The following is a 54971-nucleotide window of genomic DNA, read 5'->3' as shown; positions in this document are numbered from 1 at the left end:
ATCGCCCCCAGCGCCAGCATCACCAGGAACTGGCCGCGCAGGAAGGCACCCAGCACCTCGTTGGACTCCAGCGCCAGCCGGGTGACCGTGGCGATATGATCGCGCGGCACCAGCGCGGCGATGCGTTCGACCAGCAGGTCCCAGTCACGCAGGAAGTAGAAGGTCAGGATCGGCAGCAACACCAGGTTGGCGATCCACGCCATCACCGCGAAACCCGACCGCGAGAAGTAACCGAACAGCGTGGCCGCCACGCCACCGGCCTGCTGCCAGTGGCCGCGCACCCACTCGGTCAGGCGGTCCACGTCCAGCCAGGCGACCAGTTCCAGCCCGGTCCGCTGCTCCACCCACGGCAGCGCCGTCTGCATGAACCAGTCGCGGTACGCCGGCAGCGAGTCGATCACCGTGACGACCTGTCGCTCGATCATCGGCACCAGAATCACCAGCGACAGCACCAGCAACAGCAGCATCAGGGTGAAGACCAGCACGACCGCGGTGGTGCGCGAACGCCCCGAACGTTCAAGCCGATCCACCCACGGATCGCCCAGCCAGCCCAGCAACGCCGCGCAGACGAAGGGCGTGAGCACGGGCGCCAGCAACCAGATCAGCCAGCCCGCGATCAGGGCGATCAGCAACCATTGCCAGCGGCGGGCCAGCGTACCTGCCGGCGTGGAGGAGAGATCCATGCAGCGTCCTTGTGTCAGCGCATCTGGTAGACGGGCGGCTCACCTTCGCCACCGGTGAACGGCGCCTCGTCGCCCATCGTGCGGCGGAAACCGGCCAGACCGGAAACGAGTTCGAGATCGAGCTCCAGCGTGTCGCCGCTGGCACGAACCGGGGTGATGCGGCGGACCACGGCCATCTTCTGCAGGTGCCCGGTCAGGCGCAGGTAGTCGTCGGTGGTGCGGATGCCGGCGAACAGCACCCTGTAAGTGCCGGCGGGACCGGCGCTGCCGCGCTTGCCGTAGCGCTTCACCAGTGCGTCGGCGGTGCCGTCGGCGCCGGATGCCATCGCGCGGCGCGCGTCGGCATCGCTGACCGACCATTTCGCCAGCACCTTGCCGGCGTCGACGAACACCCAGTCGGCGGTCCAGCCACCCTTGTTGCGGTACAGCTTGCCCACCAGTTGCATGGGCGGGCTGTAGCGCGCCGATGCGCGCGCCACCGCCGCCGTGTCCTGGCGCCAGATGGCACCGACCAGCGCCTGTTCGGCGGCGCTGCCGGCCGGCAGGCCCAGGCTGTAGCCGCGCTCGATGGCGCGATTGAGCAGCGGCCGGGCGGCATTGGCGTGCTGCAACCCCAGCAGGCGGGGACCGCTACCGTCGTTGATGGCCAGCCAGACCACCGGCTTGGGGCGGGGCTGCGGCCAGACCGGCAGCCCCAACGCACCGGCCAGGCCGTTGACCTGGTCTTCGTCGAAGCGCACCACCAGCGTGGTGCGGAACGTCGGCGCGCCGGTCGGCGACGTGCCCTGGTCCTGGCGGTAGTCGTAACCCTCCACGTAATCCCGGGCGTTGCGCAGTTCGGCGCCCACGCCCGGACGCGACATCGCCGAACGGTCGCCGCTCAGCTTGGCCAGCACGCTGCCCAGCGCGCGCGCGAAGCCCCCTTGGCGCTCGGCCTCGCCCTGTCCGTTCACGGGGACTTCCGCCTGGTACAGGCCGCGCGCGGAGACCGCATCGCCCTCCGTGCGCAGACCGGACTGCGCCAGCGCGGCGGTGCTCAAGGTCAAGGCCGCCAGCAGCAGGGCGGCGGCGAGGGCGATAGCGGAAGTGCGGCGCATCAAGCGTCCTTGGACTCGACAGACCCCTCGAATTGTTGCGCGAATGGGCCCTGCCCGCCAACGTCACCCGTTCAGGACGGCCGCGCGACCGCCCGATTCCTTTAAAATCCCGTCTCTCGCCCACCGACGACCGCCCGTGACCCAACCGACGCCCCCTGCCTCCACCCCGATGACCTATCGCGACGCGGGTGTCGACATCGACGCCGGCAACGAGCTGGTCGAGCGCATCAAGCCGCTGGTCAAGCGCAGCTTCCGCCCGGAAGTGATGGGTGGTCTGGGCGGCTTCGGCGCCCTGTTCGACCTGTCCGGCAAGTATCGCGAGCCGGTGCTGGTCTCGGGCACCGACGGCGTGGGCACCAAGCTGAAGCTGGCGCAGCAGTTGGGCCGCCACGACACCATCGGCATCGACCTGGTCGCCATGTGCGTGAACGACGTGCTGGTGCAGGGCGCCGAGCCGCTGTTCTTCCTGGATTATTTCGCCACGGGCAAGCTCGATGTCGACACCACGGTCGCCGTGGTCGGTGGCATCGCCCGCGGTTGCGAACTCTCCGGCTGCGCGCTGATCGGCGGCGAGACCGCCGAGATGCCCGACATGTACGGCCCGGGCGAATACGATCTGGCCGGCTTCTGTGTGGCGGCGGTGGAGAAGTCGCGCCTGCTGGATGGCGCCAAGGTGCGCGCCGGCGACGTGCTGGTCGGCATCGCGTCCAGCGGCCCCCACTCCAATGGCTATTCGCTGGTGCGGCGCATCTACGACCGCGCCGGACGACCCGCCGACCTGGACGTGGGCGGCGTGAAGCTTGCCGACGCGCTGATGGCGCCGACCACGCTGTACGTGAAGCCGATCCTGGAGCTGCTGCAGGCGCACGACCTGCACGGCATGGCGCACATCACCGGTGGCGGCCTGACCGAGAACATCATCCGCGTCATCCCCGATGGACTGGGCCTGGACATCGACGCCAGCGCCTGGGCGCTGCCGCCGGTGTTCGACTGGCTGCAGCGCGAAGGCGCGGTGGAGAACACCGAGATGTGGCGTACCTTCAACTGCGGCATCGGCTTCGTGCTGGTGGTGGCGCCCGACCAGCTGGCCGCCGTGCAGGCCGACTTGGCACGCCTGCAACTGGCGCACTGGCAGATCGGCGAAGTCGTCACCGCCGCGGGCGGCGAACGCGTCCGCATCGGCTGATCGCGGCATGCCGCGCAGCAAGGCGATCGCCTTCGGGCTGACGCTGGCGGTGTTTGCCGCCAGCTGGATCGCGCCGCGCTGGCCGCTGGAACAGGGCATGCACAGCAGCCTGACGGTCGTGGGCCTGGGCTGGCTGTGGTGGCACGACCGGCGCTGGCCGCTGCGTCCGACGCACTTCGCGCTGATCTGCGCCTTCATCGTCGCGCACTGCATCGGCGCACGCTGGCTGTATTCCTACGTGCCCTACGACGCCTGGCTGCAGGCGGCGACCGGCTGGTCGCCGGCACAGGCATTCGGGTGGCACCGCAACCACTTCGACCGCTTCATCCATCTGATCTACGGACTGTGCTTCACGCCCGCGGTCTGGCACTGGCTGCGCCAGCGCTGGCCGTCGCTGTCGGTGGGACATGCCTTCGCCGTGACGGTAATGCTGATCATGTGCACGAGCCTGCTGTACGAGTGGCTGGAATGGGGCATCGCGCTGACGATGTCGCCCGAGGCCGCCGAGTCCTACAACGGCCAGCAGGGCGATGTGTGGGATGCGCATGCGGACATGCTGCTGGCCACCGTCGGCGCCCTGCTGGTGTGGCCCCTGGCGCGTGCCGAGCGCCGCGGAACGCCCGCATGACCGCACGCCTCGCCGTGCTGGCCTCGGGCAGGGGCAGCAACCTGCAGGCGATCCTGCACGCCATCGAGGCGGGCACGCTGAAGGCCGACGTGGTGGGGGTGTTCTCGGACAGGCCGGCCGCACCCGCCCTGCAGCAGGTACCCCCCGAGAAGCGCTGGAGCGCGCGGCCCGCCGCCTTTTCCGAGCGCGCCGCCTATGAAGCCGCACTCGCGGATGCGGTGGCCGCCACCCGCCCCGACTGGGTGGTGTGCGCGGGGTACATGCGCATCCTGGGGGATGCGTTCATCGCCCGGTTCCGCGGGCGCCTGCTGAACATCCATCCTTCGCTGCTGCCGAAGTACCGCGGCCTGCATACCCACGCCCGCGCGCTGGAGGCCGGCGACCGCGAACACGGCGCCAGCGTCCACTTCGTCATTCCTGAACTGGACGCGGGCACCGTGGTGGCCCAGGTCCGAGTGCCCATCGTGGCCGGCGACAACCCCGAGACACTGGCGGCGCGGCTGCTTCCGCGCGAGCACGCGCTGCTGGTGGCCGTCCTGCAGCTGGCGGCGTCGGGTGCGTTGGCTGAACAGGGCGACATCACGCTCTGTCACGGTCAGCCGCTATTAAATCCCCTGTCCCTAGATTCAGCCGACCGCTTGGTTTCCTGATCCCCCGATGCTCTCCCCCCTCCGTCCCCTGCTGCTCGGCCTGGCTCTGGCCGGTTCCGCGGCGCCCACCCGGGCCCTGGAACCGTTCGTGGCCAGCTACCAGGCCTACAACGAGGGCAAGCTGGCCGGCAATGCCAGCATGAAGGTGACGCCGCGGGCGGGCGACCAATGGCAGATCGACCTGAACGTCAAGGGCACCCGCGGCTTCGCGCGCCTGGCGGGATTGAACATCGAGCAGAGCACGGTGTTCGACACCCGCGAGGGGCAGTTCCGTCCGCTCAGCCAGGCCACCGTCCGTCACGCCCTGCTGATGGGCAAGAAGATGGTCGGCACCTACGACTGGAAAAGCGGCACCGCCCAGTGGCAAGGCGACATCAAGAAGAACCGGCGGGCGCCGTTGCCCCTGCAGCCCGGCGACATGAGCGCCCTGCTGATGAACCTGGCGGTGATCCGCGACGCCGCGCCCGGCAAGCAACTGGCCTACCGCGTGGTCGACAACGGCCGCGTCCGCGACTATCAGTACGTGGTCTCGCCCGAACCGGAAACGGTGGCGGTCGAGGACCTGAGCTACAGCGCCCTGCGCGTGAGCCGGTCCAACGGCGGCAACGACGAGACCATTTTCTGGGTCGCCGATGGCGTACCCACCCCCGTGCGCATCCTGCAGCGGGAAGACGGCCAGGACGGCGTGGATCTGCGCCTGGTCGAATATCAGGGAGTACCGTGAACATGCTGAAGAACACGCTCGCCATGCCCCGCACGCTGCTGGCCGCCGCCTTGCTGGCCGCCGCCAGCGCACCCGCGTTGGCCGTCGAAGCCTTCACCGCCCAGTACAACGCCAGTGCGCTGGGCATGGTGGGCGAGGGCCAGATGTCCGTCTCGCCGCAGCCCGGCAATCGCTGGCAGTACACGCTGAGCGTGCGCAACCAGGCGGTGGACCTCAGCCAGAAGACGGTGTTCGACGTGCAGGACGGTCGCATGCGACCGCTCAGCAGCAGCGACAGCTCGCGCCTGTTGATCAAGAAGAAGAACGTCAACACGGTCTACGACTGGTCCAAGGCCCAAGCCACGTGGAGCGGCGACGTGAAGCCCGACCGCGCCGGCCCCGTGAAGCTGGCGGCCGGCGACATGGACGCGCTGCTGGTCAACCTGGCCATCGTGCGCGACGTGGCGGCGGGCCGGCCGCTGACCTACCGCATGGTGGAGAACGGCCGTGCCAAGCCCATGACCTACCAGGTGGCGGGCAAGGAGCGCATCACGGTCGCGGGCAAGCCGCAGGAGGCCACCAAGGTCGTGCGCACCGATGGCGACAAGCAGACCATCGTCTGGGTGGTGGCCAATACCCCGGTGCCGGCGCGCATCCTGCAACGCGAGAAGGGTCAGGACACCATCGACCTGACGCTGAAATCCTGGCGCTGATCACCGCTTCACGCACCACGGAGTTTCCCATGACACGGATGCCTGCATTGCTTCTCGCCGCAACAGTCGCCCTGGCGGCGTTGCCGGCCCATGCGCTCAAGCCCTTCACCGCGCAGTACGCAGCCTCTTTCAAGGGAATCTCGGCGGGCGGCGCGATGACGCTCAGCCGACAGGGACAGCGCTGGACCTATTCGATGGGTCTTCGCAATGCGATGGCCCATCTCAGCCAGGCCACGGTGTTCGAAGAAGCCGCCGGCCGCTACCGGCCCTTGGGCGGAAGCGACCGTTCGACCTACCTGACGAAGACGCGCTCGGTCGTCGCCCTTTACAACTGGAAAGGCTTGCAGGCGCGCTGGACGGGGAATGTGAAGCCGCAACGCGCCGGCCCCGTGTCCATGCAGCCCGGCGACATGGATGCCCTGCTGGTCAACCTGGCACTGGTACGTGACGTCGGCTTCGGCCGCACTTCGATGAGCTACCGGCTGCTGGAGAACGGCAAGGCCAAGGCCATGGTGTATCGGGTGGCCGGTCGCGAAAAGATCACGGTAGGCGGCCGGGCGCTCGACACGACCAGGGTCGTACAGAGCGCGGGCGGCAAGCAGACGATCGTCTGGATCGCAGCGGGGGTCCCCACGCCCGTTCGCATCGTGCAGCGTGAGGACGGCAGCGAAGTCTTCCGCCTGCAGCTCACATCCTGGCGCTGAACCACCATCCTGCCCATGAAAAAGCCCGGCAGTGCCGGGCTTTTTTCATTCCTTCGCCTGCGTGGCCTCGGTCTGGAACACGGTCTTGCAGTCCATCCTGATGGTGCCCGCGCCGCTTCGCCAGGCGAAGGTGTTGCACTGGCGCCGGCCGTCCTGCTTCTGCTCGACCACGACCGAGAAGACGGCCTGCGCGATCTCGCCCTGGGTCACCGTCCCGTCGCCGTTCCAGTCCATGTCCTGGGTGGTGATGCCGTGAGTGGCCGCCGAGCCGGTGTAATGCAGCCAGGCGACCAGCGCCAACAGCACGACGACGATGCCGAGCAGGATCTTGCGCCGCAACGGGAACCGCGACCGGACGCCGGACAGCTTCGGGTCGTGCCGGCTCACGACACGCGCCTGATCTGCGCACCCAGGCCGCCCAGCTTCTCCTCGATGTTCTCGTAGCCGCGGTCCAGGTGGTAGATGCGGTCGATGGTGGTTTCGCCTTCGGCCACCAGGCCCGCCAGGATCAGCGAGGCAGAGGCGCGCAGGTCGGTCGCCATCACCGGTGCGCCGCCCAGCTTCTCCACGCCGCGCACGATGGCGGTGTGGCCTTCGACGCGGATGTCCGCGCCCAGGCGCAGCAGTTCGTTGACGTGCATGAAGCGGTTTTCGAAGATCGTCTCGTTGATCACGCCGACGCCATCGGCCACGCAGTTCAACGCCATGAACTGCGCCTGCATGTCGGTGGGGAACGCCGGATACGGCGCGGTGGTCAGGCTGACCGCCTTCGGACGCTTGCCCTGCATGTCCAGGGTGATGCTGTCGGCGGTGGTCTCGATCTTCGCGCCGGCTTCGGTGAGCTTGTCGAGCACGGCTTCCAGCGTGTCAGGGCGCGCGTTGCGCGCGGTGACCTTGCCGCCCGTCATCGCCGCGGCGACCAGGAAGGTGCCCGTCTCGATGCGATCCGGCACCACCGAGTGGCGTCCGCCGCCCAGACGCTCGACGCCGTGGATGACGATGCGCGACGTACCGGCACCTTCGATCTTCGCGCCCAGTGCGTTGAGGCATTCGGCCAGGTCGGTGACTTCCGGCTCCATCGCGGCGTTTTCCAGCACCGTGGTGCCTTCGGCCAGCGTGGCCGCCGCCATGACGTTCTCGGTGCCGGTGACGGTAACCATGTCGAACACGAAGCGCGCGCCCTTCAGACGCGCCGCGCGCGCCTTGATGTAGCCGTTCTCGACGGTGATCTCGGCCCCCAGAGCCTGCAGGCCCTTGATGTGCTGGTCGACCGGGCGCGAACCGATCGCGCAGCCGCCGGGCAGCGACACCACCGCCGCACCGTGGCGGGCGACCAGCGGACCGAGCACCAGGATGGAGGCGCGCATGGTCTTGACCAGTTCGTACGGCGCGACGAAGCGGCTGACGGTGGTGGGATCGACGGTGATGCCGCGCCCCTTCGCCAGCGTGCCCTCATCGATGGTGATGCCGGCGCCCAGCTCGCCCAGCAGCTTCACGGTGGTCACCACGTCGTGCAGGTGCGGCACGTTGGTGATCTCCACCGGCGCATCCGCCAGCAGGGTCGCGCACAGGATGGGCAACACGGCGTTCTTGGCGCCGGAAATGGTGACTTCGCCGTTGAGCGTGTTGCCACCGGTGACGATGATCTTCTGCATGTCGGGTTCGTTGTCGGGAAAAAGGGAATAGCGCCGGCGGCGCCTACGGGCGTTTGGCGGGGCGCGCAGGCTGCCTGAGCGCTCTTTCTAGGCGTTCGGCATGTCGCGCCTGCCAAGGATCGGATCGGTCCAGCTTGGACAGCGTCGCGCGGACATCCGCCTCATCGAGGATCGAGTCGGACATGACGCGATGGTAGAACGACAGCACGCTCCAGCGGCCATCGTCCGGATACTCGGCCTTGAGCCTGTCGATGTAAGGCTTGGCGCGTGATGCATTGGCCTTGCGTGCGCTTGCGCTGGCCGTTCCCTCCTGGAACAGCAGGACTTCGGCCAAGGTGACCAGCGACGCCTGCCTCAGCGCCTGATCCCTGGTCGCGATGTCGAACTCGCGCACGGCATCGTCATACCGGCCCATGTTCTGATAACCAGCTCCCGCGTTGAAATGCGCCCTCGCATCATCGTGCTTCAGTTCCAGCGCGCGCAGCGTGTACTTGAGGCTCCATTCCGGCTCGGTGGCCACCAGCAGCGAGCCAAGGACCCTCGCCTCCCAGGCATCCGGCATCCGGAAGCGGGCTGCCTGCAGATAGTAGGCGAGTTGTCGGGCGTCGCCCGACGGGCCGCTCAGCAGATTGCGGGCCGCCGTACCGGCATTCTCAAGGGCATCCTCGTCACTACCCATCGCGATCGCCGCTTCCAGCGCCTCCAATGCCTGCTCGGGCACCGGGTCACGATCCAGCAGCAGCTCGCCGACGTCACCCAGCGGCTGGGCCCGATAGATGGCCAGGTGCGGGCGCTGCATCATGAAGCGGGACAGCGTGCCGACATGATCGACCATCTGTTCGTAACTGCCACCCCAACGCGGCAACAGCGACCGCATGGTCACGTTCGCCAGTTCCGGGCAGGCGGGGTCAAGCGCCTCGGCGGCACGGCGTGCGCGCGCTTCCAGTTCCGGACGGGAATCCAGCATGCCGATATCGATCATTCCCGTGTACGCGGGAATGAGGCGGGGATTGAGGGCGAGCGCCTTCTCGAAATGCGGAATGGCCTGCCCGGCAAGTTCGCTCATGCGCCTCATGTTCTCGCGCGGCGTCTGGGGTGCGTACTTGCCTCCGCGCGCCCTCCAGGCCGCGCCATTGAAGTAGGCGGCGCGCGCCAGATGCGCATAGGCGCTTTCGGGTGCCTGGCGCAGCCACGCCTCCGTCAGCGCACCCACGCGTTCCGAGTCCGCCTTGGACGTCAGTAGATAGTTGAAGGTGTCATGGATGTCGTCGCTGAAGTGCTCCGTCGAGTAGTGCCGGGCGAGGCTCGCGTCGAACAGCGCCTCGATGTCGGCCATCTCCCCGCGCTGCACCATGCCCTCGATATCCTCGAGAGAGGGCCGCCGGATGCCGAAGTGATGCCGGCAATGCGCGGCGGCGTGGCCCACGGGCCAGTTGTTGTCCGGCAGGTCCGGAAACGCGAGGCAGCGCTGCAGCGGATCCTCGATGCGCTCAGCCTCGCGGGCCTTGACCAAGTAGGCGCGCCACGGCTCGGAAACGCCATCCAGCAACGCTTCGTTGGCCTTGGCCGGGATGGCCGGAGAAGCCCACGCACCTGCGCATGCCAATCCGCCCCCCAGGAGGGCACCATGCACGACCGACACCGCATGCATCCGCTTCATTCCCGTGAACGCTCCCGGCCGACGGAGGATCAGGCGCCTGCCTCGTCCGGCGTCTGCGTGCGCAATTGCAGCGCATGGATCGCGCCGCCCATCAGGTCGCCCAGCGTGGCGTAGACCATGCGGTGGCGGGCCAGCGGCAGCTTGCCGCGGAAGGCCTCGGCCACCACCGTGGCCTCGAAGTGCACGCCGTCATCGCCCTGCACGTCCGCGCGGGCGCCCGGCAGGCCGGATTCGATCAGTTTACGGATGGTTTCGGCGTCCAACGGGCTTTCCTAATAAAATACCCGGCCATTCTACCCGTCGGCGCCCCGCCCGCATGCCCCAGCCCTCCCCCCTGACCCCGTCCGTCTCGCCCGCCAGCCTGGCGGCCAGCGGCCGTCGGGTCATCGAGATCGAGGCGCGTGCGCTGGACGCGCTGGCGGCCCGCATCGACGGTTCGTTCTCGGCCGCCTGCCAGGCCATCCTCGCCGGCCGGGGCCGCGTGGTCTGCACCGGCATGGGCAAGTCCGGCCATGTGGCGCGCAAGATCGCGGCGACCCTGGCCTCGACGGGCACGCCCGCCTTCTACGTCCATCCGGGGGAAGCCGGCCACGGCGACCTGGGCATGATCACCGATGCGGACGTCGTGCTGGCGCTGTCGTACTCGGGCGAGTCGGACGAAGTGCTGATGCTGCTGCCGGTGCTCAAGCGCCAGGGCAATACCGTCATCGCCATGACCGGCCGCCCGCAGTCCACGCTGGCGCGCGAAAGCGACCTCCACCTGGACATCAGCGTCCCGGCCGAAGCGTGCCCGCTCGACCTGGCGCCCACCAGCAGCACCACCGCCTCGCTGGCGATGGGGGACGCGCTGGCGGTGGCGCTGCTGGACGCCCGCGGCTTCACTGCCGACGATTTCGCCCGCTCGCACCCCGCCGGCAGCCTTGGGCGCCGCCTGCTGCTGCACATCACCGACGTGATGCACGCCGGCGACGACGTGCCGCGCGTGGACGTGGGCGCGACCCTCAGCCAGGCCCTGGTCGAGATGAGCCGCAAGCGCCTTGGCATGACCGCCATCGTCGATGGCGACGGTCGCCTGGCCGGTCTTTTTACCGACGGCGACCTGCGCCGCACGCTGGACAATCCGGCGCTGGACGTGCGCACGGCACGCATCGCCGACGTGATGACGCGCCAGCCGAAGACCATCGGCGCCGACCAACTGGCCGTCGAGGCCGCACGCCTGATGGAAACCCACAAGATCAGCGGCCTGATCGTGGTCGACGATGAACAGCGCCCCGTCGGCGCCCTCAACATTCACGACCTGTTGCGTGCCCGCGTGGTGTAACCGCGGGGCTTGCCGCCTCATGCCCTTGCCGTCCCTCCTTCCGCCACCCATCCTGTCCCCATGCCCCTGAGCCACCTCCACGACCTGACCGACGACGTGCTGGCCCGTGCCGCGCGCATCCGGCTGGCGTGCTTCGACGTGGACGGCACGCTCACCGACGGGCGCCTCTACCTGGACAGCGAAGGGCGCGAACAGAAGACCTTTCACGTGCAGGACGGCCAGGGCCTGGTGCTGCTAAAGCGCGCCGGCATCGAGGTGGCCTTCATCACCGCGCGGGGCGGCACCGTGGCGGTGACGCGCGGCCGCGAGCTGGGAGTACAGGTGTTCACCGGCGTCAAGGACAAGCTGGCCAGGGTGCGCGAACTGGGCGCCGGCCTGGGCTTGGGCATGGAGCAGGTGGCCTTCATGGGCGACGACCTGCCGGACGTCCCCGCGTTCCGTGAAGTGGGGCTGGCGATCGCCCCTGCCGACGCACACCCCTGGACGGCGCAGTACGCGCACTGGCGCACGCGTCGGTGTGGCGGCCAGGGCGCCGCACGCGAGGCCTGCGACCTGCTGCTGGGGACGCAGGGCCACGCCCCCCTCTTCGAAGGCGGTACCGCATGAGCTGGCGCACCACGCTGGGCCTTGTGCTGCTGCTGGCGGCCATCCTGAGCGGCTGGTCGGCCTGGAAGAACCGCGACGTGCCTGCGCCCGGCCGGGTCGTCGTCGACCGCTCCGACTACGTGATGCGCGATTTCGAGATGATCGCCCTCAACGGTGACGGCCGGGAGGCGGTGGCCGTACGCGCGCCCCTGATGGAACGCAATCCCCAGGACCAGACCTACACCATCACCACCCCGCTGTTCCTGCTGCCGGAAGAGGAGGGCCGCTCGTGGGAACTGCGCTCCAGGACCGGCTGGCTCAGCGCCAAGGGCGAAGAACTGAGGCTGCAGGGCGATGTGCATGGCACTTCCCCCGCCGGCGGCGCGCGCAAGGCGGATTTCCGTACGCAGACGCTGAACGTCTTCCCCGACCGCGACCTGGCCATGACCGACGACGTGGTGACGGTCACCCAGCCCGGCTCTAGACTCAGCGGGCGCGGTTTTGAGGCCAACCTCAAGACCAAGGACTACCAATTCAAATCCCAGGTGAGATCCATCTATGAACCGCGCTCTGCTCGCTAGTGCCGCGCTGCTGCTCCTGCTGCCCGTTGCGGACGTTGTGGCCAAGTCCTCCGACCGCAACCAGGCCATGACCATCGACTCCGGCAGCCAGTCCGGCAACATGGAAGGCAACGGCAAGACCGTGCTCGGTGGCGGCGTGGTGGTCACCCAGGGCACGCTGGAGATCCGCTCGGCGGCCGCCGAGATCTACATGGCCGACGGCGAGGTGTCGCGCTCGGTCTTCACCGGCAAACAGGTGAAGATGAAGCAGCAGATGGACGATGGCACCTGGATGGATGCGCAGGCCGACCGCGTCGAATACGACATGAAGACCGAGACCATCACCTTCATCGGCAACTACACGGTCAAGTCCGATCGCGGCTCCAACAGCGGCCAGCGCATGGTCTACAACACCAAGAGCGGCAATATGCAGAGCGGCGGCGACGGCACCCGCGTGCGCACCGTCATCCAGCCCAAGTCGGCGCAACCCGCGCAGGGCAAGAACTGATGTTGACCGCCAAGGGCCTGCGCAAGCGCTACAAGCAGCGCGAAGTCGTCGCCGACTTCGGCCTGACCCTGCAGCCGGGCGAAGTGGTCGGTCTGCTGGGCCCGAACGGCGCCGGCAAGACCACCTGCTTCTACATGATCGTCGGCCTGGTGGCCGCGGACGCCGGCACCATCGAACTGGACGGCCAGGACATCACCGCCCAGCCGATGTACCAGCGCGCCAAACTCGGGGTGGGTTACCTGCCGCAGGAACCCTCCGTGTTCCGCAAGCTCAGCGTGGCCGACAACATCCGCCTGGTGCTGGAACTGCGCGAGGACCTGGATGCGGCCGGCATCGACCGCGAACTGGCCTCGCTGCTGGACGAACTTCAGGTCACCCATGTCGCCGACCAGCTGGGCGCCAGCCTGTCCGGCGGCGAGCGCCGGCGCGTGGAGATCGCCCGCGCCCTCGCCGCCCGTCCGCGCCTGATGCTGCTGGACGAGCCCTTCGCCGGCGTCGACCCGATCTCGGTGGGCGAAATCCAGCGCATCGTGAAACACCTCAAGGACCGCGGCATCGGCGTGCTGATCACCGACCACAACGTGCGCGAAACCTTGGGAATCTGCGACCGGGCGTATATCCTCAATGCCGGTAGCGTTCTGGCGCAGGGGGCCCCGGACGCGTTGCTGGCCAATCCGGACGTACGACGGGTCTATCTGGGCGAAACCTTCCGCCTGTGACGCCCGTCGGCGGCATTGGCCGCCTACGGGTTTCCAAGGTCGGGAATGAAACCACGCCTGCAGACATCGCTGGGACAGCATCTGGTCATGACGCCGCAGCTGCGTCAGGCCATCCGTCTGCTGCAGATGTCCACCGCCGAACTCGAGATCGAGCTGACCGAGGCGGTGGAAACCAATCCCCTGCTGGACTGGAGCGAGCCCGGCGAGGATGCGGGTCCACAGCGCGGTGCCGACGACGAGCGTCCGCCGGGCGAAGACCCACGTGACGAGCGCGCGCAGGGCCCGGAGCAGCAGGATCACGAACGGGTAGCCGCCGGCGAACCCGACGACTGGTCGCCGGACGAAGGGCCCTGGACGTCGTCCGGCAGTGGGGGCTCGTTCGACGACGACGACGGCGGCAGCCCCGCCGAGCGCGTGGCCGAAGCCGATACGCTGCACGGCCATCTGTTGTGGCAACTGCACCTGTCGCACCTCTCCGCGCGCGACCGCCGCATCGGCGCCGCACTGATCGACGCACTGGAAGACGACGGCTACCTGCGCGAACCGCTGTCCGTGATCGCCCAGACCCTGCGGCCGGAGATCGAGGCGGCGGAAGACGACATCCTGGTCGTGCTGCACCAGGTGCAGCGCTTCGACCCTGTCGGCGTGGCCGCCCGCTCGCTGGGCGAGTGCCTGCAGCTGCAATTGTCGGTGCTCGGCGACGATACGCCGGGCAAGGCGCTGGCGTTGACGATCGCCGGGACCGCACTGGAGCGCCTGCCGCGCAGCGGCGTGGCCGGCATCGCCCAGGAGCTGAAGCGCCCCCTCGCCGAGGTGGAAGAGGCGGTGCACCTGTTGCGCACCCTGGACCCCAAGCCCGGCGCGCAGATCGGCGATCTGTCGCACGACACCTATGTGGTGCCGGACTGCGTGGTGTGGCGCCAGCGCGGCGTATGGCGCGCAGCACTGGCCGGCAACACCCTGCCGCGCATCACCATCCACCGCGGCTACGAACAGATGATCCGCCAGTGCGGCGACAGCGATGCCGGCTATCTCAAGGCGCAGTTGCAGGAAGCGCGCTGGCTGCTCAAGAGCGTCGAGGCGCGGGGCGAGACGCTGCTCAAGGTGATGCGCTGCCTGCTGCACCAGCAGGCCGGATTCCTCGAGTTCGGCGAACAGGCGCTGCGTCCGCTCACGCTGCGCGACGTCGCCGAACAGGTCGGCCTGCACGAATCGACGGTCTCGCGCGCCATCGCGCGCAAGTACGTCAGGACGCCGCGGGGCACCCTGCCCATGCGCGCCTTCTTCGCATCCGGCATCGACACCGACGGGGGCGGGGAAGCCTCCAGCACCGCCATCCAGGCGATGATCCGGCGCCTGGTCGAGAACGAGAACCCGCGCAAGCCGCTGTCCGACGCGAAGCTGGCCGACCTGCTGAAGGCCTCCGGCATCCCGGTGGCGCGGCGCACGGTGGCCAAGTACCGCGAGGCGCTGAACATCCTGTCCTCGCACGAACGCGTGCGCATCGCCTGAGCTTCGTCCCCGTTTCGCGAAACGAAGCGTGACCGCGTTCCACACGCGCAGAACGTTTTCCTAACACCTCAGCGCGACTGCAAGAAAAGCGCATGCGTACGGGTTGATAGTTGCAGCGGACGGGTCCATCTTTGTCCTGCAGGCATCCGCCTGCCACCGCCCGGCACCGAGGAGCACTACGGAACCCAGACCCCTGCCGCGTTGTCATTCCTGACACGCTTTCCGCGCCCCGTGCGCGGTTCTACCGACCGAAGGAGGCACACATGCGTATCGAGACTTACGGCCACGAAATCGAAGTCACTCCCGCCCTGCGTGAATACGTCGAAACCAAACTGAAGCGGCTGGAGCGCCACTTCGAACAACCCTTCGAAGTCCGTACGCAACTGGGTACCCGCAAGCCCGACTACCTGGCCGAAGCCACGGTCAACATCGCCGGCCGCACCCTGCATGCCGATGCCGGCGCGCAGAACATGTATGCCGCCATCGACATCCTTGCCGACAAGCTGGACCGCCTGCTGGTCAAGCACAAGGAAAAACGCACCGACGTGCAGCGCGCAGGCGCGCGCAGCGAACTGATCGGCTGACCTCCGCGCCGGGCGATGTTCCGGCAGGCCGCCCCGCAGTGCGGGGCGGCCCTCGCGTTCTGTCCCCATGCCACGCGCGATCAGGCTCCGCGCGGTCGCGCGGCCGCGAGCGGGCCATTACACTGGCCTACGCCGTCTTCCGGGCCGGCATCTCCCTTTCCGCCGGCTGCTTCCGCATGATGAATACCAGCATCACCGCCCGTGAACTGTTCGACCAGCAGAAGGACAAGCTGGCCCTGCGCTGGCTGGCGGGACAGAAGGGCGAAAAGCGCGTGCTCGAGTCCGGCGACACCGTATCGCGGCGCCCGTCGCTGGCCGGTTACCTCAATGCCGTCTACCCCAACAAGGTGCAGATCCTCGGCACCGAGGAACTGACCTGGCTCGACTCGCTGGACTCGCGCCAGCGCTGGGAAACCATCGAGAAGATCGTGCAGGCCAGGCCGCTGGCGCTGGTGATCAGCAAGAACCAGTCGTGCCCCGAGGACCTGCGCGAGGCCGCCAACGAGAACGATACGCCGCTGTGGGTGTCGCCCAAGCGCGGCCACGAACTGCTCAACCACCTCTCCTACCACCTCGCGCGCACGCTGGCGCCGCGGGTGACGTTGCACGGCGTCTTCATGGAGATCTATTCCATCGGCGTGCTGATCACCGGCGAGGCCGGGTCCGGCAAGAGCGAACTGGCGCTGGAACTGCTCAGCCGCGGCCATCGGCTGGTGGCCGACGATGCGCCCGAGTTCACCCAGATCGCGCCGGACGTACTGGACGGCACCTGCCCCGAACTGCTGCAGGACCTGCTGGAGGTCCGTGGCCTGGGCGTGCTGAACGTGCGCGAGATGTTCGGCGATACCGCGGTGAAGAAGAACAAGTACCTGCGTCTGATCGTTCACCTGACCCGGCCGATGACCGAACCCAACCCGCACGGCTACGAACGGCTGACCGGCGATTCGGGGACCCGCCACGTGCTGGACCTGGACGTGCCGCTGATCACCCTGCCGGTGATGCCCGGCCGCAACCTGGCCGTGTTGACCGAAGCCGCCACGCGCCTGCATATCCTGCGCACCAAGGGCATCGATCCGGCCGCGATGTTCATCGCACGCCACAGCAACCTGCTCGAGCGCAGCGCGCCATGACCGATCCGGCCACCCCGCAAGTCGCAGACGAGGAAAACGGCACGCCGCCCCCGCCCGCGCCCACGGTCGTCATCGTCAGCGGCCTGTCCGGGTCGGGCAAGTCGGTGGCGCTGAAGACCTTCGAGGACCTGGACTACTACTGCGTCGACAACCTGCCGGTGGACCTGCTTCCCTCGTTCGTGCGCAGTCTGGTGCGCGAGGACGAACTGCCGCCCAAGATCGCCGTGGGCATCGACGTACGCAGCCGCCACAACGACCTGTCCAAACTGGCGCAGTGGCGCGCGGCGCTGGCCCAATTGGGGCTCGAAGGCCGGCTGGTCTTCTTCGACGCCAGCGACGAGGTATTGCTGCGGCGCTATTCCGACACCCGCCGGCGCCATCCGCTGGGGCATGGCGGGCTGTCGCTGCAGGAAGCCATCCGCCAGGAGCGCGCCATCATCGCGCCGTTGCGCGCGGAAGCCGATGTCGTCATCGACACTTCCCAGCTCAACGTGCACCAGCTGCGGCGCCGGATCATCGCCGAGTTCGCCTTCAACAAGGGCACGCAGCTGTCGCTGCTGTTCGAGTCGTTCGCCTACAAGCGCGGCGTCCCGGCCGACGCCGACTTCGTGTTCGACGCGCGGGTGCTGCCCAACCCGCACTGGAACCCGGAGCTGCGCCCCTACGCGGGCCGCGACCCGAAGGTGCGCGCCTTCCTCGACGCCCAACCGGAGGTCGCCGAGTACGTCGGCCAGGTCAGCGGCTTCCTGGACACCTGGCTGCCGCGCCTGCGCGGCGAGACCCGCAGTTACGTGACCATCGCCTTCGGCTGCACCGGCGGCAAGCACCGCTCCGTGTACCTGGCCGAAACCCTGGCCCGACACGCGCGCGACCAGGGCTGGGAAGAAGTCGCCACCTTCCACCGCGAACTGGATTGACGCCCGGCTTCACGGGAGCGGGCTTGATCGGCTCACAGTTCCCGACTCGGGCAGCAGCGCCGCCGGGCAAGCCCCGCTCTACGGGGACACGGCACGGGCGCCCCGGAACCTCACCCTTCCATCCGCGCCGCTTCCAGCGTGTCATGCCGGTCTGTTAACGTTCCTGCATGGCCTGTGGCATTCTTCTTGTGACTCATCCTGGCGTGGGTGCGGCGATCCTCGCCGTCGCCACCGCGCTGCTGCGGCACCTGCCCCTCAAGGCGGAGGCCTTCGAGGTGCCGTTCGATGCCGACCTGGAGGCGCTGCTGCCGCAGGCTTCCGCCGCGCTGCGGCGCGTGGATGGCGGCGACGGCGTGCTGGTGCTGACCGACCTGTACGGCGCCAGCCCCAGCAACCTGGCGGGCCGGCTCGCCCGCCTCGGCACGCCGGTGCGGCGCGTCTCGGCACTGAGCCTGCCCATGCTTCTGCGGGTGATGAACTATTCGGAACAGGGACTGGACGAACTGCCGGCCACCGCCGCCGCCGGCGCACGCAATGGAGTCATTCACGACGATGCTTGAACGCGAACTCACCATCTCCAACCGCCTCGGACTGCACGCGCGCGCCACCGCCAAGCTGGTGCAGACGCTGTCCGGCTTCCGCTGCAACGCCACGCTGGCAGCCAAAGGCCGCGAGGTGAACGCGAAAAGCATCATGGGCGTCATGCTGCTGGCGGCCGGCCAGGGCACGCCGGTGACCGTCCGCATCGACGGCGAGGACGAAGCCGCCGCGATGCAGGAAGTCGTCTCGCTGTTCGAGCGACGATTCGACGAGGACGCGTGACTTGAGGGCCCTGCTGCCGGGGCACGGAGCGTCGCGCGGCAGCGCGCTGGGGCGCGCCCGGGTCCGGTTGCCGCACGTCCTGGATGTGGCCGAGCAGCACATCCGCCAGGACCAGATCGACGATGAACTGGCACGGCTGCACGAGGCCGTGGACGCTACCCGTCGCGAGATGCACAGCCTGCGCGCCCGCCTGCATGGGGCGCTGGCCAAGGAAGTCGGCGAGTTCCTCGACCTGCATGCGCTACTGCTGGACGACCCCGAACTGCTGCACGGCCTGGACCAGCTGATCCGCGCCGGCCGCTACACCGCCGATTACGCCCTGAGGCTGCAGCGCGACCGCCTGGCCGCCGTGTTCGACGGCATGGACGACGCCTACCTCAAGAGCCGCATGGACGACCTGGACCATGTGATCGGACGGATCCATGCGCACCTGCACCAACGTGCGACCGATACGCCCGGCGTCGCCGGCGAGGTCCTGGTCAGCGACAACGTGGCGCCCTCGGAACTGGCGGAGCTCCAGCAACAGGGCGTCGTCGCCGTGGTCACGGCTGCCGGCAGCGCGCTCTCGCACAGCGCCATCCTCGCGCGCAGCCTGCACCTGCCGCTGGTGGTGGGCAACGCGCAGGCCCTGCAGCGCATCAACGACGGCGACGTGCTGCTGGTGGACGGCAGCACGGGCGAAGTGGTGGTCAATCCCGACCCGGGCGACCTGCGCCGCTACCGCGAGCGCCTGCGCGATGCGGCCCGCGAGCAGCGCGAGCTCGGTCGCCTGCGCTCAAAACCCAGCCGCACCCGCGACGGCGTCGATGTGGCCCTGTGGGCCAATGCCGAGTCGCTGGAGGATGTGGCCAAGGCCCATGCCCTGGGCGCGGCCGGGGTCGGCCTGTACCGCACCGAGTTCCTGTTCCTGCGGCGCCGCGAACTGCCGGGCGAAGACGAGCAGTTCCAGGTCTACCGCGACCTGGTGCTCGGCATGAGCGGGCGGCCGGTGACGATCCGCACGCTGGACCTGGGTGCGGACAAGGCCGACCGCACCGGACTGGCCATCGGCGACGAGGACAATCCCGCGCTGGGCGTGCGCGGCGTGCGCCTGGCGCTGGCGCACGTGGAGGTGTTCGAGACCCAGCTGCGTGCCATCCTGCGGGCCTCGGCCTACGGACCGGTACGCATCCTGGTGCCGATGGTCAGCGGGCGCGAGGAACTGCTGGAGGTGCGTCGCCGCCTGCGTCGTGCGGGGCTGCAACTGCGCAAGCAGGGCCACGAGATCGCCGGGCATGTCGAACTGGGCGCCATGATAGAAGTGCCCGCCGCCGCGATCGCTTTCCACGGCTTCGTGGACGTGGTGGACTTCGTGTCCATCGGCACCAACGACCTGGTCCAGTACCTGCTGGCGGCGGACCGCAACAACGAGGCCCTGGGCGAACTCTATTCGCCGCTGCATCCCGGCGTGCTGCGCCTGCTTCGCCATGTGATCAGCATCGGCGCCGAGCACAAGGTGCCGGTGGCGATGTGCGGCGAGATGGCAGGCGATGCCACCCTCGCGCCGATGCTGCTGGCGCTGGGCCTGCGCGAGTTCAGCCTGCATCCGGCGACCCTGCTGGAACTGCGCAAGGCGATCCGCGACAGCGACCTGTCGGACCTTCAGTCCCGCGCGGCGAAACTGCTGCAGGCGCGCGACCGTGCCGGCATCGAGCGCTGGCTCAAGGCTGCGACATCCATCTGACCCTCTGTGTAGGAGCACCCCATGGGCGCGATGCTGTTGCTTCGGATTTCTTGCGAAAAGCACCGCGCACATGGGGCGCTCCTACAGACGCGCGGGATCTCGTGCGGCGGCGTTACGGGGTGTCCATAACGCGCAGCCCGGGCGATAATGGCGGCATGAACGCCTGATGCCCCGGTCGCATCCGCCTGACGGATCGGCCCCATTCCGGAGTACCGAATGGTCGAGACCATCCGCCACGACAAGACCGCACGCCAGTTGCGCCTCCTCTCCGACGCGCTCGACAGCGGTCGGCTGGGGCCCGTGCGCCGGCTGGTCAACACCTTGTCGCCCGCGGAGATCGGCAACCTGCTGGAATCGCTGCCGCCGGGTAAGCGCGAAGTCGTTTGGGGGCTGGTCGATCCGGAAGACGACGGCGAAGTGCTGGTGCACGTCGGCGACGAGGTGCGCGAAAGCCTGCTGGCGGACATGGACACCGACGAGATCGTCGCGGCGGTCGAAGACCTGGACATCGACGACCTCGCCGACCTGGTCGAGGACCTGCCCGACACCGTCATCGACGAAGTCCTCAAGTCGATGGACCGCGAGAACCGCGAGCGCCTGGAGCAGGTGCTGTCGTATCCGGAAGACACCGCCGGCCGCCTGATGAACCCGGACGTGGTCACCGTGCGCGCCGACGTCAACGTCGACGTGGTGCTGCGCTACCTGCGCCTGCGCGGCGAACTGCCCGACCACACCGACCACCTGTACGTGGTCAGCCGCCGCCACCAGTACCTGGGCCGCGTGCCGCTGGCCGCGCTGGTGACCCACGAGGACACCACGCCCATCAACCGGCTGATCGACGACGAGCAGCCGGCCATCGATGTGGGCGAGAGCGCGCAGGAAGTCGCGCGCCAGTTCTCCGACCACGACTGGGTGTCCGCGCCCGTGGTGGACGACAACAACATCCTGCTCGGCCGCATCACCATCGACGACGTGGTGGACATCATCCGCGAGCAGGCCGAGCACCAGGCGCTGGGCGCCGCCGGCCTGGACGAGGACGAGGACCTGTTCTCGCCGGTCAAGCGTGCGGTGCGCGGCCGCGTGGTCTGGCTGGGCATCAACCTGTTCACCGCCTTCATGGCGGCGACGGTGATCAAGGAATTCGACGCAACGCTGGAGAAGATCGTCGCTCTGGCCGTGCTGATGCCCATCGTGGCCGGCATCGGCGGCAATGCCGCGGTGCAGGTGCTGACGCTGATGGTGCGCGGCCTCGCCCTGGGTCAGGTGGGCTCAAGCAATGCCGGCATCCTGTGGTGGAAGGAACTGCGCGTGGCGCTGATCAACGGCGTGCTGATCGGCGGGATCGTCGGCGTGATCGCGTTCCTGTGGTTCCGCAGCCCGATGCTCTCGCTGGTCATCGCGATGGCACTGGTGCTGAACTTCTGCGCCGCCGCCACCGCCGGCGTGCTGCTGCCGCTGCTGCTCAAGCGGATGAACATCGACCCCGCCGTCGCCGGCACCGTCGTGGTCACCGCGGTGACCGACGTGATGGGCTTCTTCTGCTTCCTTGGCTTGGCCACGCTGATCCTGCTGCACTGAGGGCGTCCGATCGATGGAACGGCTCGGCAAGGTCAGCGAATGGAACGACGACCGCGGCTTCGGTTTCATCGCCGCGCTGGATGGCCAGCCTGCGCGCGTGTTCTTCCATGTGCGCGACTACCGGCTGGACGGTCGTCGCCCCGAGGTCGGGGAGCTGGTGAAGTTCAGCGCGCAGCGCCAGGTCGACGGCAAATGGCGCGCCCAGGCCGTGCGCCGGACGGCGCCTGCCGCCCGGTCGGCCAAACCGGCGGCACCCGCGCGGGCTGCCGCACGGCGACCCGGGTCCGCGCTGCCCGGCGCGCTGGCCACGATGGCCTATGCCCTGTTGCTCGCGTGGGCCATCCGCACTGGACGACTCCCGTTGGAAGCGGTGTTCGTGCCCCTGGTCCTGTCGGCGATCACCTTCGTCGCCTACGCCCTCGACAAGCACGCCGCACAGGCCGGCCGCTGGCGCACGCCCGAGTCCACCCTGCACCTGCTGGAGCTTGCCGGCGGCTGGCCCGGTGCCTGGATCGCGCAGCAGACGCTGCGGCACAAATCGCGCAAGCCCGGCTACCGCGTCGTGTACTGGATGATGGTCGTACTGCATGCCGCTGTGTTGATCGCGTGGTGCTGGACGAGGTGGTGAGCCCGGCACGACGGGCCGTTTCCGTTTTCCCACCCCGAACACGCCGGAACTGCCGTCCTGGGTGATCGCCGCATGCGGCGCTTTCCTACAGGCCACGGCGATATGCGCCGATCCCGCTGCCCGGCCCCACACGCGAGGCTGGCACTTCCTCGATCCGGTTCTGCGCCATGCGCCTGCTCCTCACCGCCCTGCTATGCCTGCTGGCCTGGCCCGTCCTGTCGGCACCCCCACCGGATCCGATGCTGGCCACCCCTTATCACGGCAACGTGGCGGTGCCGGACTTCCTGGTCAGCGAAAAACTGGACGGTGTGCGCGCCCGCTGGGATGGCCGCTCGCTCTGGACGCGCGGCGGTGCGCGGATCGCGGCGCCGGCTGCGCTCACACGTGGCTGGCCGACCGAACCCCTGGATGGCGAACTCTGGATCGGGCGTGGCCGCTTCGATGAGGTCAGCGCCACCGTCAGGCGCGTGCAAGCCGACCCGCAGGCGTGGCGACGCGTGCGTTTCATGGCGTTCGACCTGCCGGCCAATCCACGGCCCTTCGCGGAGAGGGTCGTGCGCATGCGTACCTTGATTGCGGACGCCGGCAACCCGCAGTTGGCGATGATCCCGCAGCGACGCTTCGGGACGGCCGCTGAACTGGACGCCGAGCTGGCGCGCGTGGTCGCCGCCGGCGGCGAGGGCCTGATGCTGCATCGACGCAGCGCTCGCTACCGCCCCGGGCGCAGCGAGGACCTGCTCAAGTACAAGCCCCATCAGGATGCGGAGGCACAGGTGGTCGCGCACCTGCCCGGCAAGGGCAAGTACCAGGGCATGATGGGCGCGCTGCAGGTCCGCACGCCGGAGGGACGCCGCTTCCGCATCGGCACCGGCTTCACCGATGCGCAGCGGGCCGCGCCACCGCCGCTGGGCGCGTGGGTGACCTACCGCTACACGGGTATCACCTCGACCGGCCTGCCGCGTTTCGCCCGCTTCGTCCGGCTGCGCGACGACCTGCCGCCGCCTGACCCGGAACGCTGACGCGACCGCGTGGATCCACATACGCCACGTGCGCACCGGCGCCGCACCGTGCCCATCGGGTTATGCTGCCGATCGTCGCCCCTGACCTCCATCGCCATGCGCCTTCTCGCCACCGCCTGCCTGGGCCTGCTGCTGATCCTGATGACCGCCTGCACCACGACGCCCCCGATGAACCCGACCGGCGAATTCGTCTCGCGCGAGGTCGTGCTCGAAGGCAAGACCTACCGCTACCAGGTGTTCGTGCCCGCGGCACGCTTCCGGCGCGGCAAGCCGCCGGTGGTGCTGTTCCTCAATGGCTCGGGCGAGCGCGGCCGCGATGGCGTGAAACAGACGATGGCGGGCCTGGGCCCTTACCTGCGCCAGCATGCCGACACCTTCCCCGGGCTGGTCGTGTTTCCACAGGCGCCGGAAGATACCGAGTGGACCCAGACCGCCGGTCCGATCGCCTTCGCCACGCTGGATGCCGCGCTGCGCGAATTCGATGGCGATCCGGATCGCGTGTCGCTGACCGGCATGTCGATGGGCGGCTATGGCACGTGGGAACTGGCGCTGCAGCAGCCGACCCGCTTCGCCGCGCTGGTGCCGGTGTGCGGCGGCATCACCGTGGACTGGGGGCGCGACCGCTCCAGCATGAACGTGCACAGCGTCGCGGGTGCCGCCGATCCCTTCGCCGCCGCCGCGCAACGCCTGAAGGACGTGCCGGTGTGGATCTTCCACGGCGGCAAGGACGATGTGGTGCCGCCGTCCCAGTCGCGCCGCATGGACGCCGCACTGAAGGCCGCCGGCGCACGCGACGCGCGTTACACCGAATTCCCCGATGCCAACCACAACAGCTGGGACGCCGCCTACGCCTACGCCCCGATGTGGGACTGGCTGTTCGCCCAGCGTCGGGGCCGCTGACATGGCGGAGCTGGTCGCCGACTACTTCGCCGCCGGCTGGCGCGACCGGACGCTGTCGTGCCCCTGCGGCTGGCAGGGCGACAGCCGCGCCATGGCCATGGAACTGCACGACGCGGTCACCGACTACGCCTGCAGCCAGTGCGGCAACCTGCTGCTGATCGTGTCCCATCCGACGCTGGAGCAGGTCCGCGCCGCCGCCGGCGCCGGTCACGACGAGGCCCTGGCCCACCTGGCCATCATCGAGGAAGCCCTCGTCCGCTTTCCTCCCGCTACCGGCTGATCCGGCGCAGACAGCGGGACGCGCTGCGCCACGCTCCCGGTGACCGCAGGGACCGCGCGCGGCACCTCCCCTCAACCCGCGCCGCCTGCGGCCGATAACCCGGCATCCCCTGGTGGCCGGTGGGCAACCGCCCATGGCCGTGCGAGCGACTGGAATGGCTGACGTGGCCGACGACAACTCCGGAATTTCTGGCAGCCTGCGCCGGTTTTGGTCGCGCCGGCACGGGGCCGCCGCGTCGACCTCGCGCGAACTCGCCACGACGGGGGGCGCCCGCTCGCGGCCGGCGATCAGCAGCGTGCAGTTGCAGGCCCTGTTCGCGCACGCGGAGGAACCCGGCCCGCTGTTGGCCGCCTTCGCGGACGGTGTGGCCGGCCTGCCCGGCGAGCTCCAGGGCATGGGCGAGCGCCTGCAGTCCGCGCATGCCGACGCCGACTGGCCGCGTTACGGCCGCGCTCTGCGGCAACTGATCGACAAGTACATCCGCACGATCCAGGACGAGCCGTTGTCCGGCGAGGCCGAGCAGCTGCGCGACCTGCTGCATCACGTGCTGGCCGGCGGCATCGAACACCTGCTGCGCGACGACGCCACCCTGCTGCCGCAGGCCCATGCGCTGGCCGACCGCGTGCGCCAGTGGCAGCCCACGCAGCCGCTGGACGAGCTGGGCGCCGACATGAAGGAACTGTGCCGCCTTGTCGGCTTGCGCACGCACGAGGTGAACGATGCGCAGGAACTGATGCGCAGCCTGTTCGACCTGCTGCTGGAGAACGTGGGTGAGCTGATCGAGGACGGCAGCTGGCTGCAGGACCAGATCGGCGCGGTGCGCCAGCTGCTGGCCGGCCCCCTGGACCGCACGGCGCTGGAACAGACCCGCGCCGGCCTGCGCGAGGTGATCTACAAGCAGGGCCTGCTGAAGCAGGGCCTGGCCGAATCCAAGGCGTCGATGAAGGAGATGATGGTGACCTTCGTGGAGCGACTGGACGGCATGGCCAGCAGCACCGGCGAGTTCCACGACCGCATCAGCTTCCATGCGCAGGCCATCCGCGACAGCCGCAGCATCGCCGAGCTGGGCAAGCGCATGGAGGACATCCTGGACGACACCGCGCAGGTACAGGCGCAGGCCCTGCGCGCGCGCGACAGCCTGCTGGACGCGCGGCGCGAGGTGGAAGCCGCCGAACGGCGCGTCGCCAGCCTGGAGGACGAACTGCAGTCGGTCTCGGCGCTGGTGCGCGTGGACCAGCTGACGGAAGCGCTGAACCGGCGCGGCTTCGACGAGCTGTTCAAGCGCGAATCGGTGCGTGCGCTGCGCAGCGGCCAGACCCTCAGCCTGGCGCTGCTGGACCTGGACGACTTCCGCCACATCAACGCCGCGCATGGCCACCTGGGTGGCGACGCCGCACTGTGCCACGTCGTGGCCATGGCGCGCGCCACCCTGCGCGCCAGCGACGCCGTCGCGCGCTTCGGCGGCGAGGAATTCGTGCTGCTGCTGCCGGACACCAGCTTCCTGGAGGCGACCGGCACGCTGGAACGCCTGCGCGCGCGCCTGGCGCATTCGCCGCTGCTGCACGAGGGACGGGGCATCCTGGTGACTTTCAGTGCCGGCGTGGCGCGCTGGCTGCCGGGCGAATCGCAGGACGACTTGCTGGCGCGCGCCGACCGGGCCATGTACCAGGCCAAGCAGGCGGGCAAGAACCGCGTGGTGGCCGTGGAGAGGTGAGCACCGCGCGGGGACGCGCACGGGCAGGCGTGGATTGCCCCTCCGCCCTCGGCGCCGGCATTGTCATTCCGGCGGCTCCAGACAGCCGAATGACGGATAAAGCGGGAACCCAGCGACTTCATCGGCAGTATCGAAGGCGTTGGGTCCCGGCTTGCGCCGGGATGACGGCGGCTTTCCTGGCGCGCATGCGAGAGTGCGCGGCCCGATCGCGAAAAGCGACCTCGAGTCGCCGGCCTCAGCCCAACAGCATCTCCAGCACCGCCATGCGGATGGCGACGCCATTGCTCACCTGGCGCAGCACCAGCGACTGCGGACCGTCGGCCACCTCGTCGGTGATCTCCACGCCGCGGTTGATCGGGCCCGGGTGCAGTACCACCGCATCCTTCGCAGCGCGCGCCAGACGGGCCGTGGTCAACCCGTACGCGCGGTGGTAGTCCTCCAGCGACGCGATCAGACCTTCCTCCATGCGTTCGCGCTGCAGGCGCAGCGTCATCACGACATCCACGCCTTCGAGCATCGCGTCGAAGTCCTGCCCGACTTCGCAGCCTGACAGCGTACCGTCGTCGGGCAGCAGCGACTGCGGCCCGCACACGCGGATCACGCCCGCGCCCAAGGTGCGCAGCGCATGCAGGTCCGAGCGCGCCACGCGCGAGTGCTTCACGTCGCCGACCATCAGGATCCTCAGCCGCGAGAAGTCCGCGCCCTTGGCCTGGCGGATGGTCATCATGTCCAGCAGGCCCTGCGTCGGGTGCGCGCTGCGGCCATCGCCGGCATTGACCAGCGCAGTGCCCTCGCCCGCTTCGGCCGCCAGCGCGGCGACCGCACCGTCCTCGGCGTGGCGGACGATGAAGCCGCGCACGCCCATCGCCTCCAGGTTGCGCAGCGTGTCGCGCGCCGTCTCCCCCTTGCGCGTGGACGAGGTGGACGCGTCGAAGTTCAGCACGTCCGCGCCGAGCCGCTGCGCGGCGATGTGGAACGAGCTGCGGGTGCGCGTGGACGGTTCGAAGAACAGCGTGCACACGGTGGTGCCGTCCAGCGCCTGCCGCCGTGGCGTGCGGCCCAGCGCGGCGTCACGGATCTGGCCGGCGCGGTCGATCAGGCGGCACAGGGTCTCGCGCGGCAGGCCGTCGAGGGTCAGCAGGTGGCGCAGGCGTCCATCGGAATCAAGTTGTGGGGTCATGGAGTGAGTTCGGGGAGGAGTCAGGTCAGCGGGGTCGCGTCCTGCGGTGCGGCCAGCCAGCGTTCGATGATGACGGCGGCGGCCACGGCATCCAGGGCGGCGGCATCGCGGCGGCGCTTGCGCCCCTCCGCGCGATCCAGGGCGAAGCGTTGCGCGGCCTCCACCGAGCTGGTGCGCTCATCCACCAGCACCACCGGCAGGTGGTAGCGCGCACGCAGTTCGCGGGCGAAGGCGTGGGCACGCTTGCGGATCGGCTGGTCGCCGCCGTCCAGCGTCATCGGGTCGCCCACCACCAGGCCGTCGGGCTTCCATTCGGCATGCAGCCTGTCGATGGCCGGCCAGTCCGGCCCATGGCCGTGCACGTCGACGACCGCCAGCGCGCGCGCGCCGGTGCCGAACGCGCTGCCCACGGCCACGCCGATGCGGCGGGCGCCCACGTCGAATCCCAGTACGGTGCCGTCCAGCTTCATGTCTGCTGCCTCCGCTCGATCCCGTGCGCGCCGTTTTCCGCCGACGGCCGTGGAAACCACGTCTGCGGGCCGCGGCGCGCGCTCATGCGTGGCCGCTGTAGTCCGTCAGGCGGGTCATGTCCACGCCGATCCGCTGGCCGGCCGCCTGCCAGCGCTGTTCCAGCGGTAGCGTGAACAGCAGCTCGGCATCGGCCGGCGCCGTCAGCCAGCTGTTCTCGCCCAGTTCGTACTCCAGCTGGCCCGCGCCCCAGCCGGCACAGCCCAGCGCCACCACCGCATGCGCAGGGCCTTCGCCTGCGGCCATCGCCTCCAGGATGTCGCGCGAGGTGGTCAGGAACAGGCCGTCGGCGACCTCCAGCGTGGATTCCCATGCATGCGCGCTGTCGTGCAGCACGAAGCCGCGCTCCGGATGCACCGGACCGCCGGCCAGTACCACCTGGCCGTCCAGGCGCGGATCCTGCGACGCCAGGTTCATCTGCCGCAGCACTTCGCCCAGCGTGTATTCCGATGCACGATTGACGACCACGCCCATGGCGCCGTCGTCGTCGTGCTGGCAGATCAGGGTGACACTGCGCGCGAAATTGGGATCGGACAGCGCCGGCGAGGCGATCAGCAGCTGGTTGGCCAAGGGGGTGGCGGCGTCTTGCATGCCGCCATTCTAGCCCGTGCCCACGCAGCCCGCGCCGGTGAGGACACACGCTGTCCGCAACCGGCCCTAGAATCGCGCGACTTCCGATCGGCGCGCCCCATGTCTGGCTATTGCGACATCGCCCCCGGCCATCCGCTGCATGGCCCCTACCACGACCACGAGTACGGCTTCCCGCAGCGGGAGGAAGCGGTCCTGTTCGAACGCCTGCTGCTGGAGATCAACCAGGCCGGCCTGAGCTGGGAAACCATGCTGCGCAAGCGCGACGGGTTCCGCGCCGCCTACAGCGGTTTCGAGGTGGACCGCGTGGCCCGCTATGGCGAACGCGACCGCGCCCGCCTGCTGGCCGACCCCGGTATCATCCGCAACCGGCTGAAGGTCGATGCGGCGATCCACAACGCCCAGGTGATCCAGACGCTGCGCACGAGTCACGGCGGCTTCGCGGCCTGGCTGGACGCGCACCACCCGTTGCCGAAGGCCGACTGGGTGAAGCTGTTCAAGAAGACCTTCCGCTTCACCGGTGGCGAGATCACCGGCGAGTTCCTGATGAGCCTGGGCTATCTGCCCGGCGCGCACCGCCAGGACTGCCCGGCCTACCGCCGCGCCGCGAAGCAGCGTCCGCCGTGGATGGCCGCCGCCGGGCATTGATCCGGCGCAATCGTCGGGTGCCACGATGGTCGTATCCTGCGACACCGTCGCCGCGCGCGATAATCGCCGTTTCGTTTTCCGGAAGCCCCTGCCATGCAAGAAGACCGAATCCGCCATGCGGGCCTGCGCGACCGTGTGGTCGATGCCGACCACGCCGCCGCCCTGATCCAGCCCGGCGAGACGGTGGCCATGAGCGGCTTCACCGGTTCGGGTTACCCCAAGGCGGTGCCGCTGGCGCTGGCCGCCCGCATCGAGCAGGCGCATGCCGCAGGCCAGCCGTTCCAGATCAAGCTGATGACGGGCGCCTCCACTGCGCCGGAGCTGGATGGCGCCCTGGCCAAGGCAGACGCCATCGCCCTGCGCATGCCGTTCCAGAGCGATCCGGACGCACGCAAGCGCATCAACGACGGCACGCTGGACTACATCGACATCCACCTCAGCCACGTGGCGCAGCACGTGTGGTTCGGCTTCTACGGCCCCATCGATACCGCGGTGGTGGAAGTCTCGGCGATCCGCGAGGACGGCACGCTGGTGCCCTCCACGTCGATCGGCAACAACAAGACCTGGCTGGACCTGGCGAGCAAGGTCATCGTGGAGGTCAACGACTGGCAGCCCGCCAGCATGGAGGGCATGCACGACATCTACTACGGCACCGCGCTGCCGCCGTACCGCAAGCCCATCCCGATGGAACACGTGCACGACCGCATCGGCGACACCACCCTGCGTTGCGATCCGGACAAGATCGTCGCCGTGGTGCGCACGCATGGACCGGACCGTAACAGCCCGTTCACGCCCATCGATGCCACCAGCGAGCGCATCGCCGGCCATCTGATCGAGTTCCTCAAGCACGAAGTCGCCCTTGGCCGCCTGCCGCCCACCCTGCTGCCGTTGCAGTCCGGCGTGGGCAACATCCCCAATGCCGTGCTGGCGGGACTGGCCAAGAGCGGTTTCCGCGGCCTGACCGCCTTCACCGAGGTCATCCAGGACGGCATGCTCGACCTGCTGCGCGAAGGCGTGCTGGACGTCGCCTCCTGCACCGGCTTCGCGTTGAGCCCGGCCGCGAACGAGGCATTCAAGCGCGACATCGCCTTCTACCGCGAGCGCATCATCATGCGCACGCAGGAAATGTCGAACCATCCCGAACTGGTGCGCCGGCTCGGCTGCATCGGCATGAACGGCATGATCGAGGCCGACCTGTACGGCAACGTCAACTCCACCCACGTGATGGGCAGCCGCATCCAGAACGGCATCGGCGGCTCGGGCGACTTCGCACGCAACGGCTTCATGTCGGTGTTCCTCAGCCCCAGCACCGCCAAGGGCGGCAGCATCTCGGCGCTGGTGCCGATGGTCAGCCATGTGGACCACACCGAGCACGACGTGTCGGTCATCGTCACCGAACAGGGCCTGGCCGACCTGCGCGGCCTGACACCCAAGCAGCGCGCGCACACGCTGATCGCCAACTGCGTCCATCCCGACTATCGCGACGCGCTGCAGGACTACTTCGACCGCGCCCTGCAGCACAGCTACGGCAAGCACACCCCGCACCTGCTGCCGGAGGCGCTGTCGTGGCACCAGCGGTGGCTGGAGACCGGCAGCATGCAGGGCTGAGCCCTTCAGCGCCCGGCCGCCCGCACAGGCGGGAAGACGCGATGAACCTGCTGCATCGCATGCACCCTCACATCGCGCAGTGGCTCCGGCAGGCGTAGCCCCCATCGCGGCGTGACTTCCAGCATATTTATTGTTTTTCGATACGTGACGTATCGTTTAACAACATATCCACTGGAGATCGCCGATGAGTCGCATGCCCGCCCGCGCCCTTGCCGCCGCCCGCCCCCTGATTCTCGGGTTGACCGTGGTCAACCTCGGCTATGCGGCCATCATCATGAGCCTGCTATGCGCCAGCTTCTTCGTCGAGGGCTGGCCCTGGAAACCGCTCGGGTTCGAGCTGGCCACGATGTCCCCGCAGGCGCCGCTGGGCCTGCGCGCCATCATGGTCATCGGCATCGTCTGCGCCGTGATCGTGCATACGATCCTGCGGCGCCTGCTGGCGATCGTCGACACGGTGCGCGGCGGCGATGCCTTCGTTGCCTCCAATGCGCAGCGCCTGAGTGCGATCGCCTGGAGCGTGCTGACGATCGAGCTGATGCGGTTGGCCGTGCTGGCGATCTCGGGGGCGGCTGCGCTTCCGGGAAAGATGACCGGCCTGTCGCCCACCCCATGGCTCGCGGTACTGCTGCTGTTCGTACTGTCCGGCGTGTTCGCGCATGGTGCGCGCATGCGCACCGATCTGGAAGGAACGGTCTGACATGGCCATCGTCGTACGCCTGGACGAGCTCCTGCATGCGCGCCGCATGACCCTCACCGAACTCGCCGCGCGCGTAGACATCACCCTGGCCAACCTGTCGATCCTGAAAACCGGCAAGGCGAAGGCGATCCGCTTCTCGACCCTGGAGGCGATCTGCGCGGCGCTGGACTGCCAGCCCGGCGACCTGCTGGCCTTCGATCCCGCGCTCACCGCGGAAGATTGACCTCGCGCGGTCGCCGCAGGCGGCCTGCGTCCACATTCCCTCAAGAGACCGCATGCATGCTCCGCACGCTGATCATCGCGCTCGCCCTGACGTGGGCGCACGCCGCGCCCGCACACGCTGACGCACCCACCGCACCGTCGGCCTTCCTGTCGAAGACCGATTGTTTCCAGAGCACCCCGGATTACGAAAGCTGGGTGGCGTCCATCGTGCAGCGCACGGGTGCCGCGCCCGTATCAAAGGCGCAACTGGAAGCCTTGGTGCCCGCCCGGACGTTCGCATTCGCCCGCGCGGCATTCGACTGTCACGTCGTCACGTACGACAGCGGCGGACACACCGTTTCCGGGTATGTGGTACGACCCAAAGGCGGCGACGCCGACCGGCTGCCGCTGCTGGTCTACAACCGGGGCGGCAACGGCGCGTTCGGCAGGCTCGATTCGCTGCAGCTGTTCCAGACGTTGCTGCCGCTGGCCAAGGCCGGCCATGTGGTGGTCGCCAGTCAATACCGCGATGCGGACGAGTTCGGCGGCAGGGACGTGGACGACGTCATGCGCCTGATCGACCTGTCGCGGACGCTGCCCGGTACCGATGGCGAACGCGTCTTCCTGCTGGGCCAGAGCCGTGGCGCCATGATGAGCTACCGGGTCGCACGCCGCCGCAGTGATATCGCCGCCATGGCGACGATCGCCGGCGCCACCGATCTCGGCGCAGGCCTGGCCTGGCGCCCGGAGATGGAACGCGTCTACCGTGCACGCATCCCCGGCTACGCCGACGACAAGCCGGCAGCCCTGCGGGAGCGCTCTGCGCTTCATTGGGCGGAACACCTGCCCGCGGGGATGCCGGTGCTGCTCCTGCACGGCGAAGCCGACGACCGGGTCAGCGTGGACGACTCCCGCGCCATGGCCGCCCGCCTGCGGCAGCTCGACCGTCCGCACAAGCTGGTCGTCTACCCTGGCGACGACCACAGCCTCCGACAGAACCGCCGCGCCGCACATGCCGAGATCGTGGCCTGGTTCAGAAGTGCAGGCACGGCGGCGGCGGTGATGGGATCGCACAACTCCATGCCTGCCATCAGGCGTTCCGCGGAGCACCCTGCAACGGCTTCATCAGGCCCGACAGGCACAGCGCACGTGCCATGAAGAGTCCGCTGAACACGCCGTAGGTCGCGGCGACCATGACGGCAGCCGGCGTGGTGTCGAGGATGCCGGGCTTGATGGCGTGGGCGACGGCCACGGCGTACTTGAAGAAGAAGATGCCCATCATCAGCGCCAGCGGCATCCAGCTGCCGGGCACCGTGAATCGCGCCGTCGACGCGTCGTAGGCAACGCGACGCGTCGGCACCCACGCCAGGCCGATGACCACCACGGCGACCCATGCGCAGGCCCAGGCGGCCAGCGCAGTGAGGTGGGCGTCGAACGTCGACCAGACCGAGTACAGCGACCAGGCCAGCATGGCGAGCGGCAGCACGATGAGGCGGCCGCGCGAGACCCGGCGCGTCCTGCTCTGCAGGTAACCCAGGTAGACCAGGCCGAGGAACAGGCCGAAGACCCAGAGGGGCGTGTGAGTGAGGATCTGCGTCATGGGGCAAGGGTCCGGGAGGCGCCGACACCGTGTCGGTTCACGCACATCTTCGGAGCTGCCCGCCCTTCCGTGAGGTGCCGGAAGTCAACACTTACAGGTGCCGGAGGTCGTTGATCGCGGCAATCGCCCACGAAAAAGGGGTGGTCACCCACCCCTTTCCGTGTGACGCGCCGCGTGAGGGTCAGCGGACTTCCGCGATCTCCACGCCATCCAGGCCCTGCGCCAGCGTGCGGGCGTCGCCACCCTGGGCCAGCTTGATGCGCAGGCGCACTTCGTTCTGCGAGTCGGCGTAGCGCAGCGCGTCCTCGTAGCTGATCTCGCCGGCCTGGTACAGCTCGAACAGGCTCTGGTCGAAGGTCTTCATGCCCAGGTTGGTGGACTCCTTCATCACTTCCTTCAGCTTGTGGATCTCGCCGTCGCGGATGTAGTCCTGCACCAGCGGCGTGCCCAGCATGATCTCCATCGCCACGCGGCGGCCCTTGCCGTCCGGGGTGGGGATCAGCTGCTGCGCCACCACGCCCTTCAGGTTGAGCGACAGGTCCATCAGCAGCTGGGTGCGGCGGTCTTCCGGGAAGAAGTTGATGATGCGGTCCATCGCCTGGTTGGCGTTGTTGGCGTGCAGCGTGCACAGCACCAAGTGGCCGGTTTCGGCGAAGGCGATGGCGTGGTCCATGCCCTCGCGGGTGCGCACCTCGCCGATCATGATCACGTCCGGCGCCTGGCGCAGCGTGTTCTTCAGCGCCGCATCCCAACTGTCGGTATCGATGCCCACTTCACGCTGGGTGATGATGCAGCCCTCGTGCTTGTGCACGAACTCGATGGGGTCTTCGATGGTGATGATGTGGCCGGTCGAGTTCTGGTTGCGGTAGCCGATCATCGCCGCCAGCGAGGTGGACTTGCCGGTACCGGTCGCGCCCACGAAGATGATGATGCCGCGCTTGGTCATGGCCAGCGTCTTGATGACCGGCGGCAGGTTCAGCTCTTCGATGGTCGGGATGCGCGTCTCGATGCGGCGCAGCACCATGCCCACCTGGTTGCGCTGGTAGAAGCAGCTCACGCGGAAGCGGCCCACGCCGGCCACGCCGATGGCGAAGTTGCATTCGTGGGTCTTTTCGAACTCCTCGCGCTGCGAGGGCGTCATCACGTTCAGCACCAGGTCGCGCGACTGCTGCGCGGTCAGCGGCGTCTGCGTGATCGGCGAGATCTTGCCGTGCACCTTGATGGACGGCGGCATGCCGGACGTGATGAACAGGTCCGACGCCTTCTGGTGCGCCATCAGCTTGAGGAAGGAGGTGAAGTCGATGGTGCTCATGGGTGGCTCCTGTGGAGCGGGGAATAGGGAATGGGGAATGGGGAATCGTGCTGCCGATCCGTTCCAGCCCTTCCGTCTCCCAGCGTTGAACTATTCCCGATTCTCTGCTGCCGATTCCCGCGCCTCTCCGATCATTCGAACAGGCGCTTGTCCTTCGCGTATTCCTTGGCCTGCTGGCGGGTGATCAGCGCGCGCTTCACCAGGTCCTGCAGGTGCTGGTCCAGGGTCATCATGCCGCTCTGCTGGCCGGTCTGGATGGCCGAGTACATCTGCGCCACCTTGTCCTCGCGGATCAGGTTGCGGATGGCGGGGGTGCCCACCATGATTTCCCACGCCGCGGTGCGACCGCCGCCGATCTTCTTCAGCAGCGCCTGCGAGATCACCGCGCGCAGCGATTCGGACAGCATCGAGCGCACCATCGGCTTCTCGCCGGCGGGGAACACGTCGATCACGCGGTCGATGGTCTTGGCCGCCGAACTGGTGTGCAGGGTGGCGAACACCAGGTGGCCGGTTTCCGCGGCGGTCAGCGCCAGGCGGATGGTTTCCAGGTCGCGCAACTCGCCGACCAGGATGTAGTCGGGGTCTTCGCGCAGCGCCGAACGCAGCGCCTCGTTGAAGCCGTGCGTGTCGCGGTGCACCTCGCGCTGGTTGATCAGGCACTTCTGCGAGGTGTGCACGAACTCGATCGGGTCCTCGACGCTGAGGATGTGCCCGTACTCGTTCTTGTTGATGTGGTCGATCATCGCCGCCAGCGTGGTCGACTTGCCCGAACCGGTCGGGCCGGTGACCAGGATCAGGCCCTGCGGCTGCTGGATCAGTTCGCGGAACAGCGGCGGGCAGCCCAGGTCTTCCAGGGTCAGCACTTCCGACGGAATGGTACGGAAGACGGCGCCGGCGCCGCGGTTCTGGTTGAACGCGTTGACGCGGAAGCGCGCCAGCGACGGGATCTCGAACGAGAAGTCGACCTCGAGGAACTCCTCGAAGTCGCGCCGCTGCTTGTCCGACATGATGTCGTACACCAGCGCGTGCACCTGCTTGTGGTCCAGCGCCGGGATGTTGATGCGGCGCACGTCGCCGTCCACGCGGATCATCGGCGGCAGGCCGGCCGAGAGGTGGAGGTCCGAGGCCTTGTTCTTTACCGAGAACGCCAGAAGTTCGGCGATATCCATGACGCTGCTTCCCCAAGTTGCTGCGAACTGGAACGTTGATTCCCCGGAGGGCAGTATAGCGCCCTCGCCGTTCCCGCCAATGGTTGGATGAACATGCTCGCCGACACCCTCAGCGAGACCCTGCAACACCTTGAAAACGCAGCGAAAGCGGCACATCGGCCAACGCCCGCGCTGCTGGCCGTGTCCAAGCTGCAGCCGGCCTCGGCCGTGGCCGAACTGGCGCGTGCCGGACAGCGTGCCTTCGGCGAAAACTACGTACAGGAGGCTCAGGCGAAGATCGGCGAACTGGCCGGGATGGACCTGGAATGGCACCTCATCGGCCACCTGCAGTCGAACAAGGCCGAACTCGCGGCGCAACTGTTCGACTGGGTGCAGACGGTAGACCGTCACAAATTGATTGGCGCTCTGTCACGCTATCGGCCCGCGGACCGCGCGCCGCTCAACGTGCTGGTGCAGGTGAACATCGATGACGAAGCCAGCAAGCACGGCTGCCGGCCGGACGAGGTGGCCGACCTGGCCGAGGCGATCGCGGCCGAACCGCGCCTGCGCCTGCGCGGGCTGATGGCGATTCCCGCGCCCCACCCCGACACCGCCCGGCGCATCGACGCCTTCCGCCGCATGCAGGCATTGCAGGACCAGCTGGCGGCGAAGCATCCCGGCGTGGATACCCTGTCGATGGGCATGAGCGACGACTACGCGCTCGCCGTCGCGCACGGGGCCACGATGGTCCGCATCGGCACCGCCCTGTTCGGTGCGCGCCCGGCGCGGACCGCCTGACTCCTTCCCACTTTCCCGAGGCCTGACGCCATGACCCCTTCCACGTCGCGCGTGCTGACGCATCCCCTGGCCTTCATCGGCGGCGGCAACATGGCGCGCAGCCTGATCGGCGGCCTGATCAAGCGCGGCGCCGATCCCTCGCGCATCCGCGTGGCGGAGCCCAACGAGCCCCTGCGTGCCGCGCTGGCGGCCGACTTCGGGGTGCAGGTCTTCACCGAGGCTGGCGAAGCGGCCAACGGCGCGGACACCTGGCTGTTCGCGGTGAAGCCGCAGGTCATGCGCACGGTATGCGAATCGCTGGCACCGATGGCGCAGGCACAGCGCCCGCTGGTCGTCTCCATCGCCGCCGGCATCACCGTGGCGCAGATGCAGCGCTGGCTGGGCGGTAGCGTGCCGGTGGTGCGCAGCATGCCCAACACGCCTGCCCTGCTCGGCGCGGGCGTCACCGGCCTGCACGCCAGCGGCGAAGTCGATGCCACGGGCCGCGAGCGCGCGGAACTGCTGCTCTCCGCCGCGGGCCCGACCGTATGGATCGATGCCGAAGCGAAGATGGACGCCGTCACCGGCGTCTCCGGCAGCGGCCCGGCCTATGTGTTCCTGTTGGCCGAAGCGATGGAAGCGGCGGCGGTGGCCGAAGGCCTATCGGCCGAGGCCGCGCGCACGCTGGTGCTGCAGACCGTATTGGGCGCGGCGCGCATGCTGACCGAAAGCGGGGAAACGCCGGCGGAACTGCGTCGCCGCGTGACCTCGCCCAACGGCACCACCCAGGCGGCCATCGAGACCTTCCAGGCAGGCGGCTTTGAGCCGCTGGTCGCCCGGGCCGTGCATGCGGCCACCGTACGCGGCGGCGAACTGTCGGCAGCGAACGACTGATCCGCATCGCATCTGCCCCGCACACCGTACAACGCCGCAGCCACGACGAGTTCCTTCCATGAAGCATCTCCTTGCCCCCACCGCCCTCGTCCTGTCGGTCCTGCTCACCGCCTGCTCCGGTGGCCAGGCGCCCCGCACGGCGGAATTCGTTCCGCCCGCGCCTGCCGAAACCGACTTCGGCACCCTGCGCGTGCGCTACAACGCCCTGCCCACGCTGGCATTGAGCGAGCCCGTGGCGAAGCAGTACGGCGTGCAGCGCGACGCCGGTACCGCACTGGTCCTGGTCGCCCTGCGCGAGGTCAAGGGCGCCGCGGAAATCGATGCGGATGGCGAGGTCAGCGTGACCGCGCACGATCTCTCCGGCACGCGCCAGGCGATCGAGCTGCGCAAGGTCGAAGCCGGGGGATACACCGACCTGATCGGTACCGCCCGCGTCTCGCCGCGCAATTCCTATCGCTTCGAGGTGGTGGTGACCGCAGGCGGTCGCACGGAGACGGTGACGTTCCAGCGGAATTTCTGAGGCGTCCCTGACCTCTGTAGGAGCGACGTCAGTCGCGACCGCACGCCTTCCCGTCCATGGAGTCCGATGGCGGACACGGCTACCACGGGAGGCTGGCTCGATGGAGGGATAGGGTTACATCATTTCCACGGTCGCGACTGACGTCGCTCCTACAGGGAAGCCAGCATCACCCGTGACGCCCCGCCCACCGCCGGATGATCGCCGCGATCGCCCCCACGCCGTCGGTCAGCGCCGCCGGTCCGGGCTGCAGGATCAGCGGGGACTTGATCTCGTGCAGTTCGCCGTCGCGCACGGCGGGGATTGCCTCCCAGCCGGGGCGCGCCGCCACGCGGTCGGGACGGAATTTCTTGCCGCACCATGAGCCCAGAATGATGTCGGGCGCACGCCGCACCACGTCGCTGCCATCGGCGAGGATGCGGTGCCTGGCCAGCGGCTCCCGCGCCTTCTCGGGAAACACGTCGTCGCCGCCAGCGATGCCGATCAGCTCCGACACCCAGCGGATGCCGGTGATCTGCGGTTCGTCCCACTCTTCGAAGTAGACCGTCGGCCTGCGCGGCAGCAATGCCGCCTGCGCACGGAGAGCGTCCAGTCCGCGCTCGAGCGTGTCGGCGTACGCATTGGCGCGCGCCGCAGCACCCACCAGCGCACCCAGCCGCCGCACATAGTCAACGATACCGTCCACGCTGCGGTGGTTGCTGATCCAGACCTCCACGCCATGCCGCACCAGTTCGGCCGCGATGTCGGCCTGGATGTCGGAAAATCCGATGGCCAGGTCGGGCTGCAGTTTCAGGATCTCGCCGATCTTCGCGCTGGTGAACGCACTGACCTTCGGCTTCTCCTTGCGCGCCTGCGGCGGCCTGACGGTGAAGCCGCTGATGCCGACGATGCGGTCCTGTTCGCCCAGCGCATACAGCGTCTCGGTCGGTTCTTCGGTCAGACAGACGATGCGGCGCGGCCCCATGGCTCAGGCCTGCAGCGGTTTGCGGAAGTAGACCACGCGTTCGGTCTCCTCGAAGCCACATGCGGCATGCGCGGCATGGCTGGCGGCGTTGTCGATCAACGCATCGGAAGCGAGTTCCGTGCAGCCCTGTTCCTGCGTCCATGCTTCGACGGCGGCGATGAGCGCGCGGCCGATGCCACGGCCCCGACACGCGGCATCGACGTACCAGGCCTCGAGGAAGCCGACCGGCGAGGATTCGGTTCCGTTGACGTAATCGTGCCGCAGCGTTGCTTCGGCCATGCCGACCGGCGGGCCGGCGCCGTCGAACGCGAGCAGCGCGACGCCCGCGGTTGCGTCCCACGCCAGCGCCTCGGCCCGCAGTTCGTCGGGATCAGCCTCGGGCCAGAGTTCCGCACGCATGGCGGACCAGGCCTCGATGTCGGCCGCGGTCGCCAGCCGGATACGCACGGTCAAGGAAACAGCATCCGCTTGCTCCACGCGCCTGCGGCGTCGCACTCGTAGCGCCAGCGCTCATGCAGGCGGAACTGTGCGCCATACCAGAACTCGATGGCATCAGGCGCCACGCGGTAGCCGCTCCAGCCTTCGGGCCGCGGCACCTCTCGGTCGGCGAAGCGCGTCTCCACGTCGGCCATGCGCGTGTCGAACGCCTCGCGCGAATCCAGCGTCTCGGACTGCATGGAAGCCCAGGCGCCCAACTGGCTCTGGCGCGGACGGGAGGCGAAGTACGCATCCGCTTCGGCATCGCTGACCGGCGTCACCGCGCCTTCCACCCGCACCTGGATGCCGGCCTCGCGCAGGCTGCGCCACAGGAACAGCAGGGCGGCGCGCGGGTTGTCGTGCAGTTCGCGCCCCTTCTGGCTGTGCGTGTGGGTGTAGAAGACGAAACCCGCCGCGTCGAAGGCCTTCAACAGCACCGTGCGGGCGGAGGGACGGCCATCCGTCGTCGCGGTGGCCAGCATCATCGCGTTGGGTTCGACTTCGGTGCCCGCGGCCTTGGCTTCGCCGAACAGCGTGGTGAAGGTGGACAGGGCTTCGGCGTACAGATCGGTCATGACGGTTGGGGGTTGGCGCCCGCGTGCCGGGCATGCGCTATTGTCGCGCGATGGCGACGTCCCCGCATCCCGACGGCTTCCCCGACCGGCTGGTCGCCGAGGCGCTGGCGGCCGCACGCGCGTTGCCGGCACCCACGCCCGTGTTCGCGATCGCCGGCCTGCAGGGCAGCGGCAAGTCGACGCTGGCGGCGCAGGTGGCGGCCCGCGCACGCAGCGAAGGCCTGCGCGTGGCGGTGCTGTCGCTGGACGACCTGTATCTGACGCGCGCACAGCGGCAACGGCTGGCGTTGGACGTGCATCCGCTGCTGGCCACTCGCGGACCGCCCGGCACCCACGATGTGGCACGCGGCTGCCAGGTGCTGGATGCGCTGCGGAAAGGCGAGGACGTGGTGCTGCCGCGCTTCGACAAGCTCGCGGACGACCGCACACGCGAAGACGCCTGGACGCACATCATGGGCCGCGTGGACCTGGTGCTGTTCGAGGGCTGGTGTCTGAAAGCGGCACCCGAGGATGAGAAGGCACTGGCCACTCCCCTCAACGCGCTCGAACGCGACGAGGACGCCGATGGCCGCTGGCGGCGCTACTGCAACGACGCCCTGCGCCGCGACTATCCCGCGCTGTGGTCGCGCATCGATGCCCTGTGGTTCCTGCAGCCGCCCGGCTTCGACATCGTGCGGACCTGGCGCTGGCAGCAGGAACAGACGCTGCTGGCCCGCGACCCGCAGCGCACCGGCATGGACCGCGCGCAGCTGGACCGCTTCATCCAGCACTACGAACGCACCAGCCGGCACCTGCTGGCGACGCTGCCGGCGATGGCCGAACGCGTGGTCGCGCTGGACGCGCAGCGCAGACCCCGGCTGCCGTTGTAGGAGCGACATGAGTCGCGACCGCACGTCCGTGCGAGCCGCAAAACCCGGTGGTGCGCGCGTGCGTTGCCTGTCGAGGATCTCCCGGGCTAACCGGGTCAGCGGTCGCGACTCACGTCGCTCCTACAGAGGATGCGCGCGCCGCCCGCGTCACGCCACCACGAAGCTGATCCGCAGGTTGACGCGCCATTCGGTGACGTTGCCGCCGTCGTCGGTGACGACCTTGATCTCGTTCACCCAGGCGCCCTTGATGTTCTTCACGGTCTCGGAAGTCTTCTTCAGGCCGACCTTCACGGCGTCTTCCATGCTGGTCTTGGACGCGGCATTGACCTCGATGATCTTGGCGACGGACATGGTGCATTCCTCCACGGTGGCCGGCCCAGTGCCGGACGGCCACCGTAGTCCCCGCGACGTTAAGGCCACGCCACGTCGCGCGCGGTGCGGTGCTAGCATCTGCCCATCATGAATCCGGCCCCCAACCTGATCCTCGTCGGCCCCACCGGCGCGGGCAAGACCTCCATCGGAAAGCGCGTGGCCGAGCGCTTCGGGCTGGCGTTCGTGGATGCGGACCAGGCCATCGTCGAGCGGACCGGGGCCAGCATCGCCACGCTGTTCGAGCACATGGGCGAAGCCGGCTTCCGCGAACGCGAAAAGGCCGTCCTGCACGACCTCCTCGCTGGCCACGGCCAGCTGGTGTCCACCGGCGGCGGCGCCGTGCTGGATGCCGAGAACCGGATGTGGATGAAACAACGCGGCTACGTGGTCTATCTGCAGGTCAGCGTCGAGGCGCAGCTCAAGCGCCTGGGCCGCTGCACCAACCGCCCGCTGCTGCAGCGCGCCGACCGCGAGCAGGTACTGCACGACATGGCGGTGACGCGTGAACCGCTGTACCGCGAGGTGGCCGACCTGACCCTGGATACCGTCGGCCTGTCACCGCCTGAAGCGACGGCCCGCCTGACCCAACTGCTGGCGCACCGCTGGCAGCCCATCGAAGAGAACGCATGAACCACGCACGCACCGTCGATGTCGGCGGCGAGATTCCCTACACCATCGCCATCGGGCCGGGCCTGCTGGGCGACGGCGAAGCACTGGCGCGGCATGTCCGCGGCCGGCACGTGCTGCTGGTCAGCGATTCGGTGGTCGCGCCGCTGTACGCCGGCACGGTGCGCGAGGCGCTGCACACCGCGCGTCCGGACCTGGCCATCGGCACGTTCATCCTGCCTGCGGGGGAGGAATCGAAGACGCTGGCGCACTTCGGCCACGCCATCGAGGCGCTCGCCACCCTGGGCGCCACCCGCGACGCCTGCGTGGTGGCGCTGGGTGGCGGGGTGGTCGGCGACCTGGCCGGATTCGCGGCCGCCTGCTGGATGCGCGGCGTGGACTGCGTGCAGGTGCCCACCACGCTGCTGTCGATGGTCGATTCGTCGGTAGGCGGCAAGACCGCGGTCGATATCCCGCAGGGCAAGAACCTGGTGGGTGCCTTCCACCCGCCGCGCGCCGTGTTCGCCGACACCGATGCGCTGGCGACGCTGCCGGCGCGCGAGCTGCGCGCCGGCCTGGCGGAAGTGATCAAGTACGGCGCCATCCGCGATGCGCGCTTCTTCCAGTGGCTGGAACAGGAGCGCCAGGCGCTGCTGGCGATGGACGGCCAAGCGCTGGCGCTGGCCATCGCCGCCAGTTGCGAGCACAAGGCCGAGATCGTGGCCCGCGACCCGCTGGAGAAAGGCGAGCGCGCGCTGCTGAACTTCGGCCACACCTTCGGCCATGCCATCGAGACCGAGCAGGGCTACGGCGGCCTGGGCAACGACAACCTCAACCATGGCGAGGCCGTGGCGGTGGGCATGGTGCTGGCCGCGCGCCTGTCCGCCGATCTGGGCCTGGCGCCCGCCGCCGACGCCGACCGCCTCGAAGCCCTGCTGGCGGCCTACGGACTGCCCGTCCGGATTCCCTCCGGACTGGCCCCCGAACGCCTGCTGGCGCGGATGCGCCTGGACAAGAAGAACCTGGCCGGTCGCCTGCGGCTGGTGCTGTGGCGCGGCCTGGGCCGGGCCGAGGTGGTGCCCGACGTGGACGAAAGCCGCGTGCTGGCCGTGCTGTCCGGCTAAAATGCCGCCATGCGCGTCTTCCTCCAGCAACGCCCCGACGCGGGCGAAGCGCCCCGCTACGTCCAGCTGACCTTGCAGCCCGATCTGTTCGGGGGCTGGGAGCTGTTGCGCGAAACCGGCCAGATCGGCGGCCGCGCGACGCTGAAGCGCGAGCAATACCTGCTGCAGGACGAGGCGAACGCCGCGTTCGAGAAAGCCCGCGACAGCCACCTCAAGCGCGGCTTCCAGCTGATGTTCGCCCGCGGCGCGGACGCGCCCAAGTAACCACTCCCCCGGATATCCGATGACTGCCCTGAAGAACGATCGCTTCCTGCGCGCCCTGCGCCGCGAACCCGTGGACTGCACGCCGGTATGGCTGATGCGCCAGGCCGGCCGTTATCTGCCGGAGTACCGTGCCACGCGCAAGGAAGCCGGCAGCTTCCTGGGCATGGCGAAGAGCCCGGAGGTCGCCTGTGAAGTGACGCTGCAGCCGCTGCGCCGCTTCGACCTGGACGCCGCCATCCTGTTCTCCGACATCCTGACCATCCCCGATGCGATGGGCTTGGGCCTGTACTTCGTTGAAGGCGAGGGCCCGAAGTTCGAGCGCACCGTGCGCAGCGCCGCCGACGCGGCGAAGCTGGGTGTGCCGGACATGGAAACCGAACTACGCTACGTGATGGACGCGGTACGGGTGATCCGCCGCGAACTGGACGGCAAGGTGCCGCTAATCGGCTTTTCCGGCAGCCCGTGGACGCTGGCCTGCTACATGGTGGAAGGCGGCGGCAGCAAGGACTTCGCCCGCATCAAGGCCATGGCGCTGAACGAACCCGCCGCGCTGCACCGGTTGCTGTCGGTCAACACCGACGCCGTGATCGCCTACCTGGCGGCCCAGCGCGCGGCCGGCGCGCAGGCACTGCAGGTGTTCGACACCTGGGGCGGCGTGCTGAGCCCGGCGATGTACCGCGAGTTCTCCCTGCCCTACCTGCAGCGCATCGCGCACGAACTCGATCGCGGGGAGGGCGCCGCACGCACGCCGCTGATCCTGTTCGGCAAGGGCACCGCCGCCTATCTGGAAGACCTGGCGGCCAGCGGTGCCGAAGGCGTGGGCGTGGACTGGCTGGTCGAACTGGGCGAGGCCGCGCGTCGCACGCAGGGCAAGGTCGCGCTGCAGGGCAACCTGGACCCGGCCACGCTGTACGGGTCGCCCGAGGCGATCCGCCGCGAGGTCCGCCGTGCGCTGGACAGCTACCGCGACGGCAATGGCGGCTCGCGCGAGGGCCATGTCTTCAACCTGGGCCACGGCATGTCGCCGGACATGAACCCCGACCATGTGGCCGTGCTGGTGGACGAAGTGCACGGCTACAGCGCACGCTGAGCGCACGCCCCTTTCCTGAGCGACGCAATGGACTGCCGCCATCTGTTTGTGCCCACCGTCGCCGGCATGCTGCTGATGGCCGGTGCGCGCGTGCATGCCGGCGAGGCCGGTACGCCCGGCCCCCTGCAGGTGACGGGCGGCGACTTCCCCGCCCTGGTGATGGTGATGCCGGGCGATCACGCGAGCGGCGGCCGCGACGCGATGCCGGGCTGCGACCGCATCCGTGCCCGTCGCCTGGACGAACTGCCCCGGGGCTGGTCCCGTCGGGTGGCCCAGGTGGAACTGGATTGCGAAGAGGCCCTCGCCGATGACGCGCAGCAGGCGCTCACGGCGGTGACCGCGCGCGCCCGGCTGCAGGCGGACCAGGTACACCTGGCGGGACTGCCGGTGCTGGAAGTGCGGCTGATGGATTCCAGCCGCTGGAGCGACCACCAGTACGTGATCGATGCGCCGTACGAACAGGCCGCACCGCCCCTGCGCCGCTTCCTGGAAGCCGCCTGCCAGGCACGTGCGCTGGCCGGGGAAATGCAGGCGCCGTGCACCATGGTGGATACCGGCGACGGCCTGTACCTGGCCACCGGCGACACGTCCGGCCAATGGATCCATGCCGACCCGGACCATGCCGGCCAAACCCTGTATGTCGAAGCCTGGGCGGACTGAACCGATGCGTGGATGCCTTCTGCTGTTCCTGTGTGCGCTGCCGTGCATCGCACGTACCGGCGAACCGCCTGCCTTCGCCGGTGACTACGGCCACGCGGCGACCGCGTCCGCGGACGACGTGGTCTGGCAGGTGGAGGAAGCCGGCCGCCACTGGCGCGTCAGCCTGGTCACGACAGGCGAAACGCACGACGCCCATCGCCTGCAGGCTCGCGGTCGCGACGCCTTCTGGTCGCGCATGGACTGGCCGCTGGACAGCGGCGCGCAGGCCGACTGCCTGACCTGGGGCGAAAAGCCCGGCTCGTTGCAGGACCTCCTGGCCGACGCTCCGCCCGCGCCTTCCGCCGCGGGCGAGGACTATGGCCATGCCGTGCTCTGCCACGTGCCGCCCGCGGCGCGTGCCCGCATCGGCTGGATCGCCGACAACGCCAGCGACTGGTTCTACTACGACCCCCTGCTCGGGGTGATCGAAGCCCGCGCCCTCCGCTGACGGGCGGCTCACCCCACGCCGATGCGCTGCCCGCGCAGGCGCGGCGCGCTGCCGTCGGAGCCTTTCGGAGGCAGGCGGTACTCGAAGCGGATCTCGCGCATGCCGTCGGGGACGGCCATCTCCATCTCATCGGGGGCCACGCAATGGCCACGCAGCACATCGCGGATCGCCTGCGCCTCGTCCCGCAGCCGGGCCGACTCCGCTTGGCGCTCAATGACCTCACCGCGCAGGTAGACCGTGTCGTCGGTGATCCACATTTCGTCTTCGCGCCCGTCGTTGGTGCTGGCCAGCACCGCCCCGGGCCGCGCCTGCCCCTGCGGGATGGCACGCACCTGCAGGACCTGCCGGCAGTGCCCGGTGTTCAGCACGCGCACGCTGGCGACGAAGCCGGACAACAGGGTTTCCGCCTCTGCCTGAACACCCTCGTCCGCGGCACGGTCGGCCTGCACGCTGTAGCGGACCTTGATGAAGTAGAGATCGCGCACGGTCATGGCCAGCGCGGAGCGGTAGCGCGCATCGTGCATCGGCATGTCCAGCGCGAACGAGCGCGCCTTCACGGCCAGTTCGCCCAACAGGCCGGCACCGGCGGCCGGCATCGTGGCGAACACGCGCGTCTGCCCCACATGCACTTCACCCGCCTGCCGGTCCCGCGCGATCTGCACGATCTCGTCCACGCCCTGCTGGAAGACCTGCTCGAACACGGGGTCGAACATCACCCCGGCCGGATACAGGTACAGGTCCATCCAACGGTCCGGGCGACGGGTGTCCTGATAGCGCACCGACACGCCCAGTTCCTGCGGCTCGTAGCGCTTCTCGCCCGCCGCCTCCCAGTCGCCCACGCGCAGCGGATACAGCGCTCGGGTGTCGGTGATGTAATGCCCCAGCAAGGGAGGCGGCGCCTCCGCCTCGACGGCCATCGCGCCGGCAGCCGTGGTCGTGGCCCCCACCAGGACGAAGATCGCGACCGCACGACGGATGACGGTCTTCACGCGTCAATCCCCTGCCGCGCGCGCACCACGACGGAGCCGCGATGCGATCACCGCCGCCAGCATGTCGCCGGTGACAGGCTTGCGGACGAAGTCGTCGAAGCCGGCCGCGCGTGCGCGCGGCTCGGCTTCGGCATCGGTGCGCGCAGTCAGGGCGATCAGCGGGGTATCCAGGCCGCGCTGGCGCATCTGCTGCGCCAGCGCCATGCCGTCCAGGCCCGGCAGGTCGAGATCGAGGAAGGCGATGTCGAACGTGGTCGCCGCGATCTCGGTGAGCGCGGCAAGGCCGTGTGGCGCATGCACGACGCGGTGGCCGCGCGCGCGCAGCAGGCCCGCCACCACGTCCGCCACGGTCGTGTCGTCCTCGACCAGCAGGATATCGAGCGCGCCGACCTCGCGGGCCGGCGGAACGGGCGTCGCCTCCTTCGTGGGCGCGGCCTGCGCGTCGGGGACGGCGCGCAGCGCGGGCAGGTCGACGGAAAACCGCGTGCCCTTGCCCGGCGCGCTGTCCACATCGATGCGCCCCCCCATGGCGACCGCCAGTTCCTGGCAGATCGCCAGGCCCAATCCACTGCCGCCGTAGCGCGCCGTGGTCTGCGCCCCCTCGGCCTGTTCGAAGCGCCGGAACAGCCGCGCCTGCTGCTCGGCATTGATGCCCGGCCCGCTGTCGCCGACGGTCAGCCGCACGCCCTCGGGCGCCAGCGTCACGGCATGCAGCGACACATGGCCGGCCTCGGTGAACTTGATCGCATTGCCCAGCAGGTTGAGCAGGATCTGCCGCAGCCGCAGCGGATCGCCGCGCACGCGGCGCGGCACGCCGGCGGCGATGCCGTGATGGAACGCCAGCTCGCGCTTGCCCGCCACCGGCCCCATCAGCGCGGCGACATCGTCCAGCAGCGCATGCAGGTCGAACTCGACCTGCTGCAGCTCCAGTTTGCCGGCTTCGATCTTGGCCAGGTCCAGCGCATCGTTGACCAGGCGCAGCAGATGCGTGCCGGCGCGCTGGATGGCGTCGGTGTAGCCCTTCTGCCGCTCGTCCAGCGGCGTGGACTGCAGCAGCTCGGTCATGCCCAACACACCGGTCATGGGCGTGCGGATCTCATGGCCCAGCGTGGCCAGGAAACGCGTTTTGGCCAATGAGGCCTGCTCGGCGACTTCGCGCTTGTGCTCGGCCAGCTGCCAGGCACTGCGCCGGCGCACGCGCCGGCGATACGCGGCGCCGGCCATCGCCAGGGCCAGCAGGCCGAGCACCGCGAACAGCAGCAGGCCCCACGGACTGCGCCACCACGGCGGCAGCACGTGCAGCTGCAGGATTTGTTCGCGCGAGGCATTGCCGGCCGCATCGAAGGCCTGCATGCGCAGGCGGTAGCGGCCGGGCGTGAGCGCGGAAAACACGCGCTCGCCGCTCGCTCCCTGGTCGACCCAGCCGCCATCGAACCCTTCCAGCAGCGACCGGTAGCGATTGCCCAGCGGATTCTCGTAACTGAGCAGGCGCGTGCCGACCAGCAACTCGTGGTCGTCCGGCTGCAGCTGCAGCGGCTGGTCCACGCGCATGTGCACCAGACCGTCGCCACGGCTCACCTGCAGGCTGTCCACCACCAGGTTGGGCGTCACCGGCTTCGGATCCGGCAGGTGGGTGTCGAGCAGCGCCACCGATCCGTCCGCCGCCGTCGTCGCCAGCAGGCCATCGGCCGTCATCAGCAGGCCGCGATCGTTCAGCTCCTGGCTCAGCAGGCCTTCGCGCACGCCGAAGTTGCGCAACAGCGCGCGGGAGCCGCGCAGGTTCGGATCGATGCGAAACAGCCCGCGCCGGGTACCCAGCCACACCCGGCGCTGCGGATCCACGGCAAGCCCGGTCGACTCGACCGCGGGCAATCCTTCGTCGGCCCCGATCCGACGTTCGCGCACCCAGCCGGCCGCATCGCGGCGCCACGCCTCGATGCCGGACATGCGGTGCAGCCAGAGACGGTCGGCGTGTTCGAAGGCGAAGGCGTACACCCGCTCGCTGCCCATGGCGGGCACCGGAACGAAGCGCGCGGCGGCCGCGTCCCAGACGCGCATGCCCTCCGCACCGCCCAGCCAGAGGCGGCCGTCGGGCGCGGCCGCGATGCCCTCGATGTCGGGCAGCCCCGTCGCCTCATCGTCCTTGGCGATCGTGCGCAGCACGCGCCCGCTGCGGGCGTCGCGCTGCTGCACGCTGCCCATCTGCGTGACCAGCCACAGGGTCTCGTCCGCCGCTTCCACCAACCAGTCGATCGAGGTGCCGTCGGGCACGGCGTGCTCGCCCTGCTGCGTCCACTGCACCATCGCACCGGTGCGGGGATCGGTGCGGATCAGGCCGTTGCGGTGGCCGACCCACAGCTGGCCGCGGCGGTCCTGCAGGACCGAGGTGAGCCGCAGTTCGCCCAGCAGGGCCGCATGGTGCGGCAGCGGGGTGACATGGCCGCGGCGGGTGTCCAGCCGCTCCACCTTGCCGGTGCTGCTGGCGATCCAGATGCCGTCGCGCCCCGCCTGCGAGATGCCGCGATAGAGTCCGCCGCCCAGCCCCTGCGCCGGCGAGAAGGCGGCGATGCGCCGCCAATCCGAACGCAGGTAGGCCAGCCCGCGGGTCGGCACCGGCACCCACAGCCCCCCGTCCGGCAGCGCCAGCACGGTCTGCAGGACGCGGCCGATGCCCACGCTCTGCGCATCGTAGTTGACCGGCGCGGGCGCCAGGTCGCCATCGGTACGCCACAGCCCGCCCTGGCTGGCGAGCCAGTATTCGCCCTGGCCGTCGCTGGCCATCGCGATCAGCGCATTGGGCCGGGCGAACATCGGCGACCACGGGGGCGACACCCACCGCCGCTCCGGCGACCATCGGTGTACGCCGTCGGACGCGCCAACCCATACCGCATTCCCGTCCGCGGTCACCGAATAGATGATCGCGTCCTGGCTGTGCGGCAGCGCGAACCGGCGCACGTCACGCCCGTCGTAGCGGGCAAGCCCGTCCATGGTGCCGATCCACAGCACGCCGCGCGCGTCGAAGGCCAGCGACAGCACGTTGTCCGAAGGCAGGCCGTTCCCTACGTCGGCCGCTGCGCTGAACCGCGTGATGCGGCCATCCGCGGACAGCCGGTGCAATCCACCGCCGAACGTGCCGAACCACACGTCGTTGCCGCGGCTGGTGATGGCGAACACGTCGTCGCTGCCCATCTGCGGATGGTTGGCCTGGCGGAAGTGGCGGAACCCGCCCCGGTCGGCCTCCATCACGCTGAGGCCGCCGTTCTCGGTGCCCACCCACACGCGGTCGGAGGCGTCGATGTGCAACGCCTGCACCACGTTGCCGGGCAGCGAAGCCGGATCGGCCGGGTCGTGCCGCCATACCTTGAAGCCCACGCCGTCGTAGCGTGCCAGGCCATCCCAGGTGGCCACCCACAGGTAGCCGGAGCGATCGCGCGCGAGCGCCGGAATGGTGGTCGACGGCAGGCCGTCGCCGGCCCCCAGCAGGCGGAAGCGGGGAATTTCGGGCACCGTCGCCTGCACGGACGCACAGACCAGCCACACCAGCAACAGCCACGCCGCACGCCTCGCCATTCCTGCCCGCCCCTCGTTCCCTGATGACCCCTTCCGGCATCGTCGCAACGGACCGTTGCACGCGCAAGCGGGGTATCTTCGGGGGCCGTCACCCTAGAATCCGACCCCATGCCCGGCTCCTTCCTTCGCCACCTGCTGCTGCGCGCCTGCTGCCTGCTGGCGCTGCTGCCCGCCGTGGCCGGCGCCCGCGACACGCTGGCGGAGTACCGCCTGGACCCGGTGCACACGCGCGTGATGTTCGCCATCTCGCACGCGGGATTCTCCAAGGCGCTCGGCACCGTGTCCGGAAGCACCGGCACCCTGATCTTCGATCCGGACGACTGGAGCCGTGCGAAGGTCGACGTGCGGGTGCCGATCGCACGCGTGGACCTGGGCGACGCCGACTGGAACAAGGCCACGCTGGCGAAGTCCCTGCTCGATGCCGAAGGCCACCCCGAAGCGCGCTTCATCTCCACGCGGGTCGAACCCGTCGATGCCACGCACGCCCGCGTGCACGGCGACCTGACCCTGCGCGGCGTGACGCGCGAGGTCGTCCTCGATGCGATGCTCAACGCCGCCAAGCGCCACCCGATGCCGCCGTTCCGGCGCACGGTGGGTTTTTCCGCCACCACCACGCTCAGCCGCGCCGACTTCGGCATCACGGCCTGGAAATCGGTGATCGGCGACGAAGTGGAACTGCGCATCGAGGCCGAGGCCACCTACGACGGCAAGGCCGATGACGACGTGCCGACCGCCGACACCCCGCCTTCCCCACCACCACCGCCGGAGCCGACGCCATGACCCTGAAGAACACCGACGATCGCTGGGGTGCGGTCAGCCAGCTGTTCCATTGGGTCATCGTGGCGCTGATCCTGGTGATGGCGTACCTCGGCCTGACCATGGGCGACCTGCCGAACGGGCCGCGCAAGATCAACATCTACGCCCTGCACAAGTCGATCGGCCTGACCATCCTGGCGCTGGCCGTGCTGCGCGTGCTGTGGCGCGTGTACGCCGGCGCGCCGGCGCCTGTGCCCGGAACGCCCACCTGGCAGCAGCGCATCGCATCGGTGACGCATTTCCTGCTGTATGCACTGCTGTTCGCCATCCCGCTGTCCGGCTGGGTGCTGAACTCGTCCGCCGGCTATCCCCTGCAGTGGTTCAAGCTGTTCAACCTGCCGGCCATCACCGGCCGCAGCGACGGCGTGCATGAAGCGGCAGAAGGCGCGCATGAACTGCTGTTCTGGGTGCTGGTGGCGCTGGTGGTCGCCCACGCCGGCGCGGCGCTGTACCACCACCTGTTCCAGGGCGACACGACGCTCACGCGCATGCTGCCGGGACGCCGCAAGGCGCCCACACCGGCGCCCGTCGCAGCACCCGCCTCCTCTTCCCCCACCCCGCAGGATTCCCCCGATGAAAACCCCTGACCGCACGCGTCTCGCGCTCGCCGCCCTGTTGCTGGCCACCGCAGGCCAGGTCGCGGCCGCCGACTATGTGCAGGCCCCCGGCTCGACGCTCGTGTTCGCCAGCAACTACCAGGGCGAAACCTTCACCGGCCGGTTCGGCGGCTTCACCACCACGATGAGCTTCGACCCGAAGCAGTTGGCGGCCAGCCAGCTGGATGTCGCCATTCAGCTGGCCGGCACGCAGACCGGCAACAAGGACCGCGACGATACGCTGGTGTCGGCCGACTTCTTCAACGTGGGCAAGTTTGCGCAGGCGCGCTATACGGCGACGAAGTTCCGCGCGCTCGGCGGCAACCAGTACGCGGCCGACGGCACGCTCACGCTGCGCGGCGCCAGCAAGCCGGTGACGCTGACCTTCACCTGGACGCCCGGCGCGCAGCCGGTGCTGACCGGCAAGGCGACGGTGAAGCGACTGGACTTCGGCGTGGGCGGTGGCGACTGGGCCGATACCTCGACGATCCCCAACGAAGTGGCGATCAGCACGAAAGTGGTGTTGAAACCGGCGAAGTAAGCGCGCATGCGTCTTCGGCGAGGCGTGCTCTATTCCGCATCGGCATCGCCTGCCTGCTGCTGCCCGCGGCAGGCGTCGCGGGGCTCGGGTGGCGGCGTGGCCGTCTGGTGGTGTCGCATCCTTCGAGCGTCGGACCGCCGCCCGCGGGTTCCCACGCTCGCGATGTGCGGATAGCGGTACCGCACGTGGCACCGGTGGCAGGATGGTGGTGGATCGCAGGCAAGCGCCGCCACGCGAGCGTGTTGCTTGTGCACGGCATCGGCGCAGACCATCGCGCGAGGGCTGTCGCTACGCGGCGACGCCGTACGCTTGATCGACCTGCCCGCACACGATGACAGCCCCGGGGATGCGATCACTCGAGGCGCCGGGTGACACTCTGCTGGCTAGGGCGTCACCCAGCGCGCCACGGCGACAGCATCGAACGGCCAGTCCAGTTCGTCGCCGGTTTCGCTGCGATGCAGCACGGGCACACGGATGCCGTAACGCGCTTCCAGCACGTCGTCCTCGTCGATGAACACGCTCTCGAACTCGGGAACCCGCGCCTCCGCAAGCACGCCGAGCGCCAGGTCGCACAGGTGGCAGTCGTCGCGTTGATAGAGGATCAGGGGCATGGCGGCAGGGGAATGAGGGGCGTCCGGCGCGTACGTGCTTAGAATAGCGGCCTTTCCGCGGTGGTTCGCAGCATGGCAGTCAGCACGTTCGACCTGTTCAAGATCGGCATCGGCCCGAGTTCGTCGCATACGGTGGGTCCGATGCGGGCGGCCGCGCGCTTCGTCGCGCGCTGGCTCGTCGACGGTGGGCGCCTGCAGGACGTGGCACGCATCCGCGCCGAAGTCTTCGGTTCGCTCGCCCTGACCGGCCGCGGTCATGGCACCGACAAGGCGGTGCTGATGGGCCTGGAAGGCCACTACCCCAACGAAATCGACCCCGACATCATCCCGCCGGCGCTGGAGCGCATCCGCGCCGGCAAGCGCATCCTGTTGAACGGCACGCACGAGGTCGCCTTCGACGAGAAGCGCGACCTGCTGATGAACAAGCGGCAGAAGCTGCCGTACCACACCAACGGCATGCGCTTCACCGCCTTCGATGCGAACGACGAGGTGATCGCCACGCGCGATTACTACTCGGTCGGCGGCGGCTTCGTGGTCAATCAGGACGACGCGGCGGTGGACCGCATCGTCGCCGACGAAACGCCGCTGCCGTATCCGTTCAAGAGCGGCGACGAACTGTTGGCGCAGTGCCAGCGCAGTGGACTGAGCATCGCCGCGATGATGTTCGAGAACGAAAAGGCCTGGCGCAGCGAGGACGAGATCCGCGCCGGCCTGCGTGCGATCTGGAACGCCATGCAGTCGTGCATGGCACGCGGCATCCGCGAGGAAGGCACCCTGCCCGGCGGCCTGCATGTTTCGCGTCGCGCGCCCGCGCTGCATCGCGAGCTGTCCAGCAAGCCGGAAGCCGCCATGCGCGATCCGCTGACGGTACTGGACTGGGTGAACCTGTACGCGCTGGCCGTGAACGAGGAGAACGCCGCCGGCGGCCGCGTGGTCACCGCGCCCACCAACGGCGCGGCCGGCATCATTCCGGCGGTGCTGCACTACTTCGACCGCTTCTGCCCGGGGAACAGCGAGCAGCGCGTGTTCGACTTCCTGCTGACCGCCGCGGCCATCGGCATCCTCTACAAGGAGAATGCCAGCATCAGCGGCGCCGAAGTCGGCTGCCAGGGCGAAGTGGGCGTGGCCTGCTCGATGGCGGCCGGCGGGCTGGTCGCGGCGCTGGGCGGCAGTCCCAGCCAGATCGAGAACGCTGCCGAGATCGGGATGGAGCACAACCTGGGCCTGACCTGCGATCCCATCGGCGGCCTGGTGCAGATCCCGTGCATCGAGCGCAACGCGATGGGCGCGGTGAAGGCCATCAACGCCAGCCGCATGGCCATGCGCGGCGACGGCAAGCACAAGGTCTCGCTGGACAAGGTCATCAAGACCATGCGCGACACCGGGCGCGACATGCAGGACAAGTACAAGGAAACCAGCCGCGGCGGACTGGCGGTCAATGTCATCGAGTGTTAGGCCGCTATGGACAATGATGATGTTCTGAGATCAGAGGATGTCGCCCATGTGCGAATCGAGGTCCTGGAGATACGTCGTAGAGTTCTCCTCGGGACTACGGCAGCTTCTATCGTTGCTGCAGCCGTCATCGGACTTTTCGTGTACTACTTCAAGCTCCATAACGTTATCGCCTCGATGCTTGTTTCCGCAGTATTTCTCGTGCTTGGCGCCTTAGTTGTTTTTCGTTGGTGGAGGCACTACCGCAGTGTGCTTGGACAGATCGACATCATTGCTCAAAGAGTTGCGAATGGAGAGATCGTTTATGGTTCAAAAGTGGCAATTCACTCTTATCGGTGAGCGGCCTAACAATTCATTCAAGCCAACCCCGCTTCGCGGGTCGGCTTGATTCAGGTGTTAGGCGGCCCACGTGAACCTTGAAGATCTTCAGAACCTGGCGCTGCGTCTGAACGAGCTCTATGAGCAGCTTGAGATCAAACGCTATGGCCGCGTCTGGACCACGGAGGAACTCGCACTCGGGTTCGTCGGGGACGTGGGCGATCTGGCGAAGCTGATCCAGGCGGGTGCCGGCGTCAGGCATATCGACGACTGCAAGGCCAAGCTCGGCCACGAGTTGTCGGACTGCCTGTGGTCGATCATCGTTCTGGCGCACAAGTGCGGCATTGACCTGCAGGCCGAGTTCGTGAGGAATACGACCGAACTGACCGAGCATGTCTCCCGCGAACTGGGTGCGGATGCAGGAGCCGCCTGACACGTTCGCATGGGCCTGATCCCCTTTACCGGCAGGCTTCGTGCTGTCACCCGGTTACGGCCTCCGGCCTGACAAAGGTCCCGCGGAAGCGACAGCCTGTTAAGTGGCGTCACAACATCCCGTATGCCGCCTTGGCCCGCACGCGGTCTGCGGGCTCCAGCCAGGCAGGCCACGAAACCTGCCATCCGTGTTTTCACGACCGGGGTACGGCTACCGGCACGGCCCCCTTTCCCCTTTAGGCCGACAGAACCGCGCCGATACCGTTCTTGGTAAACCTACT

The 54971-nt window shown here is 68.9% G+C and carries 63 protein-coding genes and 1 pseudogene (1 of these 64 running past the window's edge); 45 read left to right on the top strand and 19 right to left on the bottom strand.

Going from position 1 to position 54971, the window contains the following annotated elements; genetic code table 11:
• Nucleotides 1-683 carry the 5' portion of an AI-2E family transporter gene (locus V8246_RS09260; protein WP_185896850.1) on the bottom strand. The gene continues 481 nt to the left of window position 1, outside the view, so the window shows 683 of its 1164 coding nt (coding positions 1-683); its start codon is at nt 681-683; its stop codon lies beyond the left edge, outside the window.
• Nucleotides 684-697: 14 nt separating this feature from the next.
• Nucleotides 698-1780, bottom strand: coding sequence for a DUF2066 domain-containing protein (locus tag V8246_RS09255; RefSeq protein WP_336188852.1), 1083 nt, complete (start codon nt 1778-1780; stop codon nt 698-700).
• Nucleotides 1781-1916: 136 nt separating this feature from the next.
• Between V8246_RS09255 and purM the strand changes: the two genes are divergently transcribed.
• The 6 genes from purM to V8246_RS09225 are packed head-to-tail and all read left to right on the top strand — an operon-like array spanning nt 1917 to nt 6364.
• Entirely contained in the window at nt 1917-2966 is a 1050-nt protein-coding gene (purM, locus tag V8246_RS09250) for a phosphoribosylformylglycinamidine cyclo-ligase (protein ID WP_313770790.1), read from the top strand.
• 7 nt (nt 2967-2973) lie between these two features.
• Nucleotides 2974-3594: a DUF2238 domain-containing protein gene (locus V8246_RS09245; protein ID WP_336188851.1), complete on the top strand. Its 621-nt coding sequence runs from the start codon at nt 2974-2976 to the stop codon at nt 3592-3594.
• Nucleotides 3591-4244 (top strand): phosphoribosylglycinamide formyltransferase, encoded by a 654-nt coding sequence (gene purN / locus V8246_RS09240; protein ID WP_336188850.1) that lies wholly within the window; start codon nt 3591-3593, stop codon nt 4242-4244. Before V8246_RS09245 ends, purN begins: the two co-directional genes overlap by 4 nt.
• A gap of 7 nt (nt 4245-4251) precedes the next feature.
• Entirely contained in the window at nt 4252-4968 is a 717-nt protein-coding gene (locus V8246_RS09235) for a DUF3108 domain-containing protein (RefSeq protein ID WP_336188849.1), read from the top strand.
• 2 nt (nt 4969-4970) lie between these two features.
• On the top strand, nt 4971-5660 hold the full coding sequence (locus V8246_RS09230) for a DUF3108 domain-containing protein (RefSeq protein WP_336188848.1): 690 nt from the start codon (nt 4971-4973) through the stop codon (nt 5658-5660).
• Nucleotides 5661-5689: 29 nt separating this feature from the next.
• Nucleotides 5690-6364, top strand: coding sequence for a DUF3108 domain-containing protein (locus tag V8246_RS09225; RefSeq protein WP_336188847.1), 675 nt, complete (start codon nt 5690-5692; stop codon nt 6362-6364).
• Between the two features lie 45 nt (nt 6365-6409).
• Here V8246_RS09225 and V8246_RS09220 read toward each other — a convergent pair whose 3' ends face one another.
• The 4 genes from V8246_RS09220 to V8246_RS09205 form a co-directional block, all read right to left on the bottom strand.
• Entirely contained in the window at nt 6410-6751 is a 342-nt protein-coding gene (locus V8246_RS09220; protein ID WP_260619020.1) for an EF-hand domain-containing protein, read from the bottom strand.
• Complete coding sequence (gene murA / locus V8246_RS09215; RefSeq protein WP_185896855.1) at nt 6748-8019, bottom strand: UDP-N-acetylglucosamine 1-carboxyvinyltransferase; 1272 nt, start codon at nt 8017-8019, stop codon at nt 6748-6750. The genes V8246_RS09220 and murA overlap by 4 nt, the downstream gene beginning before the upstream one ends.
• A gap of 43 nt (nt 8020-8062) precedes the next feature.
• Nucleotides 8063-9445 carry a DUF4034 domain-containing protein gene (locus V8246_RS09210; RefSeq protein ID WP_336188846.1) on the bottom strand — a complete coding sequence of 461 codons (1383 nt, stop codon included), beginning with the start codon at nt 9443-9445 and terminating at the stop codon, nt 8063-8065.
• A gap of 263 nt (nt 9446-9708) precedes the next feature.
• Nucleotides 9709-9942: a BolA/IbaG family iron-sulfur metabolism protein gene (locus V8246_RS09205; RefSeq protein WP_162109689.1), complete on the bottom strand. Its 234-nt coding sequence runs from the start codon at nt 9940-9942 to the stop codon at nt 9709-9711.
• Between the two features lie 53 nt (nt 9943-9995).
• Here V8246_RS09205 and V8246_RS09200 point away from each other — a divergent pair, with 53 nt between their 5' ends.
• The 18 genes from V8246_RS09200 (at nt 9996) to V8246_RS09115 (ending at nt 26179) form a co-directional block, all read left to right on the top strand.
• Nucleotides 9996-11000 (top strand): KpsF/GutQ family sugar-phosphate isomerase, encoded by a 1005-nt coding sequence (locus V8246_RS09200; protein ID WP_336188845.1) that lies wholly within the window; start codon nt 9996-9998, stop codon nt 10998-11000.
• Nucleotides 11001-11060: 60 nt separating this feature from the next.
• A complete protein-coding gene (locus V8246_RS09195) occupies nt 11061-11606 on the top strand; it encodes a phenylphosphate carboxylase subunit delta (protein WP_336188844.1) in 546 nt (181 codons plus the stop codon).
• Nucleotides 11603-12166, top strand: coding sequence for an LPS export ABC transporter periplasmic protein LptC (gene lptC / locus V8246_RS09190; protein WP_313221704.1), 564 nt, complete (start codon nt 11603-11605; stop codon nt 12164-12166). The genes V8246_RS09195 and lptC overlap by 4 nt, the downstream gene beginning before the upstream one ends.
• A complete protein-coding gene (lptA, locus tag V8246_RS09185; RefSeq protein ID WP_187573274.1) occupies nt 12144-12653 on the top strand; it encodes a lipopolysaccharide transport periplasmic protein LptA in 510 nt (169 codons plus the stop codon). The genes lptC and lptA overlap by 23 nt, the downstream gene beginning before the upstream one ends.
• A complete protein-coding gene (lptB, locus tag V8246_RS09180) occupies nt 12653-13372 on the top strand; it encodes an LPS export ABC transporter ATP-binding protein (protein WP_162110461.1) in 720 nt (239 codons plus the stop codon). The genes lptA and lptB overlap by 1 nt, the downstream gene beginning before the upstream one ends.
• Nucleotides 13373-13417: 45 nt before the next feature.
• A complete protein-coding gene (locus tag V8246_RS09175; RefSeq protein WP_336188843.1) occupies nt 13418-14884 on the top strand; it encodes an RNA polymerase factor sigma-54 in 1467 nt (488 codons plus the stop codon).
• A 263-nt stretch (nt 14885-15147) separates the two neighbouring features.
• A complete protein-coding gene (gene raiA, locus V8246_RS09170; RefSeq protein WP_185896862.1) occupies nt 15148-15468 on the top strand; it encodes a ribosome-associated translation inhibitor RaiA in 321 nt (106 codons plus the stop codon).
• A gap of 179 nt (nt 15469-15647) precedes the next feature.
• Nucleotides 15648-16598, top strand: coding sequence for an HPr(Ser) kinase/phosphatase (gene hprK, locus V8246_RS09165; protein ID WP_185897058.1), 951 nt, complete (start codon nt 15648-15650; stop codon nt 16596-16598).
• A complete protein-coding gene (rapZ, locus tag V8246_RS09160; protein ID WP_336188842.1) occupies nt 16595-17515 on the top strand; it encodes an RNase adapter RapZ in 921 nt (306 codons plus the stop codon). Before hprK ends, rapZ begins: the two co-directional genes overlap by 4 nt.
• A 167-nt stretch (nt 17516-17682) precedes the next feature.
• Nucleotides 17683-18075: a PTS fructose IIA subunit family protein gene (locus tag V8246_RS09155; protein ID WP_185896864.1), complete on the top strand. Its 393-nt coding sequence runs from the start codon at nt 17683-17685 to the stop codon at nt 18073-18075.
• A complete protein-coding gene (locus V8246_RS09150; RefSeq protein WP_162110456.1) occupies nt 18068-18337 on the top strand; it encodes an HPr family phosphocarrier protein in 270 nt (89 codons plus the stop codon). The genes V8246_RS09155 and V8246_RS09150 overlap by 8 nt, the downstream gene beginning before the upstream one ends.
• Nucleotide 18338: 1 nt before the next feature.
• Nucleotides 18339-20060 (top strand): phosphoenolpyruvate--protein phosphotransferase, encoded by a 1722-nt coding sequence (gene ptsP, locus V8246_RS09145; protein WP_336188841.1) that lies wholly within the window; start codon nt 18339-18341, stop codon nt 20058-20060.
• A 216-nt stretch (nt 20061-20276) separates the two neighbouring features.
• Entirely contained in the window at nt 20277-21638 is a 1362-nt protein-coding gene (gene mgtE / locus V8246_RS09140) for a magnesium transporter (protein WP_187573280.1), read from the top strand.
• 13 nt (nt 21639-21651) lie between these two features.
• Nucleotides 21652-22266: a DUF1294 domain-containing protein gene (locus V8246_RS09135; protein WP_336188840.1), complete on the top strand. Its 615-nt coding sequence runs from the start codon at nt 21652-21654 to the stop codon at nt 22264-22266.
• Between the two features lie 167 nt (nt 22267-22433).
• The gene (locus V8246_RS09130; RefSeq protein WP_185896868.1) at nt 22434-23285 is read left to right on the top strand and encodes a DNA ligase; all 852 of its coding nucleotides are present in this window, start codon (nt 22434-22436) and stop codon (nt 23283-23285) included.
• A 90-nt stretch (nt 23286-23375) separates the two neighbouring features.
• Complete coding sequence (locus V8246_RS09125; protein WP_336189082.1) at nt 23376-24185, top strand: prolyl oligopeptidase family serine peptidase; 810 nt, start codon at nt 23376-23378, stop codon at nt 24183-24185.
• 1 nt (nt 24186) lies between these two features.
• Nucleotides 24187-24465 carry a hypothetical protein gene (locus V8246_RS09120; RefSeq protein ID WP_185896869.1) on the top strand — a complete coding sequence of 93 codons (279 nt, stop codon included), beginning with the start codon at nt 24187-24189 and terminating at the stop codon, nt 24463-24465.
• A gap of 154 nt (nt 24466-24619) precedes the next feature.
• Nucleotides 24620-26179: a diguanylate cyclase gene (locus V8246_RS09115; protein WP_336188839.1), complete on the top strand. Its 1560-nt coding sequence runs from the start codon at nt 24620-24622 to the stop codon at nt 26177-26179.
• Between the two features lie 235 nt (nt 26180-26414).
• Here V8246_RS09115 and V8246_RS09110 read toward each other — a convergent pair whose 3' ends face one another.
• The 3 genes from V8246_RS09110 to V8246_RS09100 all read right to left on the bottom strand — a co-directional run bounded on the left by V8246_RS09110 (nt 26415) and on the right by V8246_RS09100 (nt 28478).
• Nucleotides 26415-27359: an aspartate carbamoyltransferase catalytic subunit gene (locus V8246_RS09110; RefSeq protein WP_336188838.1), complete on the bottom strand. Its 945-nt coding sequence runs from the start codon at nt 27357-27359 to the stop codon at nt 26415-26417.
• A gap of 20 nt (nt 27360-27379) precedes the next feature.
• On the bottom strand, nt 27380-27829 hold the full coding sequence (ruvX, locus tag V8246_RS09105) for a Holliday junction resolvase RuvX (RefSeq protein ID WP_185896872.1): 450 nt from the start codon (nt 27827-27829) through the stop codon (nt 27380-27382).
• 82 nt (nt 27830-27911) lie between these two features.
• Complete coding sequence (locus tag V8246_RS09100) at nt 27912-28478, bottom strand: YqgE/AlgH family protein (RefSeq protein ID WP_185896873.1); 567 nt, start codon at nt 28476-28478, stop codon at nt 27912-27914.
• 99 nt (nt 28479-28577) lie between these two features.
• On the opposite strand from V8246_RS09100, the gene V8246_RS09095 reads away from it, so the two are divergent.
• From V8246_RS09095 to V8246_RS09075, 5 genes are all read left to right on the top strand, one after another.
• Nucleotides 28578-29123, top strand: a complete 546-nt coding sequence (locus V8246_RS09095) for a DNA-3-methyladenine glycosylase I (protein WP_185896874.1) — start codon at nt 28578-28580, stop codon at nt 29121-29123.
• Between the two features lie 93 nt (nt 29124-29216).
• Nucleotides 29217-30731 carry an acetyl-CoA hydrolase/transferase family protein gene (locus V8246_RS09090; protein ID WP_336188837.1) on the top strand — a complete coding sequence of 505 codons (1515 nt, stop codon included), beginning with the start codon at nt 29217-29219 and terminating at the stop codon, nt 30729-30731.
• A gap of 184 nt (nt 30732-30915) precedes the next feature.
• Nucleotides 30916-31428, top strand: coding sequence for a DUF2975 domain-containing protein (locus V8246_RS09085; RefSeq protein ID WP_185896876.1), 513 nt, complete (start codon nt 30916-30918; stop codon nt 31426-31428).
• A 1-nt stretch (nt 31429) separates the two neighbouring features.
• Complete coding sequence (locus tag V8246_RS09080) at nt 31430-31651, top strand: helix-turn-helix transcriptional regulator (protein WP_185896877.1); 222 nt, start codon at nt 31430-31432, stop codon at nt 31649-31651.
• 56 nt (nt 31652-31707) lie between these two features.
• Nucleotides 31708-32787 (top strand): prolyl oligopeptidase family serine peptidase, encoded by a 1080-nt coding sequence (locus V8246_RS09075; protein ID WP_336188836.1) that lies wholly within the window; start codon nt 31708-31710, stop codon nt 32785-32787.
• Here V8246_RS09075 and V8246_RS09070 read toward each other — a convergent pair.
• From V8246_RS09070 to V8246_RS09060, 3 genes are all read right to left on the bottom strand, one after another.
• Nucleotides 32720-33229 (bottom strand): DUF6622 family protein, encoded by a 510-nt coding sequence (locus V8246_RS09070; RefSeq protein ID WP_336188835.1) that lies wholly within the window; start codon nt 33227-33229, stop codon nt 32720-32722. The genes V8246_RS09075 and V8246_RS09070 overlap by 68 nt on opposite strands.
• A gap of 181 nt (nt 33230-33410) precedes the next feature.
• Entirely contained in the window at nt 33411-34541 is a 1131-nt protein-coding gene (locus V8246_RS09065; RefSeq protein ID WP_162110440.1) for a PilT/PilU family type 4a pilus ATPase, read from the bottom strand.
• Between the two features lie 131 nt (nt 34542-34672).
• Complete coding sequence (locus tag V8246_RS09060; protein WP_093490243.1) at nt 34673-35710, bottom strand: type IV pilus twitching motility protein PilT; 1038 nt, start codon at nt 35708-35710, stop codon at nt 34673-34675.
• Nucleotides 35711-35803: 93 nt separating this feature from the next.
• Here V8246_RS09060 and V8246_RS09055 point away from each other — a divergent pair, with 93 nt between their 5' ends.
• Genes V8246_RS09055 through V8246_RS09045 form a run of 3 tightly spaced genes read left to right on the top strand, consistent with a single transcriptional unit; the run spans nt 35804 to nt 37880 of the window.
• Nucleotides 35804-36487: a YggS family pyridoxal phosphate-dependent enzyme gene (locus V8246_RS09055; RefSeq protein WP_336189081.1), complete on the top strand. Its 684-nt coding sequence runs from the start codon at nt 35804-35806 to the stop codon at nt 36485-36487.
• 30 nt (nt 36488-36517) lie between these two features.
• On the top strand, nt 36518-37360 hold the full coding sequence (proC, locus tag V8246_RS09050) for a pyrroline-5-carboxylate reductase (RefSeq protein WP_336188834.1): 843 nt from the start codon (nt 36518-36520) through the stop codon (nt 37358-37360).
• 58 nt (nt 37361-37418) lie between these two features.
• Entirely contained in the window at nt 37419-37880 is a 462-nt protein-coding gene (locus V8246_RS09045; protein WP_336188833.1) for a DUF4426 domain-containing protein, read from the top strand.
• A 166-nt stretch (nt 37881-38046) separates the two neighbouring features.
• On the opposite strand, the gene V8246_RS09040 is transcribed toward V8246_RS09045, so the two are convergent.
• The 3 genes from V8246_RS09040 to pdxH are packed head-to-tail and all read right to left on the bottom strand — an operon-like array spanning nt 38047 to nt 39893.
• Nucleotides 38047-38841: an ABC transporter substrate-binding protein gene (locus V8246_RS09040; protein WP_336188832.1), complete on the bottom strand. Its 795-nt coding sequence runs from the start codon at nt 38839-38841 to the stop codon at nt 38047-38049.
• A 3-nt stretch (nt 38842-38844) separates the two neighbouring features.
• On the bottom strand, nt 38845-39294 hold the full coding sequence (gene aac(6') / locus V8246_RS09035) for an aminoglycoside 6'-N-acetyltransferase (protein WP_260619024.1): 450 nt from the start codon (nt 39292-39294) through the stop codon (nt 38845-38847).
• A complete protein-coding gene (gene pdxH, locus V8246_RS09030; protein ID WP_185896884.1) occupies nt 39291-39893 on the bottom strand; it encodes a pyridoxamine 5'-phosphate oxidase in 603 nt (200 codons plus the stop codon). Before pdxH ends, aac(6') begins: the two co-directional genes overlap by 4 nt.
• A 32-nt stretch (nt 39894-39925) precedes the next feature.
• Here pdxH and V8246_RS09025 point away from each other — a divergent pair, with 32 nt between their 5' ends.
• A complete protein-coding gene (locus V8246_RS09025; protein WP_260619025.1) occupies nt 39926-40762 on the top strand; it encodes a kinase in 837 nt (278 codons plus the stop codon).
• Between the two features lie 147 nt (nt 40763-40909).
• Here V8246_RS09025 and V8246_RS09020 read toward each other — a convergent pair whose 3' ends face one another.
• A complete protein-coding gene (locus tag V8246_RS09020; protein WP_162110435.1) occupies nt 40910-41113 on the bottom strand; it encodes a dodecin family protein in 204 nt (67 codons plus the stop codon).
• Nucleotides 41114-41221: 108 nt separating this feature from the next.
• Between V8246_RS09020 and V8246_RS09015 the strand changes: the two genes are divergently transcribed.
• The 6 genes from V8246_RS09015 to V8246_RS08990 are packed head-to-tail and all read left to right on the top strand — an operon-like array spanning nt 41222 to nt 45365.
• Complete coding sequence (locus tag V8246_RS09015) at nt 41222-41764, top strand: shikimate kinase (RefSeq protein ID WP_185896885.1); 543 nt, start codon at nt 41222-41224, stop codon at nt 41762-41764.
• Nucleotides 41761-42864 (top strand): 3-dehydroquinate synthase, encoded by a 1104-nt coding sequence (gene aroB, locus V8246_RS09010; RefSeq protein ID WP_336188831.1) that lies wholly within the window; start codon nt 41761-41763, stop codon nt 42862-42864. Before V8246_RS09015 ends, aroB begins: the two co-directional genes overlap by 4 nt.
• A 9-nt stretch (nt 42865-42873) precedes the next feature.
• Nucleotides 42874-43128: a WGR domain-containing protein gene (locus tag V8246_RS09005; protein WP_093300856.1), complete on the top strand. Its 255-nt coding sequence runs from the start codon at nt 42874-42876 to the stop codon at nt 43126-43128.
• A gap of 19 nt (nt 43129-43147) precedes the next feature.
• Entirely contained in the window at nt 43148-44218 is a 1071-nt protein-coding gene (gene hemE / locus V8246_RS09000; RefSeq protein WP_336188830.1) for a uroporphyrinogen decarboxylase, read from the top strand.
• Nucleotides 44219-44266: 48 nt separating this feature from the next.
• Entirely contained in the window at nt 44267-44878 is a 612-nt protein-coding gene (locus tag V8246_RS08995; protein ID WP_336188829.1) for a hypothetical protein, read from the top strand.
• Nucleotides 44879-44882: 4 nt separating this feature from the next.
• Entirely contained in the window at nt 44883-45365 is a 483-nt protein-coding gene (locus tag V8246_RS08990; RefSeq protein ID WP_336188828.1) for a hypothetical protein, read from the top strand.
• Nucleotides 45366-45373: 8 nt separating this feature from the next.
• Here the strand turns inward: V8246_RS08990 and V8246_RS08985 are convergent, their stop codons facing one another.
• Both V8246_RS08985 and V8246_RS08980 read right to left on the bottom strand, forming a co-directional pair.
• A complete protein-coding gene (locus tag V8246_RS08985) occupies nt 45374-46354 on the bottom strand; it encodes a hypothetical protein (protein WP_336188827.1) in 981 nt (326 codons plus the stop codon).
• A gap of 3 nt (nt 46355-46357) precedes the next feature.
• Nucleotides 46358-49924, bottom strand: coding sequence for an ATP-binding protein (locus tag V8246_RS08980; RefSeq protein WP_336188826.1), 3567 nt, complete (start codon nt 49922-49924; stop codon nt 46358-46360).
• Nucleotides 49925-50032: 108 nt separating this feature from the next.
• Here V8246_RS08980 and V8246_RS08975 point away from each other — a divergent pair, with 108 nt between their 5' ends.
• The 3 genes and pseudogenes from V8246_RS08975 to V8246_RS08965 all read left to right on the top strand — a co-directional run bounded on the left by V8246_RS08975 (nt 50033) and on the right by V8246_RS08965 (nt 51877).
• Nucleotides 50033-50704, top strand: a complete 672-nt coding sequence (locus V8246_RS08975; RefSeq protein WP_336188825.1) for a YceI family protein — start codon at nt 50033-50035, stop codon at nt 50702-50704.
• Nucleotides 50701-51237: pseudogene (locus tag V8246_RS08970) on the top strand (cytochrome b); the annotation flags it as partial. The gene V8246_RS08975 and the pseudogene V8246_RS08970, both read left to right, overlap by 4 nt.
• A gap of 76 nt (nt 51238-51313) precedes the next feature.
• Nucleotides 51314-51877 carry a YceI family protein gene (locus V8246_RS08965; protein ID WP_336188824.1) on the top strand — a complete coding sequence of 188 codons (564 nt, stop codon included), beginning with the start codon at nt 51314-51316 and terminating at the stop codon, nt 51875-51877.
• 383 nt (nt 51878-52260) lie between these two features.
• Here V8246_RS08965 and V8246_RS08960 read toward each other — a convergent pair whose 3' ends face one another.
• Nucleotides 52261-52488, bottom strand: a complete 228-nt coding sequence (locus V8246_RS08960) for a glutaredoxin family protein (protein WP_185896895.1) — start codon at nt 52486-52488, stop codon at nt 52261-52263.
• 72 nt (nt 52489-52560) lie between these two features.
• On the opposite strand from V8246_RS08960, the gene V8246_RS08955 reads away from it, so the two are divergent.
• From V8246_RS08955 to V8246_RS08945, 3 genes are all read left to right on the top strand, one after another.
• Entirely contained in the window at nt 52561-53943 is a 1383-nt protein-coding gene (locus tag V8246_RS08955; protein WP_336188823.1) for an L-serine ammonia-lyase, read from the top strand.
• Nucleotides 53944-53949: 6 nt separating this feature from the next.
• Nucleotides 53950-54279, top strand: a complete 330-nt coding sequence (locus tag V8246_RS08950) for a hypothetical protein (protein ID WP_336188822.1) — start codon at nt 53950-53952, stop codon at nt 54277-54279.
• Between the two features lie 70 nt (nt 54280-54349).
• Entirely contained in the window at nt 54350-54691 is a 342-nt protein-coding gene (locus V8246_RS08945) for a nucleotide pyrophosphohydrolase (protein ID WP_336188821.1), read from the top strand.
• Nucleotides 54692-54971 lie beyond the last annotated feature (280 nt).

It is taken from the genome of Pseudoxanthomonas sp. F11 (genome assembly GCF_037046485.1).
In the GTDB taxonomy this organism is placed as follows: domain Bacteria; phylum Pseudomonadota; class Gammaproteobacteria; order Xanthomonadales; family Xanthomonadaceae; genus Pseudoxanthomonas_A.
The sequence above is the reverse complement of the archived record's forward strand: the minus strand, read 5'-3'. Positions and strand labels throughout refer to the sequence as shown.

Coding starts and splice junctions, on each gene's coding strand:
- V8246_RS09255 (WP_336188852.1), bottom strand. CDS start 1,780: ATGCGCCGCACTTCCGCTATCGCCCTCGCCGCCGCCCTGCTGCTGGCG.
- V8246_RS09245 (WP_336188851.1), top strand. CDS start 2,974: ATGCCGCGCAGCAAGGCGATCGCCTTCGGGCTGACGCTGGCGGTGTTT.
- purN (WP_336188850.1), top strand. CDS start 3,591: ATGACCGCACGCCTCGCCGTGCTGGCCTCGGGCAGGGGCAGCAACCTG.
- V8246_RS09235 (WP_336188849.1), top strand. CDS start 4,252: ATGCTCTCCCCCCTCCGTCCCCTGCTGCTCGGCCTGGCTCTGGCCGGT.
- V8246_RS09230 (WP_336188848.1), top strand. CDS start 4,971: ATGCTGAAGAACACGCTCGCCATGCCCCGCACGCTGCTGGCCGCCGCC.
- V8246_RS09225 (WP_336188847.1), top strand. CDS start 5,690: ATGACACGGATGCCTGCATTGCTTCTCGCCGCAACAGTCGCCCTGGCG.
- murA (WP_185896855.1), bottom strand. CDS start 8,019: ATGCAGAAGATCATCGTCACCGGTGGCAACACGCTCAACGGCGAAGTC.
- V8246_RS09200 (WP_336188845.1), top strand. CDS start 9,996: ATGCCCCAGCCCTCCCCCCTGACCCCGTCCGTCTCGCCCGCCAGCCTG.
- V8246_RS09195 (WP_336188844.1), top strand. CDS start 11,061: ATGCCCCTGAGCCACCTCCACGACCTGACCGACGACGTGCTGGCCCGT.
- lptC (WP_313221704.1), top strand. CDS start 11,603: ATGAGCTGGCGCACCACGCTGGGCCTTGTGCTGCTGCTGGCGGCCATC.
- lptA (WP_187573274.1), top strand. CDS start 12,144: ATGAACCGCGCTCTGCTCGCTAGTGCCGCGCTGCTGCTCCTGCTGCCC.
- lptB (WP_162110461.1), top strand. CDS start 12,653: ATGTTGACCGCCAAGGGCCTGCGCAAGCGCTACAAGCAGCGCGAAGTC.
- V8246_RS09175 (WP_336188843.1), top strand. CDS start 13,418: ATGAAACCACGCCTGCAGACATCGCTGGGACAGCATCTGGTCATGACG.
- raiA (WP_185896862.1), top strand. CDS start 15,148: ATGCGTATCGAGACTTACGGCCACGAAATCGAAGTCACTCCCGCCCTG.
- hprK (WP_185897058.1), top strand. CDS start 15,648: ATGAATACCAGCATCACCGCCCGTGAACTGTTCGACCAGCAGAAGGAC.
- rapZ (WP_336188842.1), top strand. CDS start 16,595: ATGACCGATCCGGCCACCCCGCAAGTCGCAGACGAGGAAAACGGCACG.
- V8246_RS09155 (WP_185896864.1), top strand. CDS start 17,683: ATGGCCTGTGGCATTCTTCTTGTGACTCATCCTGGCGTGGGTGCGGCG.
- V8246_RS09150 (WP_162110456.1), top strand. CDS start 18,068: ATGCTTGAACGCGAACTCACCATCTCCAACCGCCTCGGACTGCACGCG.
- mgtE (WP_187573280.1), top strand. CDS start 20,277: ATGGTCGAGACCATCCGCCACGACAAGACCGCACGCCAGTTGCGCCTC.
- V8246_RS09135 (WP_336188840.1), top strand. CDS start 21,652: ATGGAACGGCTCGGCAAGGTCAGCGAATGGAACGACGACCGCGGCTTC.
- V8246_RS09130 (WP_185896868.1), top strand. CDS start 22,434: ATGCGCCTGCTCCTCACCGCCCTGCTATGCCTGCTGGCCTGGCCCGTC.
- V8246_RS09120 (WP_185896869.1), top strand. CDS start 24,187: ATGGCGGAGCTGGTCGCCGACTACTTCGCCGCCGGCTGGCGCGACCGG.
- V8246_RS09115 (WP_336188839.1), top strand. CDS start 24,620: ATGGCTGACGTGGCCGACGACAACTCCGGAATTTCTGGCAGCCTGCGC.
- V8246_RS09110 (WP_336188838.1), bottom strand. CDS start 27,359: ATGACCCCACAACTTGATTCCGATGGACGCCTGCGCCACCTGCTGACC.
- ruvX (WP_185896872.1), bottom strand. CDS start 27,829: ATGAAGCTGGACGGCACCGTACTGGGATTCGACGTGGGCGCCCGCCGC.
- V8246_RS09100 (WP_185896873.1), bottom strand. CDS start 28,478: ATGCAAGACGCCGCCACCCCCTTGGCCAACCAGCTGCTGATCGCCTCG.
- V8246_RS09095 (WP_185896874.1), top strand. CDS start 28,578: ATGTCTGGCTATTGCGACATCGCCCCCGGCCATCCGCTGCATGGCCCC.
- V8246_RS09090 (WP_336188837.1), top strand. CDS start 29,217: ATGCAAGAAGACCGAATCCGCCATGCGGGCCTGCGCGACCGTGTGGTC.
- V8246_RS09085 (WP_185896876.1), top strand. CDS start 30,916: ATGAGTCGCATGCCCGCCCGCGCCCTTGCCGCCGCCCGCCCCCTGATT.
- V8246_RS09080 (WP_185896877.1), top strand. CDS start 31,430: ATGGCCATCGTCGTACGCCTGGACGAGCTCCTGCATGCGCGCCGCATG.
- V8246_RS09075 (WP_336188836.1), top strand. CDS start 31,708: ATGCTCCGCACGCTGATCATCGCGCTCGCCCTGACGTGGGCGCACGCC.
- V8246_RS09070 (WP_336188835.1), bottom strand. CDS start 33,229: ATGACGCAGATCCTCACTCACACGCCCCTCTGGGTCTTCGGCCTGTTC.
- V8246_RS09065 (WP_162110440.1), bottom strand. CDS start 34,541: ATGAGCACCATCGACTTCACCTCCTTCCTCAAGCTGATGGCGCACCAG.
- V8246_RS09060 (WP_093490243.1), bottom strand. CDS start 35,710: ATGGATATCGCCGAACTTCTGGCGTTCTCGGTAAAGAACAAGGCCTCG.
- V8246_RS09055 (WP_336189081.1), top strand. CDS start 35,804: ATGCTCGCCGACACCCTCAGCGAGACCCTGCAACACCTTGAAAACGCA.
- proC (WP_336188834.1), top strand. CDS start 36,518: ATGACCCCTTCCACGTCGCGCGTGCTGACGCATCCCCTGGCCTTCATC.
- V8246_RS09045 (WP_336188833.1), top strand. CDS start 37,419: ATGAAGCATCTCCTTGCCCCCACCGCCCTCGTCCTGTCGGTCCTGCTC.
- V8246_RS09040 (WP_336188832.1), bottom strand. CDS start 38,841: ATGGGGCCGCGCCGCATCGTCTGTCTGACCGAAGAACCGACCGAGACG.
- pdxH (WP_185896884.1), bottom strand. CDS start 39,893: ATGACCGATCTGTACGCCGAAGCCCTGTCCACCTTCACCACGCTGTTC.
- V8246_RS09025 (WP_260619025.1), top strand. CDS start 39,926: ATGCGCTATTGTCGCGCGATGGCGACGTCCCCGCATCCCGACGGCTTC.
- V8246_RS09020 (WP_162110435.1), bottom strand. CDS start 41,113: ATGTCCGTCGCCAAGATCATCGAGGTCAATGCCGCGTCCAAGACCAGC.
- V8246_RS09015 (WP_185896885.1), top strand. CDS start 41,222: ATGAATCCGGCCCCCAACCTGATCCTCGTCGGCCCCACCGGCGCGGGC.
- aroB (WP_336188831.1), top strand. CDS start 41,761: ATGAACCACGCACGCACCGTCGATGTCGGCGGCGAGATTCCCTACACC.
- V8246_RS09005 (WP_093300856.1), top strand. CDS start 42,874: ATGCGCGTCTTCCTCCAGCAACGCCCCGACGCGGGCGAAGCGCCCCGC.
- hemE (WP_336188830.1), top strand. CDS start 43,148: ATGACTGCCCTGAAGAACGATCGCTTCCTGCGCGCCCTGCGCCGCGAA.
- V8246_RS08990 (WP_336188828.1), top strand. CDS start 44,883: ATGCGTGGATGCCTTCTGCTGTTCCTGTGTGCGCTGCCGTGCATCGCA.
- V8246_RS08980 (WP_336188826.1), bottom strand. CDS start 49,924: ATGGCGAGGCGTGCGGCGTGGCTGTTGCTGGTGTGGCTGGTCTGTGCG.
- V8246_RS08975 (WP_336188825.1), top strand. CDS start 50,033: ATGCCCGGCTCCTTCCTTCGCCACCTGCTGCTGCGCGCCTGCTGCCTG.
- V8246_RS08965 (WP_336188824.1), top strand. CDS start 51,314: ATGAAAACCCCTGACCGCACGCGTCTCGCGCTCGCCGCCCTGTTGCTG.
- V8246_RS08960 (WP_185896895.1), bottom strand. CDS start 52,488: ATGCCCCTGATCCTCTATCAACGCGACGACTGCCACCTGTGCGACCTG.
- V8246_RS08955 (WP_336188823.1), top strand. CDS start 52,561: ATGGCAGTCAGCACGTTCGACCTGTTCAAGATCGGCATCGGCCCGAGT.
- V8246_RS08950 (WP_336188822.1), top strand. CDS start 53,950: ATGGACAATGATGATGTTCTGAGATCAGAGGATGTCGCCCATGTGCGA.